The organism is Rhizobium sp. T1470 (assembly GCF_042140505.1).
Taxonomy (GTDB): domain Bacteria; phylum Pseudomonadota; class Alphaproteobacteria; order Rhizobiales; family Rhizobiaceae; genus Rhizobium; species Rhizobium favelukesii.
Map to the genome: position 1 here is coordinate 395,101 of NZ_CP148091.1, position 56,081 is coordinate 451,181.

Below are 56,081 nucleotides of genomic sequence, written 5' to 3' on the forward strand. Positions count from 1 at the left end.
AACATCTCTGAGCGTCGCAGGTCGTCAGGCAAAAGCGCCTTCGACTCGATGTAGTCGAGAACAAGCACGCCCGGCGCATGATGGATAACAGCCGGCGAAAGCCCCGCTGCATGTGCGGCCTGGCTGGCGGCAAGCTCGTTCTGGCGGCTGATATGGTGAACGGGGATATCTTCCCCCAGCCGGACCACGCGACGCACCGCACGATCCCGCACGAGATAGTTCCGGTTGGTGATGCCGCCGGCGATCGGCACAATTTCAATCGGACCCTGCCAGATGCCGAGCGCATGAATCCGATCTTCAGGCGTCACGCTTTTCCCTTTCGTGGCCTATCCTATTGAAATCATGGCCAGAGCGGGATCGGCTGTCAAGCGCGCTAGATGGCGGCGCCTGATGCGTCGAAGACGTGGCACCGCGCCGGGTCGAAGGAGGCCTTTACGTTCGTCCCGCGCTCCACCTTCTGCTGTCCGTCGAGCGCGATCGTCATCTGCTGGCCGTCCGGCGTCTTCGCGTAGAGCATGGTTGCGCCGCCGAGGTTTTCAACGAGGTCGATATTCACGGTCGCAAGCGTGATGCCGCTGTTCTCGAGGACCGAAAGATGCTCCGGACGAATGCCGAAGGTGACGTTCTGGCCGGCTTCTGCCTTCAGCCGCCGAGGCAGGCGAACGGAGTTGCCGCAGACGTTGATGGTCGTCTCGGCCTCCCCGGGCTGCTCCACGCGCGCCTGTAGGAAGTTCATCTTCGGGCTACCGATGAAGCCTGCCACGAAGCGGTTGGTCGGATTGTTGTAGAGGTCGAGCGGCGCGCCGATCTGCTCGATGCGGCCTGCGTTCAGCACGACGATCTTGTCGGCCATGGTCATGGCCTCCACCTGGTCGTGGGTGACGTAGATCATCGTATTGCCGAGACTGCGGTGCAGACGGGAAATCTCTACGCGCATCTGCACGCGCAATTCCGCGTCGAGGTTGGAAAGTGGCTCGTCGAACAGGAAGATGCGCGGCTCGCGCACGATCGCGCGGCCGATCGCCACGCGCTGGCGTTGGCCACCGGAAAGCGCCTTCGGCTTGCGTTCCAGTAGTTTCTCGATCTGGAGGATTTCAGCCGCGCGTTTCACCTTTGGCTGGATCTCGGTCTTCTTGTAGCCGGCCGTCTCAAGCCCGAAGGCAAGATTCTTGTAGACCGACATATGCGGATAAAGCGCATAGGATTGGAATACCATCGCGATGCCGCGCTTGGCCGGCGCCACCTCGTTCATTCGCTCGTTGTCGAGCAGAAGCGCGCCGCCGGTGATTTCTTCAAGCCCGGCTATCATGCGCAGCAGCGTGGACTTACCGCAGCCGGAGGGGCCGACGAAGACCGCGAACTCACCGGGATCGATCTTCAGGTCGATGCCGTGGATGACGTCCAGGGCGCCGTAGCGCTTCTCGACTTTCTGGAGAACGACGCTTGTTGCCATGATCTCAGGATCCTCCCTGGTCCGTTATTTCGTGCGGGCACGCCAGTCGGCGTACTTGGGGCTGTCCGATCCGATCGGCAGGCTGACTTCGCGGCCGGTATCGGACGATTGATAGATCGCAGTGACGAGTTCCAGTGCGCGGCGCGCATCCTGGGTCGTCACCGGCAGCGGTCCGTTGCCGCTGAGATAGGTATGAAAATGCTCCATCTGCGTGGTGAAGCGCGGTGCGACCGGCTGCCAGTTGCCGATGACGGCGTCGATGCGCGCCTGCACATCATCATTCTGGACGATGATCTTCCAAGGGTCCCTACCCGGCGAGTAGGGCTCGTGATTGCTCTCGAAGGTCACGTTCTCAAAGTGCAGCCGCAAGCGACTGATCTGCTCCTGCGAGCCCAGCGTGCAGGAGAGCGACACGAAGGCGCCGTTCTTCATCAGCAGGCTCGCCGAGGCGCAGTCCTCCACCTCGATGTCGTTGACGCGGGTCGCAACGCGGCCGAACACCTTCGAGACCGGCCCCATCAGATGCAGCAGCATATCGTGCAGGTGCAACGCGTGGGTCACCAGCACGCCACCAAGCTCGGTCGCCCATTTTCCGCGCCATGGAACCGAATAGTATTCGGGCGTGCGCAGCCAGAAGGTTTCGACCGAGCCCATGTAGGGCTTGCCGGCGATGCCGGCGTCGATGATCCGTTTCGCCTTCTCGATGCCGTCGCCATAGCGATATTGGAAGATCGGCATCAGCGTGCCTTTGGCCGTCTTTTCCGCTTCCATGATCGTGTCGACGCCCGAGAGCGAGCCGGTCAGCGGCTTCTCGCAGATGACGTGCTTGCCGGCTGCCAGCGCCGCCACCACTTGCTCGAGGTGGATGCCGGGCGGCGTGCAGATGTCGACGATATCGACGCTCTCGTCGCCAAGCACATCGGCAAACGAGGTCGTGCGCTTGGCGATGTCGAACTCATCGCCGATCTCGCGCAGGCGCTCCTCGTTCAGGTCGCAGATCGCTACGACCTTGAACTTGTCGGGATGCGGCACGTAGCCTTCAACGATGTGGGAGCGGCCGATGCCGCAACCCACGATCGCAACTCTCTTGATACTCATATGACCTGTACCCGTAGCTGCATCAGCGCTTCATGCCTGTCGTGGCGATGCCTTCGATCAGCAGACGCTGGAAGAATAGGAAGAACAAGAACACCGGCACCAGCGTCAGCGTCGACATGGCGAACAATCCGCCCCAGTCCGATGCACTGGTCGAGTCGACGAAGGTGCGCAGGCCGAGCTGGATCGTGTAGGTGTTCATGTCATTGAGGTAGATTAGCGGACCGAAGAAATCGTCCCAGGTCCAGATGAAGGAGAAGATCGCGGCGGTCGCCAGGACCGGCAGCGACAGCGGCAGCATGATCTTCCAGTAGATGCGCCAGGCGCTGCAGCCGTCCATCATCGCCGCTTCATCGAGTTCGCGCGGAATGCCGCGGAAGAACTGCACCATCAGGAAAATGAAGAAGGCGTCGCTTGCCAGGAACTTCGGCACCACGAGCGGCAGGATGGTGTTCACCCAGCCGAGATTGAGAAACAGCACATACTGCGGTATCAGCGTCACGTGGTATGGGATCATCAGCGTGCCGAGCATGATCGCGAACCAGAAGTTCCGGCCAGCAAAGTGCAGGCGCGCAAAGGCATAGGCTGCCAGCGAACAGGCAACGACATTGCCGATGACCGTCAGGACCGAAATGACGAGCGAATTCCAGAAAAAGCGCCCGAAGGTGATGTCGAGCCCCGTCCAACCACGCAGGTAGGGGGAGAAGTCAATCGACGACGGAATGAGCGAGGTCGACGAGAAGATCTCGTTTTCCGGGCGAACCGAGGCGGACACCATCCACAGCAGCGGATAGAGCATCAGCAGCGAGCCTAAGATCAGCAGCGTATGGATCGCAAGCGACGCCGGAAGGCTGCGCTTGGTGATGTCGGATGGCGGCGCCGTGACGGCGGTGGTGATCCCGTTAGTCATCGTAGTGCACCCAGTAACGCGAGGTCAGGAAGGAGAAGGCCGTGAAGATCGCGATGATCAGCACGAGGATCCAGGCAAGCGCCGAAGCGTAGCCCATGCGGAAGTTTCCGAAAGCCTCCTGATAGAGATAAAGCGTGTAGAACAGCGTCGAGTTGATCGGCCCGCCCGTTCCGCCGGATATGATGAAGGCCGGTGTGAAGGCCTTGAAGGCGTCGATCGTCTGGACGACGGCGTTGAAGAAGATCACCGGCGTCAATAGCGGCAGGGTGATCTTGTAGAACTGCCGGAATTTGGATGCGCCATCGAGGCTGGCGGCCTCATACATGTCGGTCGGAATCTGGCGCAGGCCGGCGAGGAAGATGATCATCGGCGAGCCGAACTGCCAGACGCTGAGCGCGACCAGCGTGTAGATCGAGTAGCTCGGGTGAGAGATCCAGCTCGGGCCTTCGATCCCGAAATGCGCAAGCGCGGCATTGACCAGACCGTCGCCGGCAAAGAGCTGTCGCCAGAGGACAGCAATCGCCACGCTGCCGCCGAGCAGCGACGGCAGGTAGAAGATCGCGCGGTAGAGCGGCAGGCCGCGAACGCCTTTATTGAGCGCCATCGCGACCAGCAGCGCGAAGGTGAGCTTGAAGGGCACTGACAACACGACATAAGTCAGGGTGACCTTCATCGCCGCTGCAAATTTCGGGTCGGCGGTTGCAATGCGCACGTAGTTTGCTGCTCCCACCCACTCGGCCGACTGGATCATGTCGAAATCCGTGAACGAGAGGTAGAGCGAGATGACGGCCGGTCCGAGCGTCAGCCCGAAAAAGCCGATCAGCCACGGCAAGAGAAAGAGATAGCCTGGGGCATTGGCGGTCCAGAGGCGTTTGAAACGCCCCTGGGTCGCCGCCCCATATTCGCTCTTGATGGCGTCCGAGGCGGTCGTGCGCATCACTTCACTCATTCGCGTCAGCCTTTGGCGAGCAGGCGGCTGATCTCATCGACCAGCTGCTTGCCGCCGTCGCTGGCAGAAAGCTGGCCGAAAGCGACCTGCTCGGCGATGGTGCGCAGCACCACCTGGCCTTCACCGGCGCCCGAAGGTGGCGGCGGCGGCAGCTTGCCTGCGAGGTCGCCGAGACCGCTGACGTAGTTGAGCGGGACCTTGCCCGTCTCGTCGAGCTTGGCGGCCACGACGTCGCGCATCGCCTTCGATTCGGGAATGCCGCGTTCGACGTCGAGCGCCAGAGCCGCATCGGGGTTGGTGACGAAGAAGTTGACGTAGTCGACCGCCTGGTCGAGCACCTTCGACTGCGAGGACACCGAGAAGAACATCGAAGGCTTGCGATAGTGGCCGCCCTTCGAATCCGGCTTGATGCGCATGTAGTTGGTCAGCGCCAGCTTGTCCTTGCTGATAGCCTGGAAGCCGACAAACTGGTTGCTGTGCGCGTAGTCGGCCGCGGCCTTACCAAGGGTGAGCGGGCTGGAGTCGATCGTGTCCTTGTAGAGCGCCTGAACGTCAGGCGGTACGCAGGCGCTCGCTTCGCGGAATTTGCTCCACATGTCGAACCATTCGGAAGCCTCTTCGGCGCCGAAGGCGATCTTGGAATCGGCCGTATAGAGCGCTTTGCCGCGCTGCCTGAGATAGTTTTCCAGCAGCGGTTCGTTGCCGCTTCCATCGGCAAAACCAAAGAAGCCCTTGCGCTTGCCGGCCTTGGTGATCTCGGCGCCGATCTTGCCAAATTCCTCCCAGGTGGTTGCTTGCGTCGGCAGGTCGACACCGGCTTCCTGGAATGCGGTCGTATTCAAGACCGTTGATGCGGCGTTGGCGCCGAGGCTGACGCCGTAGAAATGCCCGTCGACGCTGCCGCCCTCGATCTGCGCTGGATCGAAATCGCCAAGATTGAGCTTGGACGGCATGTAGGATTCGAGCGGGGCAAGTGCGCCGCGCCGCGCATATTCGACGATATAGCGGTAGTCCATCTGGATGACGTCGGGCGCATTGCGGCCGGCAACCTGTGTTGCCAGGCGGGGCCAATAGTCCCCCCATCCAAGGAATTCGCCGGTGATCGACGTTCCCGCATTCTTCGTCTGGTAGAGTTGCGAGACCTTGTTGGTGCGGTCGGCACGCGGCTGCGAGCCCCACCACAGAAGCCGCAGGCGGGCATCGGCGGCAAAGGCCTTCGATCCAAGTGCGGACATCGAAAGAAGCGTTGCTCCTCCCGCAACGAAATTACGTCTGCTTACCCGAAGTGTCATCTGTTCTCCTCCTCCCTTGGGGAGCGCCTCCACACGCTCCTTGCTGGTTTCTCTTGCAACAAATAACTAATTGGTTACAAGCTATGAAGAAGCGTTGAGGCTGTCAAGCGCTGATATGACGGTGCTCCTCACGCTTCTCGTTTTTTACAATCTGTTCTCAACGTACTATGAGCGCAATGGGGAAATAAGAAAGGTGGGCCGATGGAAGGCACCGGCGGAAATAGGGAAAAGAAGAGAGTAAGGCGTCGATCGCCCGAGCGTGCCTTGCAGCGCGATCCCGAACGAACCCGTGCGGCAATTCTCGAGGCTGCGACCAAGGAATTCGCCGAGAACGGCATGGGCGGCGCAAGAGTTGATGCGATCGCCGAGCGCGCCGGCACCAACAAACGCATGCTCTACCACTATTTCGGCGATAAGGAACAACTGTACCTGCGCGTCCTTGAGGAAGCCTACGTCGGTATTCGCACGGCCGAGCGGGAGCTCCATATCGGTGATCAAACGCCCCAGGAAGGAATTGGCGAGTTGGCGCTGTTTACCTGGCGCTATTTTCTCAAACACCCTGAGTTCCTCAGCCTGCTCGGAACCGAGAACCTTCATCGTGCGCGCTGGCTGCGCCAGTCCGTTCGACTCAAGGAACTGCATTCGCATCTGATCGGAGAACTTTCCGACGTGCTCGAGCGCGGCAAGAAGACGGGCGTTTTCATCGCAAACGCAGATCCGCTGAACGTCTATCTGACGATTGCCTCGCTCGGATACTTCTATCTTTCCAACCAGTATACGCTCTCGACGATTTTCGGCCGCGACTTGATCGAGCCGGGCAATCTCGATGCCTGGGAGCGGCACATCGTCCATGTGACGCTCGCATCGATCGCCGCCTGATCGTCGAAATCCGCGATCGGCTATTGACAGTGGACGGTGTCTTCCATCAGGTAACTGTTTAGTTACAGCCTGATATGGCCCGCGGATTGGGGAGCCGCGACCTTGTTGGGCACCGGACCACTGTTCGTTTCATGACGCATGAAGGAGGACCATACGATGGAGAAACGTCGCTTTGCCTTGATTGGAACGGGAAACCGCGGCACCACCATGTGGGGCAAGGAACTGCTTGCCGGCTGGCGCGAGCATGTGGATCTCGTCGCGATCGTCGACACCAATTCGCTGCGCGCCGAGCGCGCCCGAACGATGATCGGCAGCAATGCGCCGATCTATGAAAACATCGACGCCATGCTCGCCGAACAGCAGGTCGACCTCGTCATCGTCTGCACGCCCGACTATACGCATGACGAGATCGTCGTACGTGCGCTCGAGGCCGGCATCGACGTCATCACGGAAAAGCCGATGACCACAGCGGTCGACAAGATCCGCCGTATCCTCGATGCCGAGAAGCGCACCGGCAAGCGGGTGGATGTCTCCTTCAACTATCGCTATTCGCCGACGGCCGCCAAGATCAAGGAACTGCTGAACGCCGGCGAGATCGGGCGCGTCACGTCAGTCGACTTCCACTGGTATCTCGACACCAAGCATGGTGCCGACTATTTCCGCCGCTGGCACGCCTATACCGAAAATTCCGGCAGCCTCTTCGTGCACAAGGCGACGCACCACTTCGACCTCTTGAACTGGTATCTGGATAGCGACCCGGATGCCGTCACCTCCTTTGCCGATCTCCAGAATTACGGGCGCAAGGGGCCATTCCGCGGCCCGCGCTGCAAGCTCTGTCCGCATACGGGGGAGTGCGACTACTTCCTCGACCTCGAGGCCGATCCATTTCTCGATTCGCTGTACGAGGATCCGTCGAAGATCGACGGCTACTTCCGCGACGGCTGCGTCTATCGCGAGGATATAGATATCCCCGACACCATGGTCGTCAGCATCCGCTTCAAGAACGACGTCCATGTCTCCTATTCGCTGAACACCTTCCAGCCGATCGAAGGCCACCATATCGCGTTCAACGGCACGCACGGGCGTATCGAGCTGCGGCAATACGAGAAGCAACCGTGGGAAACGCCGGATCAGGACACTATCCTGCTCGTTCGCAATTTCCCGAAGGGAAAGGATACCGTCGAGCGGATCGTCGTGCCGCATTCACCGGGCGGCCATTACGGTGGCGACGACCGGATGCGCAACATGATCTTCAAGCAGGGCATGGAAGACAAGCTCGGCCAGCGGGCCGGGACGCGCGCCGGTGCCATGTCTGTGCTGTGCGGCATCGCCGCCCTGAGCAGCTCACGCAGCGGCAAGGTCGTGAAGATCTCCGATCTGATGCCGGAGATCGTCACGGGCGGCGCACCGGCAAGTCTGAAGGCTGGCTAAGCGATGAGTGCCAGATCGCGACGCAGGATCTGATAGAGGAGCGGTTCGCCTTTGACGAACCGCTCTATTTCATCGACTGCCATATCCCCAAGCCGTCCGCGCTCCAGTCCCACGGCACCGGCGATATGCGGCGTCAGGAAGACATTGGGAAGGTCGTAGAAGGCCGAGGCCTCCTCCGGTATCTCGGGGTCCGTCACGTCGATGATGGCGTCAATCCGTCCGGCGCCAACCGTCTTCAGCAGCGCGGCTTCGTCGATCAGTGCACCGCGTGCTGTGTTGATCAGCGTGGCCCCATCTTTCATCAGCGACAGCTCTTCGGCTCCGATCATATGACATGTCGACGGTAGCGACGGTGCGTGCAGCGAGACGATATCGGATTGCTTCATGAGCGTCGGCAGATCCGCCTTCTCGGTTCCAAGACTGCTCGCCTCGGCAATGTCGACGGTGGGATCGAAGAGGAGGATCCGGTATTCGAATGGCCGCAGCAGCTCGATGACCCGTCGACCGATGCGCGAGGCGCCGACAATACCGACCGTGCGGCGATAGTTGCCGATCGCCAACCGCTGCATCGGGTGCGTCCGGTCGCGGTTGCGGTCAGCGACGTAGAGGTCGCGGAAGCGCAACACCTGCTTGCCGGCGAAGATGATCGCCGCAAGCGTAAATTCCGCAACCGGGACAGAATTTGCCTCGGCTGCATGCGTTACGGCAATGCCGGCATCGAAGATCTGCTCATCGACGATCCCCTTGACGGTTCCGGCCGCATGCGCAACCAGGCGCAGCCGTGGAGCCGCTGCAAGGACCTCGCGCCCGACATAGGGCGATCCCCAACCGGTGATGAGAATATCAGTGCCGGCGAGAATGTGCCGGGCGCGATCGTCGTCGAAGCTTTGGAGCGGCTGGGGATCGAGAAGGTGGCCGAGCTCGCCGAGCCGGCGCAGCGTCTCGGCAGTCAGGACATGCTCGGTCCGTGACGGCTGCATCGCAAGCGCGATGGAGAGGCGCGTCATGGCATCTGCCCCGGCGCCTCGATCGCGCTGACCCTGATGCCCTTGCTGGCGACAAGCGCTTCGAGCTCGGCAAGGTCAGGCGCCTGCGGCGGCGTGGTCCAGGCGCCGGTCACGATACCTTTGTCGTTCGCGGCGATAACAGCGGTCATCAGGATCGTCTGGCCTGCCGGTACTGCTGCGCGCAACTGCGGCACGAGCGTCTTGGCGATAATCATGTTGGTATTCGGCGGCGCCTTCTGCGTCAGGCCCGTGCGCGGCACTTGGGAGCCGATGTCGAGAATGCCGCTGAAATCCGCTTCTCCGATCGCATAGGCGCTCGAGCCCTCCGCGACCAGTGTATCGAGCTCGAAATCGCGGCGCGCGATCGCAAAGCCGCCTTCCGCGGTCTGCAGCGGCCGCGGCGTATTGATGCGGTGGACGCGGACGTGCCAGTGCGCTGCCGGCACCAGCCAGGTTTCGACCTCCACGTCACGGAATGGCGACCACTTCGAGTAGAGGACGTCGCCCGCAAGCTTGGCTTCCTGATTTGTCTCGCGAACCCGGTAGTGCAAACCGTCATCGCTGAAGGCGAGGGTCGAATCGAGCGCCGCGCCCGCGAAGTTGCGTTCGTCGGATTCGACGCTGAAACCGTAGCGGCTGGAATAAGCGAATTTCGCGTATTTCTCCGTGCCGAACCGCATCTGCAGGTTCTCCTGGCCCGAGGAGAGTGCCACGACGTCGCCGCCATTGCGCATCAGCACCATACCGGGATGGCGCTGCGGCAGGACTCTTGCCGCTTCCGCAGGTGCCGTTTCCTCGGCGGTCCAGAAGGGGTGGTCTTCAGCGAGTGCCAGCGGCAGGAACGCCTTGAAGGCCCAATAAGGCGAACCGGCCGAATTGTAGTTCTCCGACATCAGCAGGTTGGGATAGCCGAAACCGATCGAAAGGATGCCGTCGCGGTTGGTCATCGGCTTGTCCTTCCACCAGCGCAGGTGCTGCAGGCAAAGGCTTTTGATCTCGCCCCACGGCAGAGCTTCGAGGTCGGCGAAGGCCAGCGCCGACCAGAAGCCGGCACATGCGAAGCGGTAGGTCAGGCTGCGGCCGAACGGGATAGTTGCCCCATCCGCGCCGAACCAGTGCCTGAAGTCGTTTGCAAACAGCAGGGCGCGCTCGCGGTAGCGCTTCGCGTAGTCGTCATCGACGAGCTTGGAATAGATCAGGCCGTAGAAATGCATGGCGAACGGGATGTAATGGTCGATGCGGCGTACGTTGCCGTCACGGTACCATCCGTCGCCGATATAAAAGCCCTCGAGCTCCTCGAGATACTGCCGTGTCAGGCTGCGGTCGAAGTTGGCGCCGACCCGGTCGAGCGCGATGTCGACGAAGATGCGGAAGAATTTCCAGTTGTTGTCGGCATAGTCGAACTGTCGCGCATGCTTGAGATAGGCGACGACGTTGTCGCGCGCCCGTCCGCCAAGCGGCTCCCATACCTTCTCCGGCACGAGCGCCAGCGCAAAGCCGAGCGCCGCAAGCTCCACCATGCGCTGGTCACGGCCGTTGACCGTTCCCCAATATTCCGGATGCTTCGGGTCCGTGCCATTGGCGATGCCTTCGGCAAAGCGATGCCACTCCGCAAACTCGCCGCCGCCGGCCCCGAGCGGCGCCAATCCCCAGAGCGGCCGCGCAAAGCCTTCGAGGTCCGCCGCCGCACGGTCGAAATGGGCCGCCGCGCCGTCGAGGCGTACGCGCGCATTCCCTGCCGAGAAGTAGGGCAGCAGCGGATCGAAGAGATTGTGAAGCGCACGCGACACGTCCTCGCGCGTCTTCAGCGGATTGTCGGAAAGCGGATTTGCACCGGCGGGATCATAGGTCATCGGTATTGCTCGTCATATCAGGAGTGCGGAACGGTGCCGCCGGCAATAGGCACGACGGCGTGGCAAATCTGGCGGGCGGGGGCGGCGCGATCCTTGAAGCGCGCAACCATGAGACCGACCGCCTCCCTGCCGAGCGCCACGCGATCCACGCGCATGGTTGATAGCGGCGGATTCGTCATCAGCGCGCAGGGAAGATCGTCGAAGCCGACGATGGCGAAGTCATCGGGCACGCGCAGCCCGGCCTCGGTCACGGCTTCGAGAACGCCGACGGCGATGAAGTCGTTCATGCAGAAGGCGGCGGTGAAGCCGGCATTCTCTGCAAGCACGGCGGCTGTCAGTTCATGCGCCTCATGGATCGCGCTGCGTTGAAAGGTCATCGACACGAGACGCCCTTCGGCGCCTTCGACCTCGGCAATCGCAGCCCTGAACCCCCGCACCCGCTCGCGGATGGTGTTGCGGTGCGAGCCGGTCAGATGCAGGATCTGGCGGTGGCCGGCATTCAGCAGGCGCGTCGTCGCTTCATAAGCGCCGAAGAAGTTCGAGGGAGAAGCGCCATCGAGCCGCAGCTGCGGATCGGTGCCGTTGACCAGTACCGTCGGGATTGCCGCGTCCTCAAGCCACGCGCACAGTTCGGCGCTCGGATCGATCCCAACCAGGAACAAACCACCGGCGCCGGCCGTCTGCATATACTCGTGGACCACATCGGGTGTGGCTCTATTCTCGCGGATCAGCCGCACCTCGAAGGGAACGCCGGCATCGAGCGCGCCGGCGCGCAACCCGTCGACGATCCCTTCGTAGAAGACGCTGAGCCCGCCCGTTACCCCGTCGCTTGCAATCAGCGCCAGGCTGCCACGCAGCGCACCGTTTGCGGTGCGTGCCGAGTAGCCATTTTCGGCCGCCACCTTGAGAATGTGCTGGCGTACGCTCTCGCTGATGCCGGGCTCGTTGGCGAGCACACGGGACACGGTAGATATAGACACACCCGCCATGGTGGCGATGTCGGCCTGTCTCAGTCTTTTGGTCTTGATCTCGTTCATGGAGAGAAGCTTATGCAAATAGTGCAAATTTGCAAGAAAAAGATAATTTGTTGCATTGGGTGTTGGTTTCCACGCAGAACTGAGCCGGTTAGGCGCATAATTTCCATTGAGAATTGAGCCATGTGAACCTTCCCCCCAACGCGGTGAGCGACGGGGGCCACGGAGTGATCCACATGGGACTTTTAAACATCATCCGTCGGATGGCGCTGCGCGAGAAGCAGTCGATCCGCGAGATCAGCCGGCGCACTGGGCTGTCACGCAACACGATCGCGAAGTATTTGAGCGCTGGTACGATCGAGCCGACGTTCACGGTACCGGAACGTCCGAGCAAGCTCGATCCTTTTGCCGACAAACTTGCTGGCTGGCTGAAGACCGAGGCCGGGAGGTCGCGCAAGCAGCGCCGAACGCTGAAGCAGCTTCATGCGGATCTGGTGGTTCTCGGCTTTACCGGCTCCTATGGTCGGGTCGCCGCGTTCGCCCGCGACTGGCGGGCTGAGCAGCTGACAGCGGGCCGCGGCATATTCGTTCCGCTGTCTTTCCGCCCAGGCGAGGCATTCCAGTTCGATTGGAGTGAGGACTATGCCGTGATCGGCGGCGAGCGCACGAAGCTTCAGGTCGCACATATCAAGTTGTCGCACAGTCGGGCCTTTCTGGTCAGGGCCTACCTGCTGCAAACGCACGAGATGCTCTTCGACGCCCACTGGCACGGCTTCCGTGTGTTCGGCGGCGTACCTGGTCGCGGCATCTACGATAACATGAAGACGGCGGTCGATCGTGTCGGTCGCGGCAAAGAGCGGCAGGTCAACATCCGTTTCCTCGCGATGACGAACCACTACGTCTTTGCGCCAGAGTTCTGCAATCCCTCTGCCGGCTGGGAGAAGGGGCAGGTCGAGAAGAACGTCCAGGATGCTCGCCCACGACTGTGGCAACAGATGCCTGACTTCCCGGATTTGGCGGTATTGAATGCTTGGCTGGAACAGCATTGCCAGGACCTGTGGCGGGAGACGGCGCATGGCACCTTGCCCGGCACAATCGCAGATGTTTGGGCTGATGAGCGGGCAGCATTAATGGCACTGCCACCCGCATTTGACGGCTTCGTTGAGCAGAGCAAGCGCGTCTCACCGACATGCCTGATCACCTTCGAGCGCAATCGTTACAGTGTGCCAGCATCGTTTGCGAACCGGCCTGTCAGCCTGCGCATTTATCCCGAGAGACTGGTCGTTGCGGCCGAGGGCAATATCCTATGCGAGCATGAGCGGGTCATTGAGCGGAGCCACGATAAGCCGCCACGAACGATTTACGACTGGCGACATTACCTTGCCGTCATCCAGCGCAAACCCGGTGCCTTGCGCAATGGTGCGCCCTTCCTGGAATTGCCGCTGGCCTTCAGACAGTTGCAAGATCAGATGCTTCGCCGCCCCGGCGGTGATCGTGAGATGGCCGACATCCTCGCTCTGGTGCTTCATCACGACGAACAGGTCGTCGTCAGGGCCGTGGAACTGGCTCTGGATCAAGGCGTGGCGACCAAAACGCATGTGTTGAACCTGCTGCATCGGCTGATTGATGGCAAGACGACCGACGGTCCCGACATCGATACGCCACAGGCACTGACCCTGCTGCGCGAACCCAAGGCCAATGTAGAACGCTACGATGGCTTGCGGGTCCGGATCGTAGGAGGTCGTCATGCGTCATGACCCCGCAAGTGCTGCCGTCGTCATCATGCTGCGTAGCCTGAAGATGTATGGCATGGCCCAGGCCGTCACGGACCTGATCGAGCAAGGTGCTCCCGCCTTCGATGCGGCCGTGCCAATCTTGTCCCAGTTGCTGAAAGCCGAGATGGCCGAGCGTGAGGTCCGCTCGATTGCCTATCACATGAAGGCTGCTCGCTTCCCAGCCTACAAAGACATCTCCGGATACGACTTCGCCGCCAGCGAGATCAACGAGGCCACCGTGCGCCAACTGCACCGATGCGAGTTCATGGATGGGGCGCAGAACGTTGTCCTTATCGGTGGCCCTGGCACTGGAAAAACGCATGTCGCGACCGCTCTTGGAATCCAAGCCATCGAGCATCATCGCCGAAAGGTCCGCTTCTTCTCGACCATCGAACTGGTCAATGCTCTCGAGCAGGAGAAGGCTAAAGGCAAGGCGGGCCAGATCGCGGAGACCTTGGTCCGCCTCGATCTGCTCATCCTGGACGAGTTGGGATACCTGCCGTTCAGCGCCTCAGGCGGAGCACTACTCTTCCACCTGTTAAGCAAGCTCTACGAGCGGACCAGCGTCGTGATTACCACCAACCTCAGCTTCAGCGAGTGGGCAACCGTCTTCGGCGACGCCAAGATGACGACCGCTCTGCTCGATCGTTTGACCCACCGTTGCCATATCCTGGAAACCGGTAACGACAGCTTCCGCTTCAAAGCCAGCTCGGCTGCCGCAGCACAGAAGAAAGGAGAAAAAGCCAATCCCTTGACCAAATCCTGATCAGAAAACCATACTTAGAGGTGGCTCACTTCTTGGTGGAAAAACCGGCTCAGTTCCGCGTGGAAACCAACAGGCGACCCGCATCAGCATCTCCAATACGATCTTCGACACGGAGAGGAACACCAAGCGCTGCGCGATTGCAATATGGATTGCGCCGCGCCACGACGGTTCGTAAACCGGCATGACGAAAGGAAACCTGACATGAGCGACGAGAAAGCCCGCGTGACGATCCTCTACTGCACCCAATGCAACTGGCTGCTGCGTGCCGGCTGGATGGCGCAGGAGCTTCTGCAGACCTTCACTGACAGTCTCGGCGAAGTGGCACTCATTCCCGGGACGGGCGGAAATTTCGAAATCCGTGTCGATGGCGCCCTGATCTGGGAGCGTAAGCGCGACGGCGGCTTTCCAGGTCCAAAGGAATTGAAGCAGCGCGTCCGCGATATCATCGAGCCCGGCCGCGACCTCGGCCACGTCGATCGCGCCTCGCTGGAAAGCTGAGCCTAGATCAGGATGAATTTTGGCCGATCGGCCTAGAATCTGAATCCCCCTCTAGTCGTACGGCGAATTGCAGGTTTTGTAGATGCCCTCAAACGTCACGAACCGGTCGGTCTTAGGATTGTAGCTCCGATACTGATTTCGGCACCAGTCCACATGGAACTGTCGTCCCTGTGCGTTCGGTTGCACTGTGCGCACGGGCGGCGGATCGTAGTAGAGCGGCGCGCGTCCCCGTGCGCCCGGTCGATAGTAAGTCGGGCCTGTGGCGGTTGGCGGTCGGTAGTTTGGCTGCACATAGGATGGGCGGAACGACTGCACCGGCCCGAAGGTAAAGCAGCCGCGCGCATCGCACATGGTCGACCCCACACGGACGATGTCCGATTCGCCGTCGGGGGCTGAAAATACGCCGAGTGGCATCGCAACCGCTGCGTAGGGCAACAGGGAGAAAAGCGCGATCAGGCAGAGATTGTGAAGACCAGGCATCGGACGATCCTTTCTCACTGCGTATATAGTGCGCCTTGCGCCGATCACTATCGCCTCCTCCTCAGATTGTGTCGTCGTAAGCACACACCGGCATCAAAGAATTTTTTGCTGCCTGTCAGGAAAACTTCAAAAACCCTGTTGACAGCAAGAGGCCACCCCCGTACATGGCTCTCCGTCGCCCAGATGGCGGAATTGGTAGACGCGCCAGCTTCAGGTGCTGGTACCCGAAAGGGTGTGGAGGTTCGAGTCCTCTTCTGGGCACCATTCCATTTTGATCGCTAGCCGGATCGAATACTTAAGCCTTTCCAAGATGATGCGCATTGGATACCTTGTAACAAAGGTCTGTAACAATGCGCCTACGATTGGTAAGTCCGATGGTCTCGAAAGGCTCCTCCAACGCCTACTTTGTGAAGCGCATACCGGCTGACACTAAGGCCCAGCTGGTGGGCCAAACGCTACACATTCCTCTAGGTGATTCGACGGTGTCCTTCATCGTCACGGCGAGCACACAAAGCATACGTTTTTCGCTCGCTACCTCAGATCCCTCTGTTGTTCGGATCAGGCAAGCCCGGGCTCTCGCCTATGTAGAAGAGTTCTTCGTCAAAGTACGTGCGGGCCAGCCGGTTGACCTCACAGCGCGGCAAATTGCCAGTCTCGTCGGGGAGGTTCACGCCTCGTGGGCACAAGGGCCCGATGCTTCTCGAACGCTCACGGTGACGCCAGAGATAGGAACTGTTGCGCGGCGACAAACAAGGTGAGACTCAGCGTCAATCAGGATGAGACTCGGCGGCGGGGGTGTGACGAAGGGAGGGCGTAGCCCGACTGGAGTTACACCCCCGCCGCGGCGCAATTTTTCGGCGTCTCATGATCGCGGTTGGCCCGGTAGCGTCGGTGATTTTCTGAGAATGGAGAATCACCTTTGTGCCGGGTCGCCATGTAACCGATCATCAGACGAGGCTTTTTATGAAGTACCGACAAAACAACCCCATTGAGGTCGCTGCCGCCAAGGCGTCGATCAGCCGGGCGACGGCTTACCGCATCGAGAAGGATGCGCGTCTTCCATCGCAGACCAAGCCGCCGCGCGACCGGCGTCGCCCCGATCCCCTTGAGCACATCTTCGACGCCGAGGTTGTTCCGCTCCTCAAGGCCGCGCCCGGCATCCGAGCGGTCGCCGTTTACAACGAGATGCTGCGGCGTCATCCAGAGCTGTCAGAAGGTGTTCGCCGTACGATTGAGCGTCGTATCCGATCATGGCGGGCTGTTCACGGTCAGGAGCAGGAAGTGATCTTCCGTCAGATGCACGAACCCGGTCGGTTAGGACTGTCGGATTTTACCGACATGGGCAGCCTCGGCGTGACGATCGCCGGCCAATCGCTCGATCATCTGCTTTATCACTTCCGGCTGGTCTGGTCGGGCTTCGAGCATGCCCATGTCATCCTGGGTGGAGAGAGCTTCGTCGCTCTGGCCGAGGGGCTGCAGAACGCCCTGTGGTCGGTTGGCGGTTCGCCGCTCTATCATCGCAGCGACAGCTTATCGGCCGCCTTCCGCAACCTCGATGCCGACGCCAAGGTCGATCTGACGCATCGCTACGACGAACTGTGCGCCCATTATCGCATGACGCCGACGCGCAACAACAAGGGCGTCGCGCACGAGAACGGCTCGATCGAAAGTTCCCACGGCCATCTCAAGAATGCGATCCGCGATGCTCTGCTGATGCGCGGAACCAGGGACTTTGGCGACCTCGGATCCTATCGCGCCTTCATCGATGAGATCGTCAGCCGCCGCAATGCCGCACATGGCAAGCGCATCGATGCCGAGCGCACGCATCTGCAAGCTCTTCCCGATCGTCGCACCACCGACTTCGAAGAGGTCATCGTCACCGTATCGAGCACCGGCGGCTTCGCCTTGCGCAAGGTCTTCTACACCGTGCCTTCCCGTCTGATTGGCCACCGGCTGCGGGTGCGTCTGTTCGACGATCGCCTCGACGTCTTCATCGGCGGCACGCATCTGCTGACATTACCCCGAGGCCGCGCCCATGCGAGTGGCAAGCACGATCAAGTCGTCAACTATCATCACGTCATTCATTCCCTGCGCAAAAAGCCGATGGCGCTTTTGGGGCTCGTCTATCGCGACAAGCTCTTCCCCAGGCCGGAATATCGCAGGACTTTCGACGCGCTCATCGAGCAACTGCCCGAGCGGCAGGCTTGCAAGATCACCGTGGAACTGCTTGCCTTGGCTCACGATCGCAGTTGCGAGCGTGAACTGGCCGAGGAGCTTGCCAAAACGCTCGACGCCCACAAACTGCCTGATCTGGCGGCTTTGAGAGCGGTCTTCAGCCCGGACCCGGATCAGTTGCCGATCGTTCATGTGCAACTCGCGTCGCTCAATGGTTATGAAGCCCTGATCGGCACGGCCTATGCGGGAGAGGTCGCATGAAGAGCAACATCCACACAGTCGATGAAGCCCGCCTCGGCATCATGCTCAACGAACTGAGGCTGCCGACGATCAAGACGTTCTGGCACCAATTTGCCGAGCAGGCCGATCGGGAAGGATGGCCTGCTGCCCGTTTCCTCTCGGCCATCGCCGAGCATGAATTGGCCGAACGCGCCCATCGCAGGATCGAAAGACACCTCGCCGAGGCCCACCTGCCACCCGGAAAGACGCTCGACAGCTTCGCCTTCGACGCTGTTCCCATGGTCTCCAAGGCCCAGGTCATGGCGATTGCAGCCGGCGATAGCTGGCTCGCCAAAGGCGCCAATATCCTGATGTTCGGTCCGCCCGGCGGCGGAAAGAGCCATCTCGCCGCAGCCGTCGGCCTCGCGCTAATCGAGAACGGCTGGCGCGTGCTCTTCACCCGCACGACCGATCTCGTCCAGAAGCTTCAGGTCGCGCGGAGGGAGCTTCAGCTCGAAGCCGCCATCGCAAAGCTCGACAAGTTCGATCTTCTCATCCTCGACGACCTGGCCTACGTCACCAAGGACCAGGCCGAAACGAGCGTGCTCTTCGAACTCATCTCCGCAAGATATGAGCGGCGTTCCATCATGATCACCGCCAATCAGCCCTTCGGAGAATGGAACCGCGTCTTTCCAGACCCGGCCATGACGCTTGCCGCGGTGGACCGACTTGTCCATCACGCAACAATCTTCGAGATGAATGTCGAAAGCTACCGGCGGCGTTCGGCCATGGAAGCCAAACGCCAGCGCGGCAGACCCGCCTCATTCGCGACAATCAAAAGCTCTTCCCAGCTTGTCGCGGAGCGGCAATCAGAACACGATGAAACTCTTGCCAGCGACAATCAACATGATAACTTCGCTCCAACCGCGACATAAGAATCTCATCCAGATTGTCGCTCGCGTCTCATCCTGATCGTCGCGCTATAAACTGTGGACACGGACCACCTCACAGACCCTGAGCTTGTAATGGAGTGGGAGCAAATGGAGCAAGAGCTTGCCGAGCAGGCATCCAAAGACCCAGCAGCATTTCTTTAGCCAGCCACCAGGAGGCCAGAAGCTAGGGCAACTTGCCGAACGCATGGGCAGGCCCAAAGGCATTCCTTGCCTATCCAAGGGGTCTATTGCACAAATCACAGCCAGGATTCCCCAAGCCGTTGCCGAGGGGATGAAGACGGGGGCCAGGAAGCTTGCTGGTGATTATTCCCCCGATCCAAGCTCTCCGGCTACCCACTGTGGGAAAGCTCTCCACAGACCTCTACGCCCGCGCCAACGGCCAAGGTCTCCCTCATGGGTCTTGTTGCGCTATGGTGGAATGAAGCCAAAGCGGTGGGCAAGTCCGAGAGCACACGGGAGAGCTACACGAACACCTTTAAGGCATTCAGCGCTTTCTTGAAGCACGATGATGCCGCACGAGTGACGCCGGAGGATGTGGTGGCTTATAAGGACCACCGGCTCACCACGCCCAACCCAAAAACCGGCAAGCCCGTTTCAGCCAAGACCGTAAAGGCCAGCGATTTGACGGCCTTCAAGTCCGTCTTTGATTGGGCCGTCGCGAACCGCAAGCTTCCCTCGAATCCGGCTACCGGCATCGGCCTAAAGCTGGGCAAGAAGGTAAAGGTCAGGGAGCGCGACTTCACGGAAGCAGAGGCTAGAGCACTGGTAACAGCGGCCAATGAAGTCCTTGTCGGGAAGGCAAAGCCGAACCAGACCCGATTTTGCCAAACGCTGGGTCCCTTGGCTCTGTGTCTACACGGGTGCCCGAGTCGGTGAGCTGGTGCAGCTCCGCAAGGAAGATTTCGCTCAGGACGCTTCTACAGGTGCGTGGATCATGACGCTTACGCCTGAGGCTGGCACCGTGAAGGGTAAGGAGTTCCGCGAGGTGCCGCTTCATGCCCACCTTATCGAAATGGGCTTCATGGAGTTCGTTGACAAAGCACAGAGTGGCTATCTCTTTATGACCATCAAGCCGGGCAAATCGTTCCCGGGTGTCTGGCAAAGCAAAAAGAATCGGCTGGCGGAGTTTGCCCGTGAGTACGTGAAAGACCCCAACGTAGCTCCTAACCACGGCTGGCGACACACCTTCAAGAGTCTCGGCTTCGAGGCGGGGGTACAGGAGAAGGTCGTGGATGCAATATGCGGGCACGCACCGGCTAGCATAGGGCGAGCATACGGTAGTGTAAGCCTGAAGACCAAGGTGGATGCCGTGGGACTCTTCCCGCGCTTCAAACTCGAAGACCGAGAGCAGGCACCATTGGGGCAGGCGTAGGGGTCTCATCAACTTCCACAGCTTCCGCCGCTGGTTCATCACCAAGGTAGAGCAGGCAGGCCAGCCAGAAAGCACCACCGCGACGGTCGTAGGGCACAAGCGCACGGGGATAACATTGGGGTCTATTCTGGTGGGCCGTTGCTAGAGCAGGCGAGAGCTTGCGTAGAGTCCGTTAAGCTTCCTCCGCTGGCGGATGGCGGCTGAGATTTTCCCGATAGCAGGCAGTAAGTGCAGCCAATGCCTACTTACGCACCGAAGCGGCCATTCGCGACTGGCGTTGTCGCCACTACAGCGTCGCTCCTATCAGGATCCAACCAGTTCCCTTCCGGATAACTGATCAATCGAAATGCTGAAGAAAATCGGCACTTCAGGTTCGCCCGAACCGGCTCCCGGTTTGGAGGAGCCGGGCTCCCACCAAAACGAACGTTTCTGCAAAAGGGACCAGGCGTAGAGGCGCTCATTATGCCACTGGGGGGTATCGGGAAGTTCGTGGTATGTGCCCTCCGCGACAACGCTCTTCCAACGGTGATGTTCACCGCTTGCCTCCACCTGCAAGCATGCATTCGGATTGCTGCGCAGCCGATCAATCTTTTGCCCGGTCAGGGAAAAGACATAGAGCTTTTCCGCATCGAACGCATAATGAACGGGCACAACGTAAGGACGGTTATCGTGAACACAAGCAAGATGCCCGACATTGCCTTGTGCTAGGAGTTCTCGGCTCTCCCGCTCGGTCATTTCTCTGACGGCCATTGTCGTGGCCTCCTAGCTATGGAAAATTGGAACAGAGCGGCGCGTTCCCCCACGCTTGGTCAAGAGCGGACCGGTTGCCTGTGCCACCTTGTCATCCATGTTCTCCAATGTTGCGTCGAAAAGCTCCTGTGCATAAGCGATCGCAGAATCGGCGTCAGCGGACGAGAGCTTGATTTCCTCGCATTTTGACCGCATGGCGCTGCGAATGGCTGAGAGCGCCTGCTGCGCCGCGTGCTTGTCACCGGCTTTCATAAGCAGGCTCAGAGAGGTCGCTGCGACAACCTCCAATACCGTTATCCGCCCCTCAATCTCGCCCATTGAAGGAACCGCAAGGTTTGCGCCGTTCCCGTAACCGTCGCGTTTGGCATTGTACATCGCATACTCCTCGTGACACTCGACTGATCCTGTTGGTCGGCAGGTGTCTGCTGCGCGTGGACGGGTCTTAGGGCTGAATATCGATCCCGAGTGATCGCAGGAGCTTGACCAACTGAGCGGTCACGATTGTGCTAGGTCTCGCGGGTTTGAAGGTTGTCGTTTCGGCTGGCCTCAGTGATCGCAGGTGCTGGCTCCGAGATGGTCTTTAACAAAGAACGCACTGCGTCGCGCTCCCGGCTTCTGGCTAGCGTGGCTTTGGCGGGGCGGAACGAGACCCGCAAATGCTGTGGTGACCAGAACGTGTTCCCAACACGCACCGCGTAGTCATAGGACCGTGCCGCCGCCTGAAGGGTGCAGTCACCTGCGTCTAACCCGCACAAGGCGTCGAATTCTGCTCTCAAACCAGCCAAATCGTCTGGTGAGAAAGTTCCGTTATGATCAAGTCTTGGAAGGGACAACAAGTATCTCCCCATGTCGGGGCAAGAGCGGTGTGCTCCCAAGCGGCAACGCCCGTTTCAGTGGCTGCCGACAAGCTATAGTATACCTGTAGTTCATTCATGTAACGCGATTTAATGAGGCCCGAACCACGTCCTGCCCAGATGGCGCACGGCTCGGACATAGAAAGACCCTCGGTTGCAAACTATCGGCAACATGATGGAATTCCTTTGAGTCGTCACCTGCTGCCTTTCATCAGACCACCATCAATTGTCAGGACAAGGCCGGAGTGTGGACATTGGGGAGAAGCTATCGCCCGTAAGCAACAGACCTTTGTAACAACACTTGCCGTTCACTAAAAATAATGCAATAAAATCAATACGAAGAGGGTCGAAATGCGCAGTCCTCTTCTGGGCACCATTCCCTAATAAATGCAAAGTGAAAGCCGATACCAACGGCTTCCTATTTCTTCCCCGAAAGACATCACCAGCGTAGGTAACGACGCCCGGTCAGGCTGCCGATTGTAGTAACGGCCGCGATCGCGATTCACGAAAAGCGGGCCGTCGCCCCGGGGCGATGGGCCGGTCGCCGCCGCGATCCTGCCGGCGTGATCATCGCCGGGTCCGGCGTGGACATCGACCACCTGATTGCGCGCCATCATTGCCGAGCAGCCCAATAAGCTCAGCGGACCGGCTGATAGTGTCCGCGTAGCGGCACCTGCGTGCCGGTGCTCTCCAAGCCGTCACGATCGCAGACGTAGACAAGGGTCGGCAGCCCGCCAGTACGGAAGATCTTGTCGTATCCGCGGCGAAGCGGCCGCGTCTCCGTCCGGCAGTTATATTGTTCCTCGTCCTTTGGATCCGGCTGCGCCTTGACCCCCGGCAGGTTTGCGTAGGGATAGACCGAGTGGGCCTGGGTTTCGCCAGCACGCCGCCAGTCCGTGGCGAAGCTCGCTCCCGGCGCGCCGGCCGCCGTGGCTATCAACAACACGCTTGCGAACCGCATCTCGTCGCCTTGCCGGATTTCTGGACTTCATCTTCTCCCACGGATGTAGGCGCGGCGGCGATCCACATCAAGCAATCGGATCGCTCTGTCGGCCGTCATCTCGAAAGCGTGACTTCGACCAGGCGATTTCCCTGCCGTTGTGTTGTACGGCGGGGATACGCGTCTTGACGACGCAAGCGGAACGGAGTTTTGCGCGCTCTGCCGTAAGTTGGTCGCAACGGGGAGACGCGAGAGCCTGCAAGCTTCTGACGGTTTCTCCTGCAGATAGTTGCACGAATGAAGGCACGGTGCTCTATCCGTGACTTTCGCTATGATCTAAGCAGGCCGGCCAGCAGGCGCCGCAAGAAGGACGGACACATGACGAGCTATGTATTGACGGTGACGTGCAAGTCGACGCGGGGGATCGTGGCAGCGATCGCGAACTATCTGGCGGATCAGGGCTGCAACATCGTCGATTCGTCGCAGTTCGACGACCTCGATACCGGCAGGTTCTTCACCCGTGTCAGCTTCATTTCCGAAGAAGGTGTGGGCCTTGCGGCGCTGAAAGAAGGCTTCAAGCCGGTCGCCGAGAAATTCGAGATGGATGCTGAAATCCATGATGGCGACAGCCGCATGAAGGTGCTTCTGATGGTGTCCCGCTTCGGCCACTGTTTGAATGACCTGCTCTACCGCTGGAAGATCGGTGCGCTGTCGATCGATATCGTCGGCGTGGTGTCCAATCACTTCGACTATCAGAAGGTCGTCGTGAATCATGATATCCCGTTCCACCACATCAAGGTGACGAAGGAAAACAAGCCGCAGGCCGAGGCACAGCTCCTCGATCTCGTGGATCAGACCGGCACCGAGTTGATCGTGCTCGCCCGCTACATGCAGGTTCTTTCTGACGCCATGTGCCGCAAAATGTCGGGCAAGATCATCAACATCCATCACTCCTTCCTGCCGAGCTTCAAGGGTGCCAACCCTTACAAGCAGGCCTATGAGCGCGGCGTGAAGCTCATTGGCGCCACGGCCCATTATGTGACGGCGGATCTCGATGAAGGTCCGATCATCGAGCAGGATACTGCCCGCATCACCCACGCTCAGAGCGCCGACGATTATGTCTCTATCGGCCGCGACGTCGAGAGCCAGGTGCTGGCGCGTGCCATCCATGCCCATATCCATCGCCGCGTTTTCCTGAACGGCAACCGCACCATCGTATTCCCCGCAAGCCCGGGCAGCTATGCTTCCGAGCGCATGGGCTGACAGCCGCGGCGGCTTTGCCGTTGAGCGACTGCGATCTCCTCGCTTGCCGGTGGCAAGGATTCGATTATCTGCTTAGTCTGCAGAATCGAATCATGCCGCGGGGGATGCCATGACTGACGAGACGCTTGCCTATCGCGCGACGTTGCCACGCCCGGACGTGACCGCCGCGGAAGCTGGCGACATTCTTCAGTCGCGATATGGCTTGTCGGGAACGATCACCGAGCTCGGCAGCCAGCAGGATCGCAACTATCGCCTGGATACCGGCGAACAGCGCTATGTGCTCAAGATATGCCACGTGACCTATGAGACGCTGGAACTCGAGGCACAGAACGCAGCGATCCACCACATCGGCACGAAGGAGAATGCGCCGCGCGTTCCGCGGGTTATCCCATCGACGGACGGGCAGGACATCGTGGCCGTCACCGTGGGCGACCAGACCTTTCAGGTTCGGCTGCTGGAGTATCTCGAAGGCGAGGGGCTGTCGCATCGCAAGCACTTGCCGAAGGAATCGGTTTCCGCGCTTGGGGGACTCTGCGCCCGCCTGGCGCAGTCGCTGGCCGATTTCACGCATCCTGGCCTCGATCGCAGCCTGCAATGGGACCTGCGCCGCGCAGGCCCGGTCGCCGTTCAGCTGCTGTCGGCAATCACGGACAGCGCCGCACGCGATCGCATCGCCAAGACGATGGTGGCCGCGGTGCGGCGAATCCAGCCTTTGGCGCCGTCTTTGCGCTTGCAGGCCGTGCATCATGACGTGACGGGTGACAACGTCGTCAGTCATCGCGACAGCCGCGGTCGTCTAGTTCCCGACGGCGTCATCGATTTCGGCGATATCATCCGCGGCTGGCTGATCGGGGATCTCGCGGTCACCTGCGCCTCGCTGCTGCATCAGGCGGATGGCGACCCGCTCTATATTCTTCCGGCGGTGAAGGCCTATCACGAAGTCTATCCGCTCACGGAGGGGGAGCTGCGCGCTCTCTGGCCCCTGGTGGTTGCGCGCGCCGTCATCCTTGTCGCCAGCGGCGAGCAGCAGATTTCGATCGACCCCGAGAACGACTATGTCCGCGGCAATCTCGAGCTCGAGCGCCTGATATTCGACACGGCGGTCTCTGTTCCGTTCGAACTCATGGAGATCGCTGTCCTGAAGGCGGTGGGCATGGAAACGGCCACGCTGCCGACGGAGGACTGGCGTCCGCTGTTTCCCGACATCGACCCGGCGACGATTTCCTTTGTCGATCTCGGTGTCCAGAGCCCGCATTTCGCCGCCGGCAACTGGTCGCAGGCCGACATGGATTGGCGGTTACTTGCCCGCGCGGCGGCCGAGACCGGCACTGCGGCGACACGCTACGGCGAATACAGATTGTCGCGCTCCAAGCTTCACAGCGCCACGCCGTCCGCGACCTTTGCACTGCATTCCGACATTTGCCTCGCCGGTGGCAGCACGGTTGCCGCCCCGTTTGCCGGAAGGGTCAGTTGGAAGAACCACCATTTCATTCTGGCAGGCGAGGGCGTCAACCTTCATCTGGACGGAATTGAGCCCTCGCTTGAGGATGAGGCGGAGGTCGGGCCAGGGCAGCCGCTCGGGACGATCTCCGGTGAAAGCGGATCTCTCGGCGGGCTTCGGGTGCAGCTCTCCACCTTGCAGGGCGCGGAGCCGCCGCTGTTTTGCGGTCCGCAGGAGGCAATGGCCTGGTCGGAACTATGCCCGTCGCCGGCGGCCCTTCTCGGTGCTGGCGTCGATGCGCCGAAGCCGGCGTCGGCGGAATTGTTCGCACTCAGAGAGGCTCATCTCGCAGGGCCGCAGAAGAACTATTACGAGACGCCGCCGCAGATGGAACGCGGTTGGAAGGAGCATATGTTCGATGTCGAGGGGCGCGCCTATCTCGACATGCTCAACAACGTCACCATTCTTGGTCATGGTCATCCGCGCCTGGCCGAGGCGATCAGCGAGCAGTGGCTGCGGCTGAATACCAATTCGCGCTTTCATTATACCGCCATTGCCGAATTTTCAGAGCGTCTGGCCTCACTTGCCCCGGAGGGACTGGAGGCAGTCTTTCTCGTCAACAGCGGATCGGAGGCCAACGACCTCGCCCTTCGGCTTGCCTGGGCCCACACGGGCGCCAAGCCTATGCTCAGCCTTCTTGAGGCCTATCACGGTTGGTCGGTTGCAAGTGATGCAGTCTCCACGTCGATCGCCGACAATCCGCAGGCTTTGACGACGCGGCCCGACTGGGTGCATGCCGTTCTCTCGCCGAATACATATCGGGGTGCCTTCCGTGGTTCGGAATCAACGACCGGCTACCTGGACGCGGTGGTTGAGGTCCTTGAAGCCATCGACGCAAAAGGCGAGGGGCTGGCCGGCTTCATTGCCGAGCCAGTCTATGGAAATGCCGGCGGCATTTCGCTTCCGGACGGTTTCCTTGCAGCGGTTTACGGACAGATCCGGGCCCGTGGCGGCGTCTGCATCGCCGACGAAGTGCAGGTGGGCTACGGACGGCTTGGGCACCATTTCTGGGGCTTCGAGCAGCAGGGTGCCATCCCCGACATCATCACCATCGCGAAGGGTATGGGAGACGGGCATCCGCTCGGCGCTGTGATCACGACCAGGGCCATCGCCGGTTCGCTGGAGAAGGAAGGCTATTTCTTTTCGTCCACCGGCGGCAGCCCGGTCAGTTGTGTGGCCGGTATGACGGTGCTCGATATCATGGCCGATGAAAGGCTGCAGGAGAACGCGCGCGATGTCGGCGATCACCTCAAGGGTCGTCTGGTGGCGCTGATCGAGCGCCATCCGATCGTCGGCGCCGTACATGGCATGGGGCTTTACCTCGGCCTCGAACTGGTCCGCGACCGAACGACGCTGGAGCCGGCGACGGAGGAGACGGCGGCAATCTGCAGCCGCCTCCTCGATCTCGGCATCCTAGTGCAGCCGACCGGCGATCACCTCAATGTGTTGAAGATCAAGCCGCCGCTCTGTCTGACAGTCGACAGTGCCGATTTCTTCGTCGACATGCTGGAAAAGGTGCTCTCGGAGGGGTGGTAGGCCGTTTGTGGCAACGTTAACCATTTCGGTCATTTCGCGGCTTTGCATTTTTTAATCAAATGTCCCATTGCCGGAATCAGCGGTAATTCCTATGTCTGCTCCGTGATCGAAAGAGAGCTTCGGACCGTCACGCGAATTGCACAAAGACTTGATAGGGTTCTTGCAGTCAATTCGAATATGATGGAATGAAATTTTCCGAATGGTCGATTTTTTGACACGTTTCGGAATATGTTTCTGATCGACTGCGACGTATAGTCTACCAATGAAGTAGATTAATAGCGCAGTCATCGCCGACCCTGGAAAGCCAGGGCCTCAAGCAAGCGCAACGCCAGAGAAAGGAACGAGACATGACGAAAATCGATACTCTCGCCGATTTCCTTGGGCGATCCGTGCTTGGCAATGACCGTCCGGGCGCCCTCTCCCGCCCGAACTGTCGAATGTGACCTTCGTCCACCTTTAACGGAATCAGACAAGTCAATTCGCCATCGCCAGCGCATACCGCGCGGCAGGAGTTCTACGCATGAAAAAAGAAGTAATCGAGTACGCAGGCGTTCCCGTCGGGATCGTCATCCCGGATGAGAACCGGTTGAAGTTCATCGCGGTGAAATTTCACGTCCACGATCTGGACGAGCAGCATTTCAGCTCGCCGGCGGAAGTAAAGCTCGCGATCCATGATCTGATGACCCGTCGTCACCCGAAGCCCATTCATGCCTGAGGGCATGAAGCACGGCCTAACCAGCCTTGACAGATTTCAGACCGGTCTTGCCAAAGGTGAGGCCGGTCTTGTCTTTTGATCGCCATTGCGGTCCTATCGCGCGCTCTTGCTCAAACCAGGATGGTGCGGTTGCTGAATCTGATCACCGACATTGAAGGCGTCTCCGTCGGAAACGCGACGGATCTGAAGCTCGGCTCAGGTGTAACCGTCATCGTCTTCGACGAACCGGCCACGGCGTCTGGGGTCGTGCTGGGCGGTGCGCCCGGTGGCCGCGACACAGCGCTTCTCGATCCGTCAATGACGGTCGGCGCGGTTGACGCGTTTGTGCTCTCCGGCGGGTCGGCCTTCGGTCTTGACGCCGCGGGCGGCGTCCAGGCAGGTCTGCGGGAAGTCGGCCGAGGCTTTCCCGTCGGCGATGTGAAGGTGCCGATCGTTCCCCAGGCAATCCTGATGGACCTGCTGAACGGCGGCGACAAAGACTGGGATCTGCAATCGCCCTATCGCGAAATGGGCTATCAAGCTTTCAAGGCGGCGGACAAAGAACAATTCGCGCTCGGCACCGTTGGTGCGGGCGCGGGCGCAACGACCGCGACCTTCAAAGGGGGGCTCGGTTCGGCAAGCGCCGAAACCAGCACCGGCCTGAAGATCGCGGCGATCGTCGCCGTCAATGCGCTTGGCTCGGCGACGGTGGGCGAGGGGCCGCATTTCTGGTCCGCGCCTTTCGAGCAGAACGGAGAGTTCGGCGGCCTCGGCTTGCCCTCGCCAATCTCGCAGGTCGACACGCACATGCGGCTGAAAGGCATGAGCACCACGGCGACGACGATTGGCGCCATCGTCACCGATGCCGAATTGACCAAGCAGGAAGCGCACCGCCTTGCGATCATGGCCCATGACGGCTTCGCCCGCGGTCTTCTGCCGGCGCATCTGCCCCTTGATGGCGACACTGTTTTTGCCGCCTCGACGGGCAGGAAGCCGCGGCCGGATCTGCCTGCCTTTCTGGAGCTCTGCCATCTCGCCACAATGGTGATGGCACGCGCCATCGCGCGCGGTGTCTACGAGGCCACTGCACTTCCGGTCGCCGGCGCGCAGCAGGCCTGGCGAGATCGCTACCCGGATCGCGTAAGATCGCTTAAACAAGGCGACATTGCCTGAAGCGGCGGAGACCACGAAATGCAGATCCGGGCCCTGATGTATTTCGACGAGCTTGTGCGCACCAACTCCATGCGCCAGGCTGCGGAGAATCTGAACGTTGCGCCGACGGCGATCAGCCGGCAGATCGAGAACCTGGAATATCACTTCGGTGCGCCGCTTGTGGAGCGCAGCGCCCGCGGCGTCAAACTGACGGCGGCGGGTGAGTTGCTTGCTGCCCGCGCGGGTCGGACGCTGCGCGAACTCGATCACGTCGGCCAGCTGATCGAGGATCTGAAGGGGCTGCAGCGCGGCCGGGTCAGCATCTATGCCAACGGCGCCACGGTCGCCAATCTGCTCGCTCCGGCGCTGGCGGAGTTCAGCTTGAAGTATCCAAAACTGCGCTTCGAAGTCGCGATCACAAGCGCGCGCCAGGCGATTGAGGCGGTGAACGGCGCTGAAGCCGATATCGCGGTAACGCTGTTTGCGCCGCCGCTCTCCGGCACGAAGGTACGGTTGCGCTCGGAAATCGCCTATGACCTGATCGTCGCGCCAACGCATCCTGCTGCCGATCGGGCCGCGATCCAGCTGAAGGATATCGCCGAGTATTCGCTGGCGCTTCCCGATCAGTCCTTCAGCTTCCGGCAGGCCTTCGATGCACGCATTGAGAAGGAGGGCTTGAATGTCGAGCCTGTGTTCGTCACGAGCTCGCTCGAAATGCTCAAGGAACTGGTTTTGAGCGACGCCGCAGTTACCTTGCTGCCGGCGCTGACCGTCCGCCGCGAAATCGAGGCGGGCCAACTCCGCGCCATTCCGCTGGCCGGAAAAAACGCGATACGCACCCATGTCGATCTCTGCGTCGCTCCTGATCGCCAGCTTGCCTTTGCGGCCACAAAGCTGGTCGATTTCATCGAACGGTTTATGCGCGAGCGCGCAGACGCAAGACCGCGAGCAAAAGATTAGTCCCTGGGCTTGCTCGGACCGCATCTTCGAGTGTAGCACTTTCGGCTACACCGAGAACACATAATCGTCATTGTGTGTGCACTCCGGGAATGACACTTTAGCTCGCAAAGGTCGAAGCTACGGCAGCGGCCAGACAGGGGAACATAATGATGAAGGTTTCGCTCGCGCCGTCGGTACGGCTGGTTCGGCGACTTTCGCTCGGGGCGGCCGTTTCTGTCGGCCTCGTTTTTTTGGGGCTCACCCCGGCGGAAGCGGCCAAAACCACACTGACCCTCGGCATGACCGTGGAACCGACCGGTTTGGATCCGACGATCGCAGCCCCTGTCGCGATCGGGCAGGTGACCTGGCAGAATATCTTCGAAGGCCTTGTCGCGATTGATGAGGCCGGCAAGGTCCAGCCGCAACTCGCCAAGAGCTGGGAAGTCTCCCCTGATGGTCTCGTCTATACCTTCAAGCTACAATCTCCCGTCAAATTTCACGATGGCGAGGCGTTCGATTCTGCTGCCGCGAAGTTCGCGCTTGATCGTGCCCGCGGTGCCGACTCGGTAAACCCGCAGAAGCGTTTCTTCACATCGATCGCTTCCATCGAGACGCCCGACCCGGAAACGCTCGTGCTGCGCCTCTCCGCACCGACAGGCAGTCTCCTTTATTGGCTTGGCTGGCCCGCCTCGGTCATGGTGGCGCCGAATTCCGCCGCCGATGACAAGACGAATCCCATCGGCACAGGCCCGTTCAAGTTTGTGAACTGGGCCAAGGGCGACAAGGTCGAACTCGAAAAGAACGTCGACTATTGGAACAAGGGCGTTGCGGTAAAGCTCGAGAAAGTGACCTTCCGCTTTGTTGCCGATCCTCAAGCCCAGGCCGCGGCGCTGAAGTCTGGGGATGTCGACGCCATTCCCGAGTTCGCGGCGCCCGAGCTGATGAGTTCGTTTGACGGCGATGCGAAGCTTGCGACCAGGATCGGCAATACCGAGCTCAAGGTCGTGGCCGGTATGAACAACGCCAAGAAGCCGTTCGACGACAAGCGCGTGCGACAGGCCCTGATGATGGCGATTGATCGGAAGACGGTGATCGACGGTGCCTGGTCGGGCCTCGGCACGCCGATCGGCAGCCACTACACGCCGAACGACCCCGGCTACGTCGATCTCACCGGCGTTCTGCCTTACGATCCTGAAAAGGCCAAGGCGCTGCTTGCCGAAGCCGGCTATCCCAGTGGTTTCACCTTCACCATCAAGTCGCCGCAAATGGCCTATGCGCCGCGCAGCGCCCAGGTCATGCAGGCGATGCTGGCCGAAATCGGGGTGACGATGAACATCGAGCCGACTGAGTTTCCGGCCAAATGGGTGCAGGATGTCATGAAGGACCGCGCCTACGATATGACGATCGTCGCACATGCCGAGCCGCTCGACATCGACATCTACGCCCGCGATCCGTACTACTTCAATTACAAGAATCCGGTGTTCGACGGCCTGATGAAGATGGTGCAGGAGACCTCGGATCCCGCGGCGCAAGCCCAGATTTATGGGGAGGCCCAAAAGGTTCTGGCCGAGGATGTGCCGGCGCTCTATCTCTTCGTCATGCCCAAGCTCGGCGTCTGGGACAAGAAGCTGAAGGGTCTCTGGGACAACGAGCCGATTCCCTCGAACGTCCTCACGAACGTCTCCTGGGAAGACTGATTGCGGATGGATGACATGGCGGGGCGGCGAACAATACCGGACGTGAAATGATAGCGCTTCTGTTCCGTCGCCTCGCCGGTCTAATCGTCACGCTCGCCGTCGTTTCACTGCTGATCTTTGCAGTGATGGATCTTCTGCCGGGCGATCCGGCCTCCATCATCCTCGGCACGTCGGCTTCACCGGAAACGCTCGCAACCCTCCGTCACGAGCTTGGTGTCGATCAGCCTCTCCTTTGGCGCTATGGCGAGTGGCTCGTCGGCGTATTCCGCGGCAATCTCGGCCAATCCTATACCTATGGGGTGCCGGTTGCCGGCTTGATCCTTGAACGGTTGGCAGTCACGCTGCCTCTGGCGCTGTTGGCGATCGCCCTCTCCGTCGCCGTCGCCATCCCTCTGGGCGTCCTTGCGGCGTCTCATCGAGGCGGGCTGCCGGACGTTGTCGCTTCGATATTTTCGCAGATAGGCATCGCTGTCCCGGGCTTCTGGGTGGCGTTGCTGCTGATCATGCTGTTTTCAACGACCCTCGGCTGGATGCCGGCCGGGGGATTCCCGGGATGGAGTTCCGGCATCTGGTCGGCTCTCAAAGCGCTTATCATGCCCGCAGTGGCGCTTGCATTACCACAGGCGGCCGTCTTGGTACGCGTCACGCGTTCGGCCGTTCTGGAGACCCTGCATGAGGATTTCACGCGCACGGCGCTTGCCAAGGGACTGTCGAAGCAGCGAGTCCTATGGCGCCACTCCGTGCCGAACGCCCTCGTTCCTGTTTTGACGATCCTTGGGCTGCAGTTCACCTTCCTGGTTGCGGGAGCGGTTCTGGTCGAAAACGTCTTCAATCTTCCTGGCCTCGGGCGTCTTGCCTATCAGGCGCTGTCGCAGCGCGACATCATCGTCATGCAGGATGTCGTGCTGTTTTTTGCCGGACTCGTCATCGTCATGAACTTCATCGTCGATCTCTCCTACCTGGCGATCGATCCGCGCCTGCGAAAGGGCGTCTGACATGGCGCCGCTCGTATCCAATCAAGCGATCATTCGGCGCCGGCAATTCGAAATTAGCCGGAGAATGAATCTGATCGTTGGCGGCAGTATCATCGCGCTGCTCATTGCCGTGGCTTTGTTGTCGCTGGTCTGGACGCCGCTGCCACCCGCGAAGATGCAGATCATTCACAAGCTACAGCCGCCTCTTGCCTTCGGCATTCTCGGCACGGACCAGTTTGGGCGGGATATCCTCTCTATGATGATGGTCGGCTGCTGGAACTCGCTTTCGATCGCCATCGCAGCCGTTGCGGTCGGCGGTATGCTCGGTTCGATTGCCGGCATCTCGGCGGCGGCTGTACGGGGGACCTACGAAGCTCTGCTGATGCGCGCCTGCGATGTCGTCTTTGCGCTGCCGCCGATCCTTTCGGCGATGATGCTGGGCGCCTTTCTCGGTCCGGGTCGGCTCACCGCCATCATTGCCATCGCAACCTTCATGATCCCCGTCTTTGCTCGCATCACGCTCGCCACAGCGCTCCAGGCGTGGAGCCGGGACTATGTGCTGGCAGCCCGCGCAATCGGGAACAGCCGCTTTGCGATCTCAGTCCGTCATGTGCTGCCCAACATCATGAGCCAGATCATCGTCCAGGTGACGATCCAACTGGGGTTGGCGGTGTTGACAGAGGCCGGGCTCAGCTTCCTTGGCCTCGGCATTGCGCCGCCTGCGCCGACATGGGGTCGTATGCTTGCCGACGCACAGACCTACCTTGCACTTGCGCCGTGGCTGGCAATCCTGCCTGGCCTTGCCATCGCGCTCTGCGTCCTCGCCTTCAACATGCTTGGCGACGGCCTGCGCGACATCCTCGACCCGCGCGAGGCGAGCCGCGTTCGTCTTAAAAACCACACGCCCGGATGACAATGCCATGTCCGAAACCGATCTAACGATCCGCGAATTGAGGCAGCGCTTCGCCGATCGCAGCCTATCCCCGCTTGAGTACTGGCTGGCGCTGGAGCGACACATCGAAGCGTGGGAGCCCAGCATTTGCGCCCTCTATGCCTATGATCCAGAGGCGGCGCGCAAGCAGGCGCAAGCTTCGACCGACCGATGGATGAAAGGCACGACGCTTGGCATGCTTGATGGTATCCCGGCGACGCTGAAGGAGCTTATTGCCACCAAAGGCCAGCCGGTGCCGCTCGGGACCAGAGCGATTGAGTTGCTGCCTGCGGCCGAGGATGCCCCCGCCGCCGCAAGGCTGCGCGAGGACGGCTCGGTGCTCTTTGCAAAGACCACCTGCCCGGACTATGGGATGCTCTCCTCAGGCCTCTCGAGCTTCCATCCTCTGAGCCGAAATCCCTGGGACATGACGCAGAATCCCGGAGGCTCGAGTGCCGGCGCGTCTGCTGCCGCAGCTGCGGGTTACGGGCCGCTGCACGTCGGTACCGATATCGGCGGCTCGGTGCGTCTGCCGGCAGGCTGGACAGGCATCTTTGGTTTCAAGCCGAGCCATGGCCGCATTCCGGTCGATCCGTTCTATGTCGGCCGCTGTGCGGGGCCGATGACGCGCATGGTTGAGGATGCTGCCTTTGCGATGGCGACACTTTCGCGCCCGGACTGGCGCGATGGCACCAGTCTGCCCCCAAACGATTTCGATTGGATGGATCTTAGGATCGACGTTCGCGGACTGAAGATAGGGCTCATGCTGGACGCCGGATGCGGTCTCGCGGTTGATGACGAGGTGCAGGCGTCGGTCGAGGCGGCGGGTCAGCGATTTGAAGATGCCGGCGCGATTGTCATTCCGGTTCAGCCTGTTCTGACGCGGGAGATGCTGGACGGCCTGGACACGTTCTGGCGTTCCCGCTTCTGGGGCGATATCGAGAATCTGAGCCAAGAGCGTCGAAACAGCATCCTGCCCTACATTTACACGTGGGCCGAGGGCGGCGCGTCGATCAGCGGCGCCGATGCCGTCAGGGGGTTCAATCAGACGATCGAGATGCGCAAGAGCTGCGCCAGGCTGTTCACGAAGGTCGACGCTGTGATTTCGCCGACCAACCCCATCGTTTCCTATCCCGCCGAATGGGCGTCCCCGACGAACGATCCGGAACGCCCCTTTGAACATATTTGCTTCACGGTGCCCTGGAACATGTCCGAGCAGCCCGCTTCATCGATCAATTGCGGCTTTTCGCGATCCGGAATGCCGATCGGATTGCAGATCGTGGGCCCGCGCTTTGACGATATGCTTGTCCTGAGGCTGTCGAGGGCTTTCGAGAGCTGGACAGGCGGGATCAGGTCATGGCCGAAGCTGCCGGCCAGGTGAGCGGGCGACGATAACCTGTCGGCTGCTCGTAAAGCCAGCCGATGCGCTTGATCGCGTCCTCGAGGTTTTCGCGCGCGACCGTCATCGTATGGCCGTTGGCGTGAACGATCGTTTCCGGATCTTCAAGGACGGCAACGTGCCCCTTCCAGAAAACCAGGTCGCCGCGGCGCAGCTCGGACCGGTCGATCGGGCCCCCGAGGGTTGCCGCCTGCATGTCGGTGTCGCGCTGCGCGCTTCGTCCGGTCATCAGCATTGAAAGCTGGACGAGGCCTGAACAGTCGATGCCAAGTCCGGACCGACCGCCCCAGAGATAGGGGGTTTCAAGGAACCGGCTTGCCACCTCGACATAGTCGCCGCCTTCGCCCGCGCCGATCGGCTGCAGATGCTTGGCAAAAATCGCTGTGCCGTCTTCCAGCATCGCATAGCGGTTGCCGCGCGTATCGGCCTCGCCGACAATCCGAACTCTGCTGCCCATGGATAGAATGGCCTTGCATGGTTTGCGCAGCTCCGCCTCCTGATAGAGGAACGTCCGCTGGACCGTGACGATATGTGTCGGCGTCGCAAGCGCGTCTGAAAGCGCGGTCTCCGGCAGATAGCCGACATAGCCATCAGAGGCGGCTTTGACCCAGCACCAGCCGTTTGCGCGGTCGAACACCGTAACGTCCTCGCCAAGGAGCAGTTCGGTATCGATCCCCTTGGCAAGGTCGGGCGCGGGCCTGAGCCCGATGACCGGCACGGTTACCTGCGCCGGCGCACCGGCAACGAAGCGCAGGGCATCGACGCGACCCTCAAGCCCTGCTTCTGCAAGGTCCGCTCGGTAGGCATGCAGGCGGCGGTCGAGCATCGTCATTCTATCCCTTTCACGGTGTCAGGCGGCGACCCTGGTCACGCACGAGATCACCAAGCTTTTCCAGATAGAGCGCACCTCCCACGGTACGCTTTATCACAACGTTTCGCCGGTCTCGTTCGTCGCGCACGCGGTCAACCAGACCCATTTCGCCCATCGTATCCAGTGCCCGGGTGATGACAGGCTTGGTCACGTTGAGCGTCGCCGCCAGACCGCGCACGGCGTGTGGCGGCGGCACGAGATAGATATGCAGCAGGATGGCCATCTGGCGCAACGTCAAATCGCGATCGTCGAGCCTAACCTGATCGAGCGTCACACCATGCCACAGGCCCAATGCCTGCGAAGCCGTCAGTTCGATCGGCATGGGTCCTCCGGGAAACTCGTTACGTCTGCGTTCCATTTTCCGGCAGTGCACCGTGCGACGCAATGGGCGACAGATTCTGCCGCCCGTCACGGTGAATAGAATTTCAATGATCGGCGTTCAACGCACGCTCTGCCGGATGTGATGGTAGAGCGCGCGAATTGCCTGCGCCTCGCCGCCGCCGGGGGAGTGAGGTCTTTCTGAAGGCGCCCAGCCGTAGATATCGAAATGCGCCCAGCTCGTGGTGTTGGAGACGAAGCGCTTGAGAAACAAGGCGGCCGTGATCGCACCAGCCATGCCACCGGCTGGGGCATTGGTAATATCGGCAAACTTGGCGCGGATATCCTTTTCATAGCCGCCATAGAGCGGCAGTCGCCACAATGGGTCGTCTGTCTCAAGGCTTGCTTCGGTCAGGTCCTGAGCAAGTTCGACGTCATCGGTAAAGAAGGGCGGCAAATCGGGACCGAGGGCCACCCGGGCTGCGCCGGTCAGCGTCGCCATGTCGATCAGCAGGTCAGGCGCATCCTCATCCGCATAGGCAAGGGCATCAGCCAGGATCAAGCGGCCTTCGGCGTCGGTATTGTCGATCTGCACCGTCAGCCCCTTGCGGCTCCGGTAGATGTCGCCTGGACGGAAGGCATTGGCTGAGATCGAGTTCTCGACGACAGGAATGATCACCCTGAGATCGACCTTGAGCTTGGCGTCCATGATCATCAACGCGAGGCCCATGACGTTTGCCGCGCCGCCCATGTCCTTCTTCATCAGCAGCATCGAAGATGCCGGCTTGATGTCGAGGCCGCCGGTGTCGAAGCAGACGCCCTTGCCGACGAGCGTGATCTTGCGGTGACCCTTCTTGCCCCAACGCAACTCGAGCAGGCGCGGTGCATCGGCGCTTGCGCGGCCGACGGTGTGGACAAGCGGGAAGTTCTGCCGGAGGTCGTCGCCGCTGACGACATTGATCTCGGCCTTGTAGTGGGCAGCCAGGCCACGGAAGGCGGCTTCCAGCTCGTTCGGCCCCATGTCGTTGGTGGGCGTATTGATCAGGTCGCGTGCCAGGAAGACGCCCGCCAGTTGCCGCTTGATATCCGCTCCGTCCGCATCGCGCGGGATCATCAGCGTCGGAGCCGAAGACTTCTCCGACTTGTACCGGTCGAAGCGATAGCTGCCGAGGCCGAAGCCTAGAGAGAGGCGGTTTGCCGTCAGCGGCGCTGTTTCGATATGCCAGTCGCCGGCCGGCAGCGTGCGGGCAAGCTTGCCGGTGATGTAGGGTTGTTCGGACGGATTGGTGCCGAGCCCGAACAGTGCGCCGCCGAGATGACCTTCCTCAGTTGGAATAAGCAGCAAGGAGCCACTCTCGGCCTTGTAGCCCGCCTTCTTGGCCCAATCGAGTGCGATCGGGTCGATGGTGCCGGTTTCTATGTGGGCCGGGGTGACGGCAAAGATCGGCAAGGTCGAGCCGCCCTTACTGTTGAACGGGGTCGGTCTCTCGATGAACTGATAGGGTGCCATGTTTATCCTTCGGGGCGTCCGGGAATCACGTCTTAACGGTCTGTTAGGGTTAACAGACTATTGCTGGAGTGAAGATTACGTCAAAACCTTTCCCTGTTCTGCTTTGAGGTCTGACGCCAATTCGGATCTCAGGGACGCACGATGCCTGCTTCGGCCAATACTTTTCTCAAAACCCGTGTATTTCAGGGCGTTGCGACCGCGCTCGTCATGCTGGCACTTGCCGGCTGCACGACGACCAAGGATCGGATGACGACGGGATCCGTGCCGACACTCACCAAGCCGGTCGAAACGATGAATGAAGCCGAGCTGCGCAGCTCGACCGAGCGTGCAGGGCAGGCGTACGAAAAGAACCCACGCGATGCCATCAATGGCGTCAACTATGCGAATCTCCTACGGATGCAGGGCCGCGATGCGCAGGCGCTCGCCGTCATGCAGCAGGTTGCAATTGCCAACCCGACCGATCGAAACGTCCTGGCGGCCTACGGAAAGGCGCAGGCGGCGGCCGGTCAATTGCAGCAGGCGCTCGATACGATCGGCCGCGCCCAGACCCCTGACCGTCCGGACTGGAAGCTCACATCGGCGGAAGGCGCGATCCTCGATCAGCTCGGGCGCTCTGCCGAAGCGCGCCAACGCTACCGCGAAGCGCTCGATATCCAGCCGGGCGAGGCCTCGATCCTGTCCAATCTCGGCATGTCCTATGTGCTGACCGGCGATCTCAGGACGGCCGAGACCTATTTGCGCCAGGCCGCAGCGCAGCCCACGGCTGACAGTCGCGTCCGCCAGAATCTCGCACTCGTCGTTGGCCTTCAGGGCCGATTCCCCGAGGCGGAAAAGATTGCGCGCGGAGAGCTTTCGCAGCAGCAGGCCGATGCCAACGTCGCCTATCTTCGCTCGATGCTGTCGCAACAGAATTCCTGGCAAAAGCTCGCGGCCAAGGATAGCGGCAGTAGCGCTCCCACCAGCACAAACTGATCTTAGCGGCCGGCCAGTCCCGAGGTGACGAGCTGCACGCCGAGGCCGGCCATGACCGTCCCGGCCAGGCTATCGATCCAGGTCTTCGCAGCGAGGTATAACCGCCTTGGATGTTTTGCCGAGAATGCGAGCGCCACGACCGTGTACCAACCGGCTTCAACCGCAAAGACGCCAATCGGCAGCGCGAAAATAAGCCAAAGCGGGACCGTCTTCGGCAGCAAGGCTGCAAAAATACTTGCGTAGACGACAATCGCTTTTGGGTTGCTAACCTGTGTCAGGAGAGCCGTGGTAAAGCTTCGGGCGAGTGCCCGATGATCGCTTGCCGCATCACCGACGTGGATCGGCTCGCGTGCGCCACGCCAAATTCTGAAGGCGATGTAAACGAGATAGGCTCCGCCAGCCACCTTCAGAGCCAGATAGAGCCATTCGAATTGCGAAAGCAGCGCCGTCAGCCCTGCCAGCGCCAACACGCTGAAGGCAACGCCGCCGATGCCCATCCCGAGCGCCGCCGCAAGCCCGTCCAGACGTGAACGCGACATCGCAATGCGTGAAACGAGGACGAAGCTCGGACCAGGACTCATCGCCCCGATCGACAGGGCCGCAACGATACTCAGGAAGATGCTTGTGGACGACATCGTCGGGCTCCTGCTTGCTCACGGAGATGGCGGCCAACCTATGCCCGATGCGTTGAGATGGCCAGCCCTACGGAAATGGAAGCTAGAAGCGATCGGCCACCTGAATGCCGGCTGGCCCGAGAATGACAGCGACGAGAACCGGCAGGAAGAACAGGATCATTGGCACCGTGAGCTTCGGCGGCAGGGCAGCAGCCTTTTTCTCGGCCTCGTTCATGCGTTCGTCACGGCCTTCCTGCGCGAGGACGCGCAGCGCCTGCGAAACCGGCGTGCCGTAGCGATCCGCCTGGATCAGGGCCTGGGTGACGGACTGCACCAATGGGATCTGCGTGCGCAGGCCGAGGTTTTCCAGCGCAACGCGCCGATCGGGAAGGAAGGAAAGCTCGGCCGTCGTCAGAATCATTTCTTCCGCCAGCGGCGGGGAAGCCTCGCCTAGCTCTTCCGAGACACGACGCATGGCTGCTTCGATCGAAATGCCCGACTCGACGCAGATCAGCATCAGGTCGAGCGCGTCCGGCCAGGCGCGCTTGATCGAATGCTGGCGTTTCGACATCCGATTGGAGATGAAAATGTTCGGTGCATAAAAGCCCGCATAGGCGATCCCCAGCGTTAGCAGGAAGCGCATCATCGTCGGCTTATCGGTCAGATTATCGAGACCGAAGACCCAGAAAACCGCAAGGCCGAAGAATAGGAATGGCAGCAGGAAACGCGCGACGAGGAACATATTCAGCGCATTTTCCGAGCGAAAGCCGGCGGCGCGCAGTTTGTTCATGGTGTTTTCGTCGACCAGCGCCTCGCGAAGGTTGAACTTCTCCACGATCTGCCGGACCGAACGGTTGTTCTGAGTGCGAAGCGAGCCCTTTCCGGCGGAATCGGCGTTCATGCGTGCGCGTTCACGGGCGCGAATCTGTTCGCGCTCCGTCGATACCGCCTTCATGCGCTTGTTGAGATCGCCGCGCTCGAAGAACGGAACGGCGATCGTATACAGGCTGGCGAACACCGCGATCGCGACGAGCACCGCGATCAGCATGGAGGGGTCTGTCAGTTTGGTCGCGAGATCAGATGACATCGCCCGTCTCCATCAGATGTCGAAATTGACCATGTTGCGCATGACGAAAATGCCGATCGACATCCAGACCGCCGAAACGCCCATGATCAAATGGCCGCGGGGGTCGGTAAACAGGATCAGCATGTATTCGGGCGATGTCAGATAGACGAGCGTCGCAACGATGAACGGCAGCGCACCGATGATGACGGCCGACGCTTTCGCTTCCATCGACAACGCCTTGACCTTCGCCTTCATTTTCTTTCGATCGCGCAGGACCTTTGCCAGATTGCCGATGGCTTCCGAGAGGTTGCCGCCGGCCTGCGATTGAATCGCGATGACGATGGCAAAGAAGCTGACTTCCTGCAGCGGCATGTGATTCACCATGCGCGCGCAGGCGTCCGGCACGCTGAGGCCGACCTGCTGCGATTCGACGACGCGGCGAAACTCGCTCTTCACGGGATCCTTGCCCTCGTTGGCGATGAGCCGGATGGCATCGTTCAATGGCAAGCCGGATTTGATGGAGCGCACAATGACGTCGAGCGCGTTGGGAAACTCGTCGAGAAACTTGTTCTGGCGCCGCTTGATCAGGAAGCCGAGCACCCAGCGCGGCATTCCAAGTCCGGCGATGATGGGAAGACCGAGCACGACCATAAGCGGTGCATCTGCCAGGAAGGCGACGAACATCAGGATGAAGCCGAAGATGGCGCTGAACGTAAAGAAGCGCCCCGGCGTGATCTTAAGACCGGCCTGTGTCAGCCGCGATTTCAAGGACAGCTTCTTCCTGGTATTTTCCTGCTGCCGCTTCTCGAGGTCCTTCAGATTGTCCTGCACCGATTTGCGGCGCTTCGACATTTCCTGGACGCGGTCGCGGGCCGCCTTCACGTTCGCTTTGTCTGCCTCCGCCGAAGCGACGCGGCTGACACGGCTTGCCGATTTCTTTTCGGTTTCCATCCGCGTGAAGAGAAGGCCATAGCAGACGGCGCCGGCCGCAACGGCGGCAAGCACGACAATGGCCAACACAACAGGATCGAACCCGAACATCTCACTAATCCTTGGACTTGGATTCCATTTCGTCGAGCGCGGCAGCAAGGCGCTTTTCTTCGTTGAAGTAGCGGGCGCGGTCCCAGAAATGCGGCTTGCCAATTCCGGTCGACTTGTGCCGGCCGACGAGCTTGCCGGATGCGTCCTCGCCCTCGATCTCATAGCGCATTAGATCCTGGGTGATGATCACGTCGCCTTCCATACCGATCACCTCGGTGATCTGCGTGATACGGCGGGAGCCGTCACGCAGACGGGCAGCCTGAATGATCACGTCGACCGAGCCGGAAATGATTTCGCGCACCGTCTTGGCCGGCAATGTGAAGCCGCCCATTGCGATCATCGACTCGATACGGCTGAGGCATTCGCGCGGCGAGTTCGAGTGGATCGTGCCCATGGAACCGTCGTGGCCGGTGTTCATTGCCTGCAGCAGGTCAAAGACCTCCGGTCCGCGGACTTCACCGACAATGATACGTTCTGGACGCATACGCAGGCAGTTCTTGACGAGATCGCGCATCGTGATCTCGCCTTCGCCTTCGATGTTCGGCGGGCGGGATTCAAGGCGCACCACATGTGGCTGCTGCAGCTGCAGTTCGGCCGTGTCTTCGCAGGTAATGACGCGCTCATCCGCATCGATGTAACGGGTGAGGCAATTGAGAAGCGTCGTCTTGCCAGAGCCGGTACCGCCAGAGATGACGACGTTGCAGCGAACGCGGCCGATGATCTGGAGCAGCGTCGCACCTTCCGGCGTGATGGCGCCAAAACGAACAAGCTGCTCGAGGGTGAGCTTGTCCTTCTTGAACTTACGGATCGTGAGTGCCGGTCCGTCGATGGCGAGTGGTGGCGCAATGACGTTGACACGGGAACCGTCGGGCAGGCGCGCGTCGCAGATCGGGCTCGATTCATCGACGCGGCGCCCGACCTGGCTGACGATGCGCTGGCAGATCGAAAGCAGCTGCGAATTATCGCGGAAGCGAATCTCGGATTCGATCGTCTTGCCGCCGACTTCGATGAAGGTCTGGCCGGCGCCGTTGACCATGATATCGGCGATGTCGTCTCGTGCGAGCAGCGGTTCGAGCGGGCCGTAACCCAGAACGTCGTTGCAGATGTCTTCGAGCAGTTCTTCCTGCTCGGAGATCGACATCGCGAAGTTCTTGATCGTAATGATGTCGTTGACGATGTCGCGGATTTCTTCGCGCGCGCTTTCACCGTCAAGCTTGGCAAGCTGCGAAAGGTCGATTGTATCGATGAGCGCGGAAAACACCTGCGCTTTGGTATCGTAGTATTCGTCGGTACGGGCAGGGCGCTTGCGCTGCGGCGTCTGCATCGACTGCGGCGAAACCTGCTGGCGCGAAGCTTCGCGCTGCGGTTCGACCAGAACCGCAGGTGCCGACGGGGAGGATTGTTGCGCCGGCGGAGGCGGTGCGATCGTGCCACCCGCCTTGCCAAATCCTTCGTTTCCGCGTTTTCCGAACATGCCTTATTCCAATTCACTCTTGGCGGGCGTTATTTACGCTTTAGAAGGCCGAGCAAACCGCCCTTCCGTGCCTTTTTGATAGCTATCCGCCCGGTTACGATGTGCGATATCTGCGAGAACGTCTCGGCCGTCGGCGACTTCGCATCCATTTCAGAGATCATCCGACCGCTGTTGGCGGCGTTGCCGAAGAGGTTGGCGTCGAAGGGGATGATCGCGATCGGGCCGGTTTCCAGCGGCTCGCAGAAATCGGAGGGGCTGATCTCCGGCCGTTTTGGCATACCGACCTGGTTGAGGATCAGATGCGGCATCTTGTCGTTGGGCCGCATCTTGCGCAGCGCATCCACCATGTTCTTGGCGTTGCGCAGGTTGGCGAGATCGGGGGACGCGCAGATGACGACCTCGTCGACGCTGGCCAGCACCGAACGCGTCCATTCCGACCAGGCATGCGGCACGTCGAGAACGGTGATGGGGGCGTTGCGCTGCAACACTTCCAGAACAGGCTGGAACGCCTGTCCTTCGAAATCATAAGCGCGGTCGAGAAGCGAGGGTGCCGCAAGCAGCGACAGATGCTCGGAGCATTTCGTCAGCAGGCGGTCGAGAAACACTTCATCCAGGCGGTCCGGCGCGTAGACGGCCTCGGCGATGCCCTGGGTCGGGTCCTGGTCGAAGTCGATATTGGCCGTGCCATATGGCAGATCGAGATCGGCCAGGATCGTTTCGGTCGAAAACAGATTGGAGATGCCAAAAGCGCAGTTGTGGGCGATCGTCGAGGAGCCGACGCCGCCCTTGGCGCCGATGAAGGCGATGCTGCGGCCAAGCGGCTCCGCATCCGGGTCAACGAAGATCGTAGCCATTGCCATCATGATGTCCGACATGGCAACGGGCTGGACCATATACTCGGAAATCCCATTGCGTACGAGTTCGCGGTAAAGCGCGATGTCGTTGTAGTAACCGACGACAATGACCTTGGTGGAAGGGTCGCAAACTGCGGCAAGCGGCGCCAGCTCGTTCAGCAGATTGGCGGCTCCCGCCTTGGTTTCGAGAATGATCAAGTTCGGTGTCGGCGCAGTCGCGAACATGTTCGCAGCTGCCGCGGTGCCGCCGCTGGTGATCCGCAGGCCGACCTTCGACATGCGACGGTCATGGCTGCAACGCTCCATGACCCGCTGCAATTCTTCGCTCTCACAAAAGGCATGCACCGATATGCGAGGAAGTGGGCGCATGTTCTCGAGTTCGGCCATGCGAATGGCATCCTCGGCGTTGCGCAGCTCCGTCGTATTTTTGATCTCGTAGTCGACTGTACTCATCGTTCGGTCCTAAACTGATCAGAAGGTGCTGGAGCCAATTTCTTCGATCGTGCTTGTTCTTTCGCGATACTCCTTGATCGCGGCGTTGCGACGCGTCGCATCGATCGGAGTCATGCCACGAGGCGCGATCAGGTCTTCCGGGTTCGCCACCTGTGCAGCCAGGTTGTTCTGCGTTGCGCAGCCGAAATTGTAGTAGTTCTGGTTGCTGAAATCGTTGATCATGTCCCGCGGCCACTGACCGCACTGTGACGTCATTGCCGTCGTGCCGACGAAAGTCAGGCGAATGGGCGCTGCGTCGCCCGCACCGGTGGCTGCGTAAGAGCTGTTGACGATCTTGGAGCTCGCGATGCCGCGGGCCGAGAGTTCGGCGCGCACCTGGCCGCGCAGCTGACGTGCGGCTGCCGCATTCGGCGATCCCTCGGGCGTCAGCAGGTAGACCGGTCCGGTCGCCCGCGACGTGTAGTTCTGCGCGAAGCCGCGGATCATGTCGCGCTGGGCGATGTTGAGACGGCGGTCCGTCGAAGCGACCGGGATATCAACCGATTGCTCGGCTTCGGCAACCACGATCGGGTGGCGCTGGCGATAGTCGTCAGGGATGCCGCCGGTCGTCAGTTCGTCGTGGGAGGCGCAGCCGGAAAGCAGGGCGGCCGCCACCGCGACCAGGGTCAGCAGCGATTTCGAAAGGCGGGATTCATGCGCGGTGTTCTGCTTGTGGGCCATCGGCTGATCTCTGTGTTGTGCGATTGCTGATCCTGCCGCGCTCATTTGTAGATGAACCCGATGGAGCCATGGAATTGAGCGTCGGCGACGGGTGTTTCGCGGCCGCCGTAAACCTTGTTGACGCGATTGAGGAGGAAAGCCGCAGCGTCATTTTCCGGGCTGAAGTTGTCGTCCGGACGGTTGAGCTGATTGCGGGCAACCGGGCGAACGAGATAGGGCGTTGCGATGATGACCAGTTCGGTCTCGTCACGCTCGACCGTACGCTGCCGGAACAATGTGCCAAGCAGTGGGATCTTGTTGACGCCGGGCGTACCGTTTGAGGTTTGCGCAACGTTGTCGCGGATCAGGCCGGCAAGCGCGATGGAACCGCCGGAGGGAAGCTCGACGGAGGTCTCGGCAGCACGGCGTTGATAGGTTGGCGTCGAACCGGAAACTGAAGGTGCGGGCTCCGATACGTTCGTCTTGATCTCCAGGCTGATGCGACCGGAGGAAAGCACGACCGGCTTGAAGGCGAGATTGATGCCGTAATTGTACGGAACGATCGTGACGTTGCCGTCATTGTCCGTCGTGGAATAGAGCACCTGACCGCCCGAATTGAAGGTTGCTGCCTGGCCGGAAATCGCCGTGAGCGTTGGCTCGGCCAGCGTCTTGACGACCTTCGCCTGCTCAAGCGCGCTCAAATAGGTCGAAATATCGTATTTTCCGATCGAGCTCTTGAAGAGGGCGGCAAGGCCGCCGCCGATTGTTGCCGCCGCGCCACTAGAAGCGGGCGCGCCCAATTGAGCAACTGAAAGGCCCTTGGAGTTGGAGACCAGATTGTCGAAGCCGAGCTGTTTCAACACCTCTCTTCGGACTTCTGCGATGGTGACCTTCAGCGTGACCTGATCTTCGCCCTGGATCTGCAGGAGATTGACGACCTGCGAGACTTGGCGACCTTCAGCGAACAGTGCCACCGAACCTTCTCCGCCCGAGCCACTGGCCGTTTCCGTGCGCGTCGTCGCTTCGCCACCTTTCAGGAAAACCTGCGCCAGATCCGCGGCCTGGGCAGCGTCCTGTGGCGTGCGTACCGTGCCGGTCAGCACGATGTTGTCTGACACGATCTCGACTTTGATGCAGGAGTCCGGGATGAAGCGCCGGAGATTGGTTTCGAGGCCGGCGACGTCGCGCTCGATCGCGATATCGAGGCTGACGATCTGCTGGCCGTCGGCGCCGAAAATGAAAATGTTCGTCTGGCCCACTGTCTTGCCGAAGAGGTAGATACGGCGGGAGCTGCGGGTGACTGCGTCGGCCATGGAAGGGTCCGAGACGAGGATATCGTGGGCATCGACCGGCAGATCGACGACGATCGCCTTCTTCAGACCGAGTTTCAAGCTGCGATGAGCACCGGGACCCGCCTAGGTTATCGTGACCATGCCGTCGGAATTAGCCCAAGCGGCGCCGGTACCGAGAACAGGAGCAAGAAAACTCGGCGCTACGCCGGAGAACCCAATCGCAAAAGACAAGCACCCTGCCATCAAGGGCTTCATGTGGCGCTTCAAAGTGCCCATTCCCATTTCCTTTACTCGGCCTTTGGCGCGCTGATGCTGTCTGTAACGATTGAGCCTGATTTGATGACCTGAACGATGGCGCTGCCGTTGTCGCCGCTGAGGAGGTAGTCCGCAGCACTGGTGTCCTGCTCCTGGGCGTCGGCCACGGAGCGCAATGCCAGTGACAGCCGGTCGGCGATTTGCTGTGCGACGGCCAGAACCTTGGTTTGATCGGGGGTCAGCTCCAGTGTTGCGGTGGTGCCGACCACGGCTTTTGAGCCGTCATCCTTTTCCTGGATCTGCTGGTCGATCGCGAGTACGCGCACATTGTTGAGCACCGTCTCGGTCAGATACTTATCGGTTTCCTTGGATTTGCGAACCATGATCACGTCGACGCGGTCGTTCGGCAGGATAAAGCCGCCGGCACCTGTGGAGACCGAGATTTCCGTTGCGACCGCGCGTTTGCCGGAAGGCAGGAGCGAGGACATGATTCGGCTGCTCGAATCCGCGACCTTTTCGGCGCGGATCGGCTCGCCTTCGAAGATCCGCAGGCGAACAACGGCACCCTGCATGTTTTTCAGGGCATCGGGCTTGTCAGCCTCGGTGATGAAGCCCTGGACGACTGCGCTCTGCGGCCACCCCATCCAGTGAACCGCCTTGTCATCCAATCGTGCGCCGACCGGCAGATTGGCGCTGGAGACGAGCACGTTGACCGTCGGCTCCTTCTCGACGACCGATTGAACCTGGGTAACGACGGAACCACGTCCCGCGAGGCTCATCGCCAGCACACCGGCAAGGCCGGCTGCAACGACAGCCACTCCAAGTATCAAAAGGCGGGCGGGTCTCATCGAATGTTCCTCGGGGATTCGCGATATTCGCCCGAAGAATGGCCCGCAATTGGTGTAATTATGGTTAATGAAAGCCTTCGATTTTAAGTTAACGGAGACTTAATCTGCCGTTACTTCAGGCTTTCCAACGCCGCGATGAAGAGCGGGGAGGAAGGGAAGGCAATAAAGCCGCCTGCGGCGATAGCAATGCCGTAGGGGATCTTCTTGGCGACAAGGAGCGAATCCGGCACTCGCAACCCGATTGTCGTGATCACGTCGCTCTGCATTCGTACTAAGAGGATGGCCGCGGTCAGAAGACCGCCCATGATGCCGACATAACCAACGAATTCCACCAGCGGCTGTCCAAACCCGAACCAGACGGCCGCGGCAGTTAGCAGCTTGGCGTCCCCCCCACCCATGACATTGAGAGCGAAGAAGACAAAACAGGCACCAAACACAACGACGCCTGCAAGTAGATGGTAGCCGAACGTCTGCCAGTCCATGCCAACGAAGGGGGCCAGCGCAAGGAAAGATAGTAATAGAATTGCTGAGATGCGGTTCGGGATGGTCATCGTCAGCGTGTCCATCACCGCCGCAAATGCTAGGCACATCGGAAAGATGGTAATAATGACGCTTGAAGTCATGACCCGATTTACCTCGCAAAGCCGAACAAAATGCAAAGCCGCCCTGAGCGTGTCAGGACGGCCTCTATCCTTAACGGCGGCTTGGCATCAGCAACCGGTGATGCCGCCGGTGGTGCAGGCGCTGCCCATCTTGACGGATATGCCGTTGAAGAGGTTGTTCAGTTTGGTACCCACTGCGGTCGCGCCGGTGATGAGCGCGACGGAGATCAGCGCTGCGATCAGGCCGTATTCAATTGCGGTCGCGCCGGATTCGTCCTTCAGAAAACGGCTAACAAGCTTGGTCATGGTAACTCCTAACTCCAGTTGAGGTTCAGCACGTCCGCCAACTGTTGCCGTTGATCGGATTGCCACAATTTAACCAGCGCCTGTTTCTATCAACTTAAAGAGTTGGGTTACCACTTTGTAAATGCCGACCGACACTTAAGAATGGTAAGTATTCTCTTTCCTGAATGTCTAGAAATCTAGGAAAGGCCCCGCGTGCCTTGCAGTAATTTAAGTTTCCGTTGCTTGTCGGGGCTCCACCGATGTTCGGGGCGGTCAGCAAACTCACTGCATCTCGAGGGAATTGTCTTTTTATGGGTGCGAGCCGCTGGAATCCTGCGCACGTCAGAAGAGAATTAAAGCTTCGTTCACCAATTTTTCTCATGCTGTTCTGCAAAAATCGCCGCAACCCTTCAGAAGAGAACCAAAATGCCCCTGAGTGGCAAGAGGATTTTCCTAGCCAGCGTTCTTGTCGTTCTCGGCCTTTGTACGTCTGCGCACGCGCAGCAGGATGTTCTGCGGGTCTATATGGACCAGGCGCGTGTATTGAAGCTGGATCGCCCGGTAAGCAAGGTCATCGTCGGAAATGCCAAGGTAGCGGATGCAACCGTCGCTGATTCCAAGACGATCGTGCTGACGGGACGCAGCTTTGGAACGACCAACCTCGTGTTGCTCGATGCTGACGGTAACGCGATCTTGGACGAGAGCATCCTGGTGTCGATCGACGAGGCAAACACCGTCCGCGTCTTTCGACAGACGGAGCGGTCGGTCCTTTCGTGTACCCCGAATTGCGAGCAGCATAGCCAGCAGGGAGCGGAGGCGACAGCGGCAGCTCAATAGTAGCCGCCAAATCGCGTTTGCAATCGTCCGTTAAACTTCTGATCCGGCTTGAAACGGAAAATCAACGATCACCCTTTAAAACGGTGTGGTCGAAGCTGTCCCGGATGCATGCCATGAAGGAAACGGATCAAGCAGCGGACGCGGCCTCCCGCCCCCATCGGCGGAAGCGGCCGCGGCTAACCGCATTTGCGCGCTCTCGCGACGGGTCGGCCGCTATCGAATTTGCACTCCTCGCCATACCCTATTTCCTGGTGGTCTTTGCGATCATCGAGACATTCATTGCCTTTGCCGGCGAGGAGCTCCTGTCCAATGCCGTGGATACGATGAGCCGCAAGATGCGGACCGGCCAGATCACACCCGCGAATACGAATGTGACAGCGTTCAGGACGGCGTTCTGCGATGAGATTTCAATTCTGATAAAATGCTCTACAACGGAAGTGGCCACCCCGAACAAGCTGTTCATCGACGTACAGAATTTCTCCACATTTGCCGCCATTCCGACGACGATACCGAGGACGTCCACCAGCGCCTACGCGGACATCAAGACCTCGGACTTCAAATATCTTCCTGGCGGTTCTGGCACGATCAACATGGTCCGGGCCTATTACCGCTGGCAAGTCATAACCGACCTGATACGGCCCTACATTACGAACGTCCGCCCTACTGACGGCTCTTCCTCATATTTTCTAATGGTCGCCACGACGGCCTTCCAGAACGAGCAGTACCCCTGATGGCAGGTCGCGGCGTATTGATCAGGCTTCATCGGCTCGCAAGACGCTTCATCGGCGACCGGCAGGGCGTGGGCGCGATCGAGTTTGCCATCCTGTTCCCGATCCTGGTGATGCTTTACATCGGTGCATTCGAGATCACGATCGGTCTGAGCATCAGCAAGCGCGCAAGCCGGGCGGCGGGCATGATCACGGATGTTGTGACCCAACAGAAAAGCGTGACCAAAGCTTGGCTCACCGATATGCCCTCGGTGGCCTCTGCGGTGTTCGTCCCCTACGGTTCGACCGGCCTTACGATCAAGATCACGGGCATCGCTCTCGATGGTACTGGAAACCCGACAGTGGCATGGTCGTGGGCGCAGGATGGGAGCCGTCCATACGTGGCTAATTCCGCCACGACGGTTCCGGCCGACATGAAGAAAGCCAATATCTTTTTGGTCCGCACCGAACTCAGCATTCCGTATAAGCTCTTCCTGTTTGCACCAAACTTGGTGCCGAACGACAGCACGATCACCATCAGCCGCAGTTACTTCTATCTCCCCCGTGCGAGCGCTACTGTCACGTGCGGCGATTGCTGACTAAGCCGGATGCAGGTTTGCCAAGCGCGCTCTGCCGTTATAAGGCTTGAGCAGTGGGCCCACTGCGTGGACCGTGAATTCGCTGGGTGGAGCATGGCGCGAGCGTTTCTTTTCGTTCTGGATTCTTTTGGCGTCGGCGGTGCTCCGGATGCTGCGGCCTACGGCGATGAGGGCGCCAACACGCTCGGACACATCGCGGAATTCTGTGCGGCGGGTGTTGGCGATCGCGAAGGGTTGCGCTCCGGCCCGCTGCAGCTTCCGAACATGTCGGCTCTTGGTCTGGTGCATCTGGCAAAGGCCGCGTCGGGGCGCTTCCCGGCCGGGATGCCGGTTCCGGAAAAGGTCTACGCGATGTTCGGCTCCGCCAGCGAAGTTTCGCATGGCAAAGACACCCCGTCCGGCCATTGGGAGATCGCCGGAACGCCGGTAACATTCGACTGGGGCTACTTTCCAACCGAGGGGGAAGCCTTTCCGCCGCAGCTGGTCGAAGCGCTCTGCAGGGCTGCGGACGTTCCGGGGATACTCGGCAACTGCCACGCGTCGGGCACCGACATCATTGCCCGCCACGGCGAAGAGCATATCCGGACTGGAAGGCCGATCTGCTACACCTCGTCCGACTCCGTCTTCCAGGTTGCCGCGCACGAGACGCATTTCGGCCTCGACAGGCTCATGACCTTCTGCACGATCGCGCGGGCGCTGCTGGACCACTACAACATCGGCCGCGTCATCGCGCGGCCGTTTGTTGGGGAAGCCGCCTCCAAGTTCCAGCGCACCGGAAACCGGCGCGACTTCTCTGTGCCGCCGCCGGAGCCGACGCTTCTCGACCGACTGGTCAAGGAAGGTCGCAAGGTGCATGCCATTGGCAAGATCGGCGACATCTTTGCGCATAAGGGGGTATCGCGGGTGGTCAAGGCGAATGGCAATGAGGCGTTGATGGATGCCAGCCTCGCAGCCATGGACACCGCCGAGGATGGCGAACTGGTTTTCACAAACTTTGTCGATTTCGACATGGTCTACGGCCATCGCCGGGATGTGGCAGGCTATGCTGCCGCGCTTAAGGCCTTTGATGCCAGGCTGCCCGAAGTGGGCGGCAAGCTGAAGCCCGGAGATCTCGTGATCCTGACCGCCGACCATGGCTGCGATCCGACGTGGCGCGGCACTGATCACACGCGCGAACGCGTGCCGATCATTGCCTACGGGCCGGGGTTGCGGTCTCGCGATGTCGGCATCCGCGCCACCTATGCGGATATCGGCGAGACGATTGCGCGCCATCTGCGCATTCCGCCGGGGGCGCACGGGAGAAGTTTTCTATGACGTCGCATTTGAAGAAGGTCGAGTTGCACTGCCATCTGGAAGGTGCGGCGCCGCCAACGCTTACCTTGGCACAGGCCCGCAAGTACAACATCGACATCAGCCCCTATCTAGCTGATGGCGCCTATGTCTGGCATGATTTCGCAAGCTTTCTGCAATGCTACGACAAGGTCTCGGAGGTCTACAAGACCGAAGAAGACTATGCGCTGCTGACTGAAACCTATCTTGAGGAACTCGCCGCCATAGGCACGATCTACAGCGAGCTGATCGTGTCTCCTGATCACGGCAAGCGGATAGGGCTTGGTGCGGACGCTCACATCGAGGGTGTGTGCGAAGGTATTCGTCGTGCGAAGGCGAAAAGCGGCATCGAGGCACGTCTGATTGTCACGGGGGAGCGTCATTTCGGCCCCGAAAGTGTCATTGGCGCCGCGGAATATGCTGCTAGGGCGAAAAATCCGCTTATCACCGGATTCAATCTTGCCGGCGAGGAGCGAATGGGTCGGGTTGCCGACTACGCGCGCGCCTTTGACATCGCGCGCCATGCAGGGCTCGGCCTCACCATCCACGCGGGCGAGGTGTGCGGCGCTTTCAGCGTTGCCGAGGCGCTCGACGTCGTCAGGCCCTCGCGCATCGGGCACGGCGTGCGCGCCATAGAAGACATGGATCTCGTCCGGCGGATCGCCGACCTCGGAACGGTGCTCGAAGTCTGTCCCGGCTCCAATATTGCGCTGAGCGTCTTCCCGGATTTCGCCTCTCATCCGCTGCCACGGCTCAAGGAGGCCGGTGTACGCGTGACGATCAGTTCGGACGACCCGCCGTTCTTTCATACGTCGCTGAAGCGCGAGTACGAATTGGCCGCCGAAGCGTTTGGCTTCAGCGATGCCGCAATTGATGAGATGACGCGAACCGGTATCGAGGCAGCCTTCGTCGACGAGCCGACGCGCCAGGCACTTTTTGCCCGGATGTGATCCCTCTCGCCTTGGGGAGCGCATTGCAAAATTGCCTCCGCTCTTGCAGTGGAGGCAATTTCCATGGAAGAAACATCCGATAAGAACAACGATAGGAAGGGCTCGGCCATGGATGGCGTAACGGTCATTGATCACCCGCTTGTGCAGCACAAACTCACGATCATGCGGCGCAAGGAGACCTCTACCGGGAGTTTCCGTCGGCTCCTGCGCGAAATCTCTACGCTGCTCTGCTACGAAGTGACCCGCGATCTGGAGCTCACGATGGAGACCATCGAGACGCCCCTGCAGACGATGGAATCGCCGATCCTCGAAGGCAAGAAGCTCGTCTTCGCCTCGATCCTGCGTGCCGGCAACGGCCTTCTCGAAGGCATGCTCGATCTCGTGCCGTCGGCTCGCGTGTCGCATATCGGCGTCTACCGCGATCACGAGACGCTGCAGCCGGTCGAATATTACTTCAAGGCTCCCGAGGATATTTCGGAGCGCCTGATCATCGTCGTCGACCCGATGCTTGCCACCGGCAATTCGTCGATCGCCGCAATCGACAAGCTCAAGGAACGCGGAGCCCACAACATTCGCTTCCTCTGCCTTCTGGCGGCACCCGAGGGCATCAGAAATTTCCGCGATGCCCATCCGGATGTTCCCGTCTTCACCGCCTCCATCGACAGCCATCTGAACGAGAAGGGCTACATCATGCCTGGTCTCGGCGACGCCGGCGACCGCATGTACGGCACGAAATGATTTGCACTCCGTTTACCAAATAGAGGCAGTTGATGGCCCGGACATGCTTGCCGGGCCATCTGCTTTGCCGGCATTAGCAACTTGTCAGTAATTATGGCGTAGCAGCTAGAAGCATGGCCACGCATGACGCGGGGTTTATACAGGAAGGATTTCTGTCCCGATGCTCCTGCGCACCGTCATTTTTGCAAGCATCGCCGCGGTGCTTGCCACACAAATTCCGTCCCTCATGGGAAAACCCGGCAGCGAAGCGGTTGTTTCGGCCAACTTTGTAACCGGCAGCACCGAACAGCTACCTGCCACGGCGGTTGATGGTGGCACGATGCGCCTGCAGGCCGATGCCCAGGGACATTACTCCGGAGACTTCAGGATCAACGGTCGACAGGTGCAGGGCCTGGTCGACACGGGCGCAACCTATGTCGCTCTGAACGAGAGCTTCGCCCGACGCCTTGGCTATACCGGCAACCAGCTTGATTTCCGCTACTCGGTGGACACGGCCAATGGGCAGACAAAGGCGGCGCACATCACATTGGATCGGGTAGAAATCGGTGGCATTCGTGTGCGCGACGTGGAGGCTTTCGTGCTGAAGGATGACGCCCTTTCCTCGACGCTCGTCGGCATGAGCTTCCTCAGGAAGCTTGCCTCCTACTCCGTTGCAGATGGATCCCTCAGTTTGAAGCAATAGACCGGGGTATCGAGGACTTTCCGCAGCGTACGGGTCATCAAGACCGCACATCATCCCCTCACGGCGCTACGCCGTCGTCGAAAACTTGTCGAGGCAAATCCACACCCGGGCGTAATGCAGGTTGGGCATGACGTCAGGGCGTCGATGGCCGATCAATGTGTCTTGCCTCGTCGGCTGTCAGCGCGTTCTCGCGGGTGCCGGAGACAATTATCTCCAAGACCTCGTGCTCGTCCGTGTTTTTGACGTAGCGGTCGCCGACATACTCTCCGCGCTTGAGGACCATGACGCGATCACCCACGGCAAAAATATCAACAAGGCGGTGCGAGATGATGATTTGGGCAACGCCCTGCTTCTTCAGCTCCAGCATGGTTTCGAGCAGCCGTTCGGTCGCCATCACGGAAAGGTTGGCAGTCGGCTCGTCGAGGATCACGACGCGCGGTTCGAACGAGATCGCGCGGGCAATCGCTACAGATTGCTGTCGACCGCCTGACAGGCTTTCAACCTTTTGATAGACGGAATTCACGTCGACTTTGAGCCGTTTCAGAACACTGTCGGCCTCGGCATACATCTTTCGTCGGTTGACGAAGGGGCCCCTGAGGGGCCAGCGGCCAAGGAAGATGTTCTGACCGACATCCATGTTCCCGCAAAGCGCGAAGTCCTGATAGATCATCTCGATTCCGGCGTCGCGGCTCTCGTGCGGACCCTTGAAATACACCGGTTGCCCAGCAACCAGGATTTCGCCGGAATCGCGCTGATAGGCACCGGTCAGAATCTTCATCAGCGTCGACTTGCCGGCCGAATTGTCGCCGACTAGGCCGAGAATCTCGCCTGGATAAAGCACGAGATCGACTTTGCGGAGTGCCTGCACGGCTCCGAAGGCCTTCTCGATGCTCCGCATTTCCACAATCGGCTGCAAGGGCTGCGCGTCAGCCATGGATGCGTTCTCCCGTTGGCGCAGCTTTCGTGAAAAGGCCTCGCAGGCGCGCGAAGACATTGGCCTGACGCACCCATATGTCGATCAGCACTGCCACAATGAGGATGACCCCAATGAAGACATTGATCCAGTGCTGCGGCATGCTGAAGCCCTGGACGTTGAGCTGCAGGAGTGCCCGGATGAGCGTGATGACGGCCGCACCGGCAAGCGAACCGATCATCGTGCCGTAACCGCCGAAGATCGATCCGCCGCCGATGATAACGGAGGCGATGGCGTCAAGCTCCCGGAACTGGCCGGCAACCGGGTTGAAGCTGCGGAAGTAAGCGACGTTGATGATCCCGGCCACGGCTGCGCACAGAGCGGCCAGCATGAGTGAAATGAAACGCACGCGGTTCGTGTTGATGCCGGCATAAGCGGCGGCGCGGACGTTGCCGCCCGCCGCGCAGACTTTTAGTCCGAATGGTGTGTAGGCAAGCACGATACCAGCGATGACGGCGACCAAAAACATAAAGATCGTCTGGATGCTGACGACCTCGGCCACCGAGCGAATGATCCCCGGCGGCAGCGATAGGCCGAAATGCAGGAGAACGTCATTCACCTTGCGACCAAGCAGGTTGTAGCCTTCAGGCCAGCCGGTCAGTTGCTGGCCGGCGACGAACCAGGCGGCGAGACCTCGGGCAATGTAGAACATGCCGAGCGTGGCAATGAAGGCGGGTAGCTTGAAGCCGACTGTGACGACGGCGTTGACGAGGCCGGCAGCGCTCCCCGCGAGCAGCCCCATCGCTACAGCAGTGAACGGATCGGCGCCCAATACCTTCAAGAAATAGGCTGCGGTGCTGCCTGCAAGCGCAAGCACTGCGCCAACGGAGAGATCGATATCGCCGGCTGCAATGACGTAAGTCAGTCCGACGGTTATGAGTGCCAGTTCTGTGTAGTTGAGCAGGATCGCGAAGGTGTTGGGCAGATTCCACCAGTAATCGGGCCTCAGCGCCAAGCCGGTCAGCCACAGCACCGCGGTCAGGATGATGGCGAGCGCGTCACGGCGCGCGAGGAACTTGCCGAGCCCGGTAGCCGAGAGTGCGATATCGGTCGCCATCGCCCCTTTCGTCTGCGCGCCCTCCAGGGCCACGCCGCCGGTCTCGTAGGCCGGCGGCGGTGGTCTGCCGCGGATCCAGGCCCAGAACCTGGCCGCGATCTGGCGGCGAATGAGGAACGGCTCGATGAGCACGGCCGTGACGAGAAGGAGACCCAGGAAAACCAACACGGCACCGGCGGGTAGGGTGAACCTGGCACCGACGGCAATGCTCTCCCCATCGATAACGACGGTACGCGTGATCGGCCAGCCCTCGCGCAATACCTTGTCGATCAGCACGACGGCTGCGGCACCAAGGCAAGACCCGATTACCCGACCGCGCCCACCCAGGATCGATGCACCGCCTA

Annotated in this window: 53 protein-coding genes, 1 tRNA gene and 1 pseudogene (2 of these 55 only partly in view); 27 read left to right on the top strand and 28 right to left on the bottom strand. The window is 60.4% G+C overall.

The genetic code is table 11. The features are described from left to right. The 6 genes from WGT02_RS01925 to WGT02_RS01950 form a co-directional block, all read right to left on the bottom strand. Positions 1–308, bottom strand: the 5' end (the start) of a protein-coding gene (locus WGT02_RS01925; protein ID WP_208249327.1) for a phosphotransferase. Its footprint begins 568 nt before the window's first position; 308 of the gene's 876 nt are visible here — the first part of the coding sequence; its start codon is at positions 306–308; its stop codon lies beyond the left edge, outside the window. A gap of 65 nt (positions 309–373) precedes the next feature. Beyond that, positions 374–1,453 carry an ABC transporter ATP-binding protein gene (locus WGT02_RS01930; RefSeq protein WP_024313372.1) on the bottom strand — a complete coding sequence of 360 codons (1,080 nt, stop codon included), beginning with the start codon at positions 1,451–1,453 and terminating at the stop codon, positions 374–376. A 24-nt stretch (positions 1,454–1,477) separates the two neighbouring features. Further along, the gene (locus tag WGT02_RS01935; RefSeq protein WP_024313373.1) at positions 1,478–2,551 is read right to left on the bottom strand and encodes a Gfo/Idh/MocA family protein; all 1,074 of its coding nucleotides are present in this window, start codon (positions 2,549–2,551) and stop codon (positions 1,478–1,480) included. Between the two features lie 22 nt (positions 2,552–2,573). Next, positions 2,574–3,458 (bottom strand): carbohydrate ABC transporter permease, encoded by an 885-nt coding sequence (locus tag WGT02_RS01940; protein ID WP_024313374.1) that lies wholly within the window; start codon positions 3,456–3,458, stop codon positions 2,574–2,576. Further along, complete coding sequence (locus tag WGT02_RS01945) at positions 3,451–4,407, bottom strand: carbohydrate ABC transporter permease (RefSeq protein WP_024313375.1); 957 nt, start codon at positions 4,405–4,407, stop codon at positions 3,451–3,453. The genes WGT02_RS01940 and WGT02_RS01945 overlap by 8 nt, the downstream gene beginning before the upstream one ends. Before the next feature lie 5 nt (positions 4,408–4,412). Next, positions 4,413–5,699, bottom strand: coding sequence for an ABC transporter substrate-binding protein (locus WGT02_RS01950; RefSeq protein ID WP_024313376.1), 1,287 nt, complete (start codon positions 5,697–5,699; stop codon positions 4,413–4,415). A gap of 201 nt (positions 5,700–5,900) precedes the next feature. On the opposite strand from WGT02_RS01950, the gene WGT02_RS01955 reads away from it, so the two are divergent. After that, positions 5,901–6,578, top strand: a complete 678-nt coding sequence (locus WGT02_RS01955; RefSeq protein ID WP_024313377.1) for a TetR/AcrR family transcriptional regulator — start codon at positions 5,901–5,903, stop codon at positions 6,576–6,578. Between the two features lie 156 nt (positions 6,579–6,734). Beyond that, on the top strand, positions 6,735–8,009 hold the full coding sequence (locus WGT02_RS01960; protein WP_208249325.1) for a Gfo/Idh/MocA family protein: 1,275 nt from the start codon (positions 6,735–6,737) through the stop codon (positions 8,007–8,009). Here the strand turns inward: WGT02_RS01960 and WGT02_RS01965 are convergent. Genes WGT02_RS01965 through WGT02_RS01975 form a run of 3 tightly spaced genes read right to left on the bottom strand, consistent with a single transcriptional unit; the run spans position 8,006 to position 11,906 of the window. Further along, positions 8,006–9,016, bottom strand: coding sequence for a hydroxyacid dehydrogenase (locus tag WGT02_RS01965; RefSeq protein ID WP_208249323.1), 1,011 nt, complete (start codon positions 9,014–9,016; stop codon positions 8,006–8,008). The two genes, WGT02_RS01960 and WGT02_RS01965, sit on opposite strands and share 4 nt — an antisense overlap. Then, on the bottom strand, positions 9,013–10,869 hold the full coding sequence (locus WGT02_RS01970) for a DUF2264 domain-containing protein (protein WP_208249321.1): 1,857 nt from the start codon (positions 10,867–10,869) through the stop codon (positions 9,013–9,015). Before WGT02_RS01970 ends, WGT02_RS01965 begins: the two co-directional genes overlap by 4 nt. Before the next feature lie 17 nt (positions 10,870–10,886). Continuing rightward, the gene (locus tag WGT02_RS01975; RefSeq protein ID WP_208249320.1) at positions 10,887–11,906 is read right to left on the bottom strand and encodes a LacI family DNA-binding transcriptional regulator; all 1,020 of its coding nucleotides are present in this window, start codon (positions 11,904–11,906) and stop codon (positions 10,887–10,889) included. A 173-nt stretch (positions 11,907–12,079) separates the two neighbouring features. Between WGT02_RS01975 and istA (WGT02_RS01980) the strand changes: the two genes are divergently transcribed. The 3 genes from istA (WGT02_RS01980) to WGT02_RS01990 all read left to right on the top strand — a co-directional run bounded on the left by istA (WGT02_RS01980) (position 12,080) and on the right by WGT02_RS01990 (position 14,882). Beyond that, a complete protein-coding gene (istA, locus tag WGT02_RS01980) occupies positions 12,080–13,600 on the top strand; it encodes an IS21 family transposase (RefSeq protein WP_208180357.1) in 1,521 nt (506 codons plus the stop codon). Then, positions 13,590–14,384, top strand: coding sequence for an IS21-like element helper ATPase IstB (gene istB / locus WGT02_RS01985; protein ID WP_208245060.1), 795 nt, complete (start codon positions 13,590–13,592; stop codon positions 14,382–14,384). The genes istA (WGT02_RS01980) and istB (WGT02_RS01985) overlap by 11 nt, the downstream gene beginning before the upstream one ends. Positions 14,385–14,585: 201 nt before the next feature. Further along, the gene (locus tag WGT02_RS01990) at positions 14,586–14,882 is read left to right on the top strand and encodes a SelT/SelW/SelH family protein (protein ID WP_024313388.1); all 297 of its coding nucleotides are present in this window, start codon (positions 14,586–14,588) and stop codon (positions 14,880–14,882) included. 51 nt (positions 14,883–14,933) lie between these two features. Here WGT02_RS01990 and WGT02_RS01995 read toward each other — a convergent pair whose 3' ends face one another. Continuing rightward, positions 14,934–15,362: a BA14K family protein gene (locus WGT02_RS01995; RefSeq protein ID WP_024313389.1), complete on the bottom strand. Its 429-nt coding sequence runs from the start codon at positions 15,360–15,362 to the stop codon at positions 14,934–14,936. A 177-nt stretch (positions 15,363–15,539) separates the two neighbouring features. On the opposite strand from WGT02_RS01995, the gene WGT02_RS02000 reads away from it, so the two are divergent. The 5 genes from WGT02_RS02000 (at position 15,540) to WGT02_RS02020 (ending at position 20,081) form a co-directional block, all read left to right on the top strand. After that, positions 15,540–15,626, top strand: a tRNA-Leu gene (locus WGT02_RS02000). A 699-nt stretch (positions 15,627–16,325) separates the two neighbouring features. After that, positions 16,326–17,798, top strand: coding sequence for an IS21 family transposase (gene istA / locus WGT02_RS02005; RefSeq protein ID WP_208245170.1), 1,473 nt, complete (start codon positions 16,326–16,328; stop codon positions 17,796–17,798). After that, positions 17,795–18,691 (top strand): IS21-like element helper ATPase IstB, encoded by an 897-nt coding sequence (gene istB, locus WGT02_RS02010; protein WP_208245168.1) that lies wholly within the window; start codon positions 17,795–17,797, stop codon positions 18,689–18,691. The genes istA (WGT02_RS02005) and istB (WGT02_RS02010) overlap by 4 nt, the downstream gene beginning before the upstream one ends. A gap of 411 nt (positions 18,692–19,102) precedes the next feature. Further along, on the top strand, positions 19,103–19,585 hold the full coding sequence (locus WGT02_RS02015; protein WP_208249316.1) for a phage integrase N-terminal SAM-like domain-containing protein: 483 nt from the start codon (positions 19,103–19,105) through the stop codon (positions 19,583–19,585). 4 nt (positions 19,586–19,589) lie between these two features. Then, positions 19,590–20,081 carry a hypothetical protein gene (locus WGT02_RS02020; protein WP_208249315.1) on the top strand — a complete coding sequence of 164 codons (492 nt, stop codon included), beginning with the start codon at positions 19,590–19,592 and terminating at the stop codon, positions 20,079–20,081. A 303-nt stretch (positions 20,082–20,384) separates the two neighbouring features. Here WGT02_RS02020 and WGT02_RS02025 read toward each other — a convergent pair whose 3' ends face one another. The 3 genes from WGT02_RS02025 to WGT02_RS02035 all read right to left on the bottom strand — a co-directional run bounded on the left by WGT02_RS02025 (position 20,385) and on the right by WGT02_RS02035 (position 22,646). Next, positions 20,385–20,831 (bottom strand): pyridoxamine 5'-phosphate oxidase family protein, encoded by a 447-nt coding sequence (locus WGT02_RS02025; RefSeq protein ID WP_024313390.1) that lies wholly within the window; start codon positions 20,829–20,831, stop codon positions 20,385–20,387. Positions 20,832–20,843: 12 nt separating this feature from the next. Continuing rightward, positions 20,844–21,206 carry a hypothetical protein gene (locus WGT02_RS02030; RefSeq protein ID WP_024313391.1) on the bottom strand — a complete coding sequence of 121 codons (363 nt, stop codon included), beginning with the start codon at positions 21,204–21,206 and terminating at the stop codon, positions 20,844–20,846. Positions 21,207–22,322: 1,116 nt separating this feature from the next. Further along, positions 22,323–22,646 carry a hypothetical protein gene (locus WGT02_RS02035; RefSeq protein ID WP_208249314.1) on the bottom strand — a complete coding sequence of 108 codons (324 nt, stop codon included), beginning with the start codon at positions 22,644–22,646 and terminating at the stop codon, positions 22,323–22,325. A 357-nt stretch (positions 22,647–23,003) separates the two neighbouring features. Between WGT02_RS02035 and purU the strand changes: the two genes are divergently transcribed. The 9 genes from purU to WGT02_RS02080 all read left to right on the top strand — a co-directional run bounded on the left by purU (position 23,004) and on the right by WGT02_RS02080 (position 34,693). Next, complete coding sequence (gene purU / locus WGT02_RS02040) at positions 23,004–23,888, top strand: formyltetrahydrofolate deformylase (RefSeq protein WP_024313392.1); 885 nt, start codon at positions 23,004–23,006, stop codon at positions 23,886–23,888. A gap of 109 nt (positions 23,889–23,997) precedes the next feature. Beyond that, positions 23,998–26,925, top strand: a complete 2,928-nt coding sequence (locus WGT02_RS02045; protein WP_208249313.1) for an aminotransferase — start codon at positions 23,998–24,000, stop codon at positions 26,923–26,925. A 520-nt stretch (positions 26,926–27,445) separates the two neighbouring features. Beyond that, positions 27,446–27,640 (top strand): hypothetical protein, encoded by a 195-nt coding sequence (locus WGT02_RS02050; protein ID WP_007529092.1) that lies wholly within the window; start codon positions 27,446–27,448, stop codon positions 27,638–27,640. A 120-nt stretch (positions 27,641–27,760) separates the two neighbouring features. Beyond that, positions 27,761–28,792, top strand: coding sequence for a P1 family peptidase (locus tag WGT02_RS02055; protein WP_208249312.1), 1,032 nt, complete (start codon positions 27,761–27,763; stop codon positions 28,790–28,792). Positions 28,793–28,810: 18 nt separating this feature from the next. Next, positions 28,811–29,731, top strand: coding sequence for a LysR family transcriptional regulator (locus tag WGT02_RS02060; protein WP_208249311.1), 921 nt, complete (start codon positions 28,811–28,813; stop codon positions 29,729–29,731). 146 nt (positions 29,732–29,877) lie between these two features. After that, positions 29,878–31,407: an ABC transporter substrate-binding protein gene (locus tag WGT02_RS02065; RefSeq protein WP_024313396.1), complete on the top strand. Its 1,530-nt coding sequence runs from the start codon at positions 29,878–29,880 to the stop codon at positions 31,405–31,407. Between the two features lie 47 nt (positions 31,408–31,454). Continuing rightward, the gene (locus tag WGT02_RS02070) at positions 31,455–32,402 is read left to right on the top strand and encodes an ABC transporter permease (RefSeq protein WP_208249310.1); all 948 of its coding nucleotides are present in this window, start codon (positions 31,455–31,457) and stop codon (positions 32,400–32,402) included. A gap of 1 nt (position 32,403) precedes the next feature. Beyond that, on the top strand, positions 32,404–33,294 hold the full coding sequence (locus tag WGT02_RS02075) for an ABC transporter permease (protein WP_208249309.1): 891 nt from the start codon (positions 32,404–32,406) through the stop codon (positions 33,292–33,294). Between the two features lie 7 nt (positions 33,295–33,301). Then, positions 33,302–34,693, top strand: a complete 1,392-nt coding sequence (locus tag WGT02_RS02080) for an amidase (RefSeq protein WP_208249308.1) — start codon at positions 33,302–33,304, stop codon at positions 34,691–34,693. Here the strand turns inward: WGT02_RS02080 and WGT02_RS02085 are convergent. The 3 genes from WGT02_RS02085 to WGT02_RS02095 form a co-directional block, all read right to left on the bottom strand. Beyond that, positions 34,662–35,543 carry an NlpC/P60 family protein gene (locus WGT02_RS02085; protein WP_024313400.1) on the bottom strand — a complete coding sequence of 294 codons (882 nt, stop codon included), beginning with the start codon at positions 35,541–35,543 and terminating at the stop codon, positions 34,662–34,664. The two genes, WGT02_RS02080 and WGT02_RS02085, sit on opposite strands and share 32 nt — an antisense overlap. A 10-nt stretch (positions 35,544–35,553) precedes the next feature. Beyond that, complete coding sequence (locus tag WGT02_RS02090) at positions 35,554–35,904, bottom strand: MarR family transcriptional regulator (protein WP_208249307.1); 351 nt, start codon at positions 35,902–35,904, stop codon at positions 35,554–35,556. A gap of 117 nt (positions 35,905–36,021) precedes the next feature. Then, entirely contained in the window at positions 36,022–37,410 is a 1,389-nt protein-coding gene (locus WGT02_RS02095; RefSeq protein ID WP_024313402.1) for a M17 family metallopeptidase, read from the bottom strand. Between the two features lie 141 nt (positions 37,411–37,551). Between WGT02_RS02095 and WGT02_RS02100 the strand changes: the two genes are divergently transcribed. Continuing rightward, the gene (locus WGT02_RS02100; protein ID WP_208249306.1) at positions 37,552–38,382 is read left to right on the top strand and encodes a tetratricopeptide repeat protein; all 831 of its coding nucleotides are present in this window, start codon (positions 37,552–37,554) and stop codon (positions 38,380–38,382) included. 2 nt (positions 38,383–38,384) lie between these two features. Here WGT02_RS02100 and WGT02_RS02105 read toward each other — a convergent pair whose 3' ends face one another. From WGT02_RS02105 to WGT02_RS02150, 10 genes and pseudogenes are all read right to left on the bottom strand, one after another. Continuing rightward, complete coding sequence (locus WGT02_RS02105; protein ID WP_208249305.1) at positions 38,385–39,017, bottom strand: LysE family translocator; 633 nt, start codon at positions 39,015–39,017, stop codon at positions 38,385–38,387. An 82-nt stretch (positions 39,018–39,099) separates the two neighbouring features. Continuing rightward, a complete protein-coding gene (locus WGT02_RS02110) occupies positions 39,100–40,083 on the bottom strand; it encodes a type II secretion system F family protein (protein ID WP_024313405.1) in 984 nt (327 codons plus the stop codon). A 12-nt stretch (positions 40,084–40,095) separates the two neighbouring features. Then, entirely contained in the window at positions 40,096–41,103 is a 1,008-nt protein-coding gene (locus tag WGT02_RS02115; protein WP_024313406.1) for a type II secretion system F family protein, read from the bottom strand. A gap of 4 nt (positions 41,104–41,107) precedes the next feature. Then, positions 41,108–42,577, bottom strand: coding sequence for a CpaF family protein (locus WGT02_RS02120; protein ID WP_208249304.1), 1,470 nt, complete (start codon positions 42,575–42,577; stop codon positions 41,108–41,110). A 29-nt stretch (positions 42,578–42,606) separates the two neighbouring features. Then, the gene (locus WGT02_RS02125) at positions 42,607–43,884 is read right to left on the bottom strand and encodes a CpaE family protein (RefSeq protein ID WP_024313408.1); all 1,278 of its coding nucleotides are present in this window, start codon (positions 43,882–43,884) and stop codon (positions 42,607–42,609) included. Between the two features lie 18 nt (positions 43,885–43,902). After that, positions 43,903–44,604 carry a CpaD family pilus assembly lipoprotein gene (locus WGT02_RS02130; protein ID WP_024313409.1) on the bottom strand — a complete coding sequence of 234 codons (702 nt, stop codon included), beginning with the start codon at positions 44,602–44,604 and terminating at the stop codon, positions 43,903–43,905. A 41-nt stretch (positions 44,605–44,645) separates the two neighbouring features. Then, a pseudogene (locus tag WGT02_RS02135) lies at positions 44,646–46,151 on the bottom strand (type II and III secretion system protein family protein). 11 nt (positions 46,152–46,162) lie between these two features. Continuing rightward, positions 46,163–46,978, bottom strand: a complete 816-nt coding sequence (gene cpaB / locus WGT02_RS02140; protein ID WP_208249303.1) for a Flp pilus assembly protein CpaB — start codon at positions 46,976–46,978, stop codon at positions 46,163–46,165. Between the two features lie 110 nt (positions 46,979–47,088). Continuing rightward, entirely contained in the window at positions 47,089–47,601 is a 513-nt protein-coding gene (locus WGT02_RS02145; protein ID WP_208249301.1) for a prepilin peptidase, read from the bottom strand. A gap of 87 nt (positions 47,602–47,688) precedes the next feature. Then, a complete protein-coding gene (locus tag WGT02_RS02150) occupies positions 47,689–47,886 on the bottom strand; it encodes a Flp family type IVb pilin (protein ID WP_208249298.1) in 198 nt (65 codons plus the stop codon). A gap of 405 nt (positions 47,887–48,291) precedes the next feature. Between WGT02_RS02150 and WGT02_RS02155 the strand changes: the two genes are divergently transcribed. From WGT02_RS02155 to WGT02_RS02185, 7 genes are all read left to right on the top strand, one after another. Next, positions 48,292–48,702: a pilus assembly protein N-terminal domain-containing protein gene (locus WGT02_RS02155; protein ID WP_024313414.1), complete on the top strand. Its 411-nt coding sequence runs from the start codon at positions 48,292–48,294 to the stop codon at positions 48,700–48,702. Between the two features lie 113 nt (positions 48,703–48,815). Beyond that, on the top strand, positions 48,816–49,433 hold the full coding sequence (locus tag WGT02_RS02160) for a TadE/TadG family type IV pilus assembly protein (protein ID WP_024313415.1): 618 nt from the start codon (positions 48,816–48,818) through the stop codon (positions 49,431–49,433). Beyond that, a complete protein-coding gene (locus WGT02_RS02165) occupies positions 49,433–50,008 on the top strand; it encodes a TadE/TadG family type IV pilus assembly protein (protein WP_024313416.1) in 576 nt (191 codons plus the stop codon). The genes WGT02_RS02160 and WGT02_RS02165 overlap by 1 nt, the downstream gene beginning before the upstream one ends. Before the next feature lie 93 nt (positions 50,009–50,101). Further along, a complete protein-coding gene (locus WGT02_RS02170) occupies positions 50,102–51,322 on the top strand; it encodes a phosphopentomutase (protein ID WP_208249296.1) in 1,221 nt (406 codons plus the stop codon). After that, positions 51,319–52,287, top strand: a complete 969-nt coding sequence (locus WGT02_RS02175) for an adenosine deaminase (RefSeq protein WP_208249293.1) — start codon at positions 51,319–51,321, stop codon at positions 52,285–52,287. The genes WGT02_RS02170 and WGT02_RS02175 overlap by 4 nt, the downstream gene beginning before the upstream one ends. Before the next feature lie 108 nt (positions 52,288–52,395). After that, positions 52,396–53,025 carry a uracil phosphoribosyltransferase gene (gene upp, locus WGT02_RS02180; RefSeq protein ID WP_024313419.1) on the top strand — a complete coding sequence of 210 codons (630 nt, stop codon included), beginning with the start codon at positions 52,396–52,398 and terminating at the stop codon, positions 53,023–53,025. A gap of 160 nt (positions 53,026–53,185) precedes the next feature. After that, entirely contained in the window at positions 53,186–53,707 is a 522-nt protein-coding gene (locus WGT02_RS02185; protein ID WP_208249290.1) for a TIGR02281 family clan AA aspartic protease, read from the top strand. 133 nt (positions 53,708–53,840) lie between these two features. Here WGT02_RS02185 and WGT02_RS02190 read toward each other — a convergent pair whose 3' ends face one another. Together WGT02_RS02190 and WGT02_RS02195 are read right to left on the bottom strand one after the other, a co-directional pair. Beyond that, positions 53,841–54,641 carry an ATP-binding cassette domain-containing protein gene (locus tag WGT02_RS02190; protein ID WP_024313420.1) on the bottom strand — a complete coding sequence of 267 codons (801 nt, stop codon included), beginning with the start codon at positions 54,639–54,641 and terminating at the stop codon, positions 53,841–53,843. After that, on the bottom strand, positions 54,634–56,081 hold the 3' portion of the coding sequence (locus tag WGT02_RS02195) for an ABC transporter permease (protein ID WP_208249288.1). It continues 805 nt past the right edge of the window; 1,448 of the gene's 2,253 nt are visible here — the last part of the coding sequence; the start codon falls outside the window, past its right edge — the gene reads right to left on this strand; its stop codon occupies positions 54,634–54,636. Before WGT02_RS02195 ends, WGT02_RS02190 begins: the two co-directional genes overlap by 8 nt.

What these genes read in the sequence shown, in the direction of transcription:
- WGT02_RS01930 (WP_024313372.1), bottom strand. Translation starts at nt 1,453, where the DNA reads ATGGCAACAAGCGTCGTTCTCCAGAAAGTCGAGAAGCGCTACGGCGCC.
- WGT02_RS01935 (WP_024313373.1), bottom strand. Translation starts at nt 2,551, where the DNA reads ATGAGTATCAAGAGAGTTGCGATCGTGGGTTGCGGCATCGGCCGCTCC.
- WGT02_RS01940 (WP_024313374.1), bottom strand. Translation starts at nt 3,458, where the DNA reads ATGACTAACGGGATCACCACCGCCGTCACGGCGCCGCCATCCGACATC.
- WGT02_RS01945 (WP_024313375.1), bottom strand. Translation starts at nt 4,407, where the DNA reads ATGAGTGAAGTGATGCGCACGACCGCCTCGGACGCCATCAAGAGCGAA.
- WGT02_RS01950 (WP_024313376.1), bottom strand. Translation starts at nt 5,699, where the DNA reads ATGACACTTCGGGTAAGCAGACGTAATTTCGTTGCGGGAGGAGCAACG.
- WGT02_RS01955 (WP_024313377.1), top strand. Translation starts at nt 5,901, where the DNA reads ATGGAAGGCACCGGCGGAAATAGGGAAAAGAAGAGAGTAAGGCGTCGA.
- WGT02_RS01960 (WP_208249325.1), top strand. Translation starts at nt 6,735, where the DNA reads ATGGAGAAACGTCGCTTTGCCTTGATTGGAACGGGAAACCGCGGCACC.
- WGT02_RS01965 (WP_208249323.1), bottom strand. Translation starts at nt 9,016, where the DNA reads ATGACGCGCCTCTCCATCGCGCTTGCGATGCAGCCGTCACGGACCGAG.
- WGT02_RS01970 (WP_208249321.1), bottom strand. Translation starts at nt 10,869, where the DNA reads ATGACCTATGATCCCGCCGGTGCAAATCCGCTTTCCGACAATCCGCTG.
- WGT02_RS01975 (WP_208249320.1), bottom strand. Translation starts at nt 11,906, where the DNA reads ATGAACGAGATCAAGACCAAAAGACTGAGACAGGCCGACATCGCCACC.
- istA (WP_208180357.1), top strand. Translation starts at nt 12,080, where the DNA reads ATGGGACTTTTAAACATCATCCGTCGGATGGCGCTGCGCGAGAAGCAG.
- istB (WP_208245060.1), top strand. Translation starts at nt 13,590, where the DNA reads ATGCGTCATGACCCCGCAAGTGCTGCCGTCGTCATCATGCTGCGTAGC.
- WGT02_RS01990 (WP_024313388.1), top strand. Translation starts at nt 14,586, where the DNA reads ATGAGCGACGAGAAAGCCCGCGTGACGATCCTCTACTGCACCCAATGC.
- WGT02_RS01995 (WP_024313389.1), bottom strand. Translation starts at nt 15,362, where the DNA reads ATGCCTGGTCTTCACAATCTCTGCCTGATCGCGCTTTTCTCCCTGTTG.
- istA (WP_208245170.1), top strand. Translation starts at nt 16,326, where the DNA reads ATGAAGTACCGACAAAACAACCCCATTGAGGTCGCTGCCGCCAAGGCG.
- istB (WP_208245168.1), top strand. Translation starts at nt 17,795, where the DNA reads ATGAAGAGCAACATCCACACAGTCGATGAAGCCCGCCTCGGCATCATG.
- WGT02_RS02015 (WP_208249316.1), top strand. Translation starts at nt 19,103, where the DNA reads ATGGGTCTTGTTGCGCTATGGTGGAATGAAGCCAAAGCGGTGGGCAAG.
- WGT02_RS02025 (WP_024313390.1), bottom strand. Translation starts at nt 20,831, where the DNA reads ATGGCCGTCAGAGAAATGACCGAGCGGGAGAGCCGAGAACTCCTAGCA.
- WGT02_RS02030 (WP_024313391.1), bottom strand. Translation starts at nt 21,206, where the DNA reads ATGTACAATGCCAAACGCGACGGTTACGGGAACGGCGCAAACCTTGCG.
- WGT02_RS02035 (WP_208249314.1), bottom strand. Translation starts at nt 22,646, where the DNA reads ATGCGGTTCGCAAGCGTGTTGTTGATAGCCACGGCGGCCGGCGCGCCG.
- purU (WP_024313392.1), top strand. Translation starts at nt 23,004, where the DNA reads ATGACGAGCTATGTATTGACGGTGACGTGCAAGTCGACGCGGGGGATC.
- WGT02_RS02045 (WP_208249313.1), top strand. Translation starts at nt 23,998, where the DNA reads ATGACTGACGAGACGCTTGCCTATCGCGCGACGTTGCCACGCCCGGAC.
- WGT02_RS02050 (WP_007529092.1), top strand. Translation starts at nt 27,446, where the DNA reads ATGAAAAAAGAAGTAATCGAGTACGCAGGCGTTCCCGTCGGGATCGTC.
- WGT02_RS02055 (WP_208249312.1), top strand. Translation starts at nt 27,761, where the DNA reads ATGGTGCGGTTGCTGAATCTGATCACCGACATTGAAGGCGTCTCCGTC.
- WGT02_RS02060 (WP_208249311.1), top strand. Translation starts at nt 28,811, where the DNA reads ATGCAGATCCGGGCCCTGATGTATTTCGACGAGCTTGTGCGCACCAAC.
- WGT02_RS02065 (WP_024313396.1), top strand. Translation starts at nt 29,878, where the DNA reads ATGATGAAGGTTTCGCTCGCGCCGTCGGTACGGCTGGTTCGGCGACTT.
- WGT02_RS02070 (WP_208249310.1), top strand. Translation starts at nt 31,455, where the DNA reads ATGATAGCGCTTCTGTTCCGTCGCCTCGCCGGTCTAATCGTCACGCTC.
- WGT02_RS02075 (WP_208249309.1), top strand. Translation starts at nt 32,404, where the DNA reads ATGGCGCCGCTCGTATCCAATCAAGCGATCATTCGGCGCCGGCAATTC.
- WGT02_RS02080 (WP_208249308.1), top strand. Translation starts at nt 33,302, where the DNA reads ATGTCCGAAACCGATCTAACGATCCGCGAATTGAGGCAGCGCTTCGCC.
- WGT02_RS02085 (WP_024313400.1), bottom strand. Translation starts at nt 35,543, where the DNA reads ATGACGATGCTCGACCGCCGCCTGCATGCCTACCGAGCGGACCTTGCA.
- WGT02_RS02090 (WP_208249307.1), bottom strand. Translation starts at nt 35,904, where the DNA reads ATGCCGATCGAACTGACGGCTTCGCAGGCATTGGGCCTGTGGCATGGT.
- WGT02_RS02095 (WP_024313402.1), bottom strand. Translation starts at nt 37,410, where the DNA reads ATGGCACCCTATCAGTTCATCGAGAGACCGACCCCGTTCAACAGTAAG.
- WGT02_RS02100 (WP_208249306.1), top strand. Translation starts at nt 37,552, where the DNA reads ATGCCTGCTTCGGCCAATACTTTTCTCAAAACCCGTGTATTTCAGGGC.
- WGT02_RS02105 (WP_208249305.1), bottom strand. Translation starts at nt 39,017, where the DNA reads ATGTCGTCCACAAGCATCTTCCTGAGTATCGTTGCGGCCCTGTCGATC.
- WGT02_RS02110 (WP_024313405.1), bottom strand. Translation starts at nt 40,083, where the DNA reads ATGTCATCTGATCTCGCGACCAAACTGACAGACCCCTCCATGCTGATC.
- WGT02_RS02115 (WP_024313406.1), bottom strand. Translation starts at nt 41,103, where the DNA reads ATGTTCGGGTTCGATCCTGTTGTGTTGGCCATTGTCGTGCTTGCCGCC.
- WGT02_RS02120 (WP_208249304.1), bottom strand. Translation starts at nt 42,577, where the DNA reads ATGTTCGGAAAACGCGGAAACGAAGGATTTGGCAAGGCGGGTGGCACG.
- WGT02_RS02125 (WP_024313408.1), bottom strand. Translation starts at nt 43,884, where the DNA reads ATGAGTACAGTCGACTACGAGATCAAAAATACGACGGAGCTGCGCAAC.
- WGT02_RS02130 (WP_024313409.1), bottom strand. Translation starts at nt 44,604, where the DNA reads ATGGCCCACAAGCAGAACACCGCGCATGAATCCCGCCTTTCGAAATCG.
- cpaB (WP_208249303.1), bottom strand. Translation starts at nt 46,978, where the DNA reads ATGAGACCCGCCCGCCTTTTGATACTTGGAGTGGCTGTCGTTGCAGCC.
- WGT02_RS02145 (WP_208249301.1), bottom strand. Translation starts at nt 47,601, where the DNA reads ATGACTTCAAGCGTCATTATTACCATCTTTCCGATGTGCCTAGCATTT.
- WGT02_RS02150 (WP_208249298.1), bottom strand. Translation starts at nt 47,886, where the DNA reads ATGACCAAGCTTGTTAGCCGTTTTCTGAAGGACGAATCCGGCGCGACC.
- WGT02_RS02155 (WP_024313414.1), top strand. Translation starts at nt 48,292, where the DNA reads ATGCCCCTGAGTGGCAAGAGGATTTTCCTAGCCAGCGTTCTTGTCGTT.
- WGT02_RS02160 (WP_024313415.1), top strand. Translation starts at nt 48,816, where the DNA reads ATGAAGGAAACGGATCAAGCAGCGGACGCGGCCTCCCGCCCCCATCGG.
- WGT02_RS02165 (WP_024313416.1), top strand. Translation starts at nt 49,433, where the DNA reads ATGGCAGGTCGCGGCGTATTGATCAGGCTTCATCGGCTCGCAAGACGC.
- WGT02_RS02170 (WP_208249296.1), top strand. Translation starts at nt 50,102, where the DNA reads ATGGCGCGAGCGTTTCTTTTCGTTCTGGATTCTTTTGGCGTCGGCGGT.
- WGT02_RS02175 (WP_208249293.1), top strand. Translation starts at nt 51,319, where the DNA reads ATGACGTCGCATTTGAAGAAGGTCGAGTTGCACTGCCATCTGGAAGGT.
- upp (WP_024313419.1), top strand. Translation starts at nt 52,396, where the DNA reads ATGGATGGCGTAACGGTCATTGATCACCCGCTTGTGCAGCACAAACTC.
- WGT02_RS02185 (WP_208249290.1), top strand. Translation starts at nt 53,186, where the DNA reads ATGCTCCTGCGCACCGTCATTTTTGCAAGCATCGCCGCGGTGCTTGCC.
- WGT02_RS02190 (WP_024313420.1), bottom strand. Translation starts at nt 54,641, where the DNA reads ATGGCTGACGCGCAGCCCTTGCAGCCGATTGTGGAAATGCGGAGCATC.